Consider the following 57472-nt stretch of genomic DNA (forward strand, 5'->3'; position numbering starts at 1 on the left):
GTACATGAGCACTGCAGCGAGGAAACAATGCCGTCAGACGAAGAATTAACCAGTAAGAATTTGTCTGGAAACCATAGCATTGTGGTCCCACCTGATCCCATCCCGAACTCAGAAGTGAAACGCAATCGCGCCGATGGTAGTGTGGGGTCTCCCCATGTGAGAGTAGGTCATTTCCAGGCGCCTAATTTAGTATCCCGCGTAAGCGTGTTACTAAAGGAGCGGTAGTTCAGTTGGTTAGAATACCGGCCTGTCACGCCGGGGGTCGCGGGTTCGAGTCCCGTCCGCTCCGCCAACATTAAGACGAAAGCCTCTGCAGCAATGCAGAGGCTTTTTTCGTTGTGTGCAAAAAGCCTGTGGCCGAGAGCAGAATTCCAGATAATCTACAGCATTCACTCTTTCCATGGAGTTTTAGGCTCTGTCTCAATAGAAAGCGAGAGTGCGGTTTCGAGTCCCGTCCTCCCCAGCTCGTTTCACTTCGCGCGCATGAGCACATCGCTTTGCGATATGCGCCCACCAACATTAAGATGAAAGCCCTAGCAGTAATGCAGAGGCTTTTTTCGTTGTATGCAAAAAGCCTGCGGAGGAGAGCAGAAGTTCAGCTGTGCTGAGATTATTCCAGATAATCTAAAGCATTCACTCCTTCCATGGAGTTTTAGGCTCTGTCTCAATAGAAAGCGAGAGTGCGGGTTCGAGCCCCGTCCTCCCCAGCTCGTTTCACTAGCTTAAGCCGTCCTAGCTTATCTCTATATGCTTATAGCTAAATGCAATAATGTTTAGTCACTAAGTAACTTAAATGTGGCATAATCGGCACAAACACACGCAATTGATCCTGTATTGATAAGATGTGTTACGTCTGACGACCCTTTTTTAGGTGCAGTGGCTTTGCTGAAATTTTTCTCACGTCCCTCGCTCATTATCTTCGCACCTCTGGTGTGTGTCTTGCTGTTCGCGTTTTTTATTACCAGTAGCTACTTTGTCGAGCGCCAGCAGCGCCGAGACTATGTGTCCTCCTCTCAGGTGGAGTCTCTGTCTCAGGGATTGATGCGAATGAATCACCTGGTGGCGATGGCGGCTAAGGCGCAAGACTTCACGCGGGTAGAGGAGGAGCTAGCCTTGCTCGGCAGCGATATTCGCCTATCCGTTTATACGCTTATCGATCGCAGGGGTAACATACGCTTTGCCAATCATGGGGTATGGCGCGACAGCTCGGCGCAGTTAGTGATCGATGGTTATGAGAGTCAGGCCCACAAAGACAGCGTCGCCGAGGGTAGCTCTCGTATCTACTTCAATGATAAGCGTCAGTCGATACAGGCCTATTATCCCATTACACCACAGCTCTCCTCCCTGTCGGTCGAACGTCCCGAACTCATCTATCTCGAATATGATATGGCGCCCATGCTGGCCGCTAGCGATGAAACCGTGTTAGTCGGCTTGATGCGAACGGGCGCGATTGCCTTGGCGACCGCCTTGGTCTTGCTCGGCCTGTTTTACTATTTCGTGTTGTCGCCGATTCGCTATCTGAGTCGCCAGGCGGCGACCCTGGGTCAGCGTGAAGCCGATTCCAGACAAAAGCCAATTGAATCCCCCTTCATTGAACTGCATAGCCTGGAGCAAAACCTTAGGCGCTTTAAGGATAGGTTCCAGCAGGGGGCGAAACAGCTTAAGGATAGCGAGCAGAGATGGCTGTTTGCCGTGGAGGTCTCGCGTTACGGCATCTGGGACTGGAACCTAGAGGACAATAGCGTATTTCTCTCCGACCGCTGGAAGGATATGTTGGGCCATGGCCCCGAAGACTTAGTGCCCGAGCTGGCAACCTGGGAGAGCCGACTGCACCCCGAGGACAAAGAGGGAATACTTAAAAACCTTAACGCCTACCTCAATGGGGAAACCGAGGAATTTGAGAGTGTGCATAGACTGCGTCATCAGCAGGGGCATTACATCTGGGTGCTCGACAGGGGGATGACGGTCGAGTGGAACGAGAAGGGTAAGCCGCTACGCATGATAGGCACGCTGTCCGATGTGACAGAGGATATTCGTAACCAGAAGGCGGCTATGCATCAGGCCAAGCACGACCCGCTCACGGATCTTGCCAATCGCCGCGCCTTGATGGACGCCCTGTATCAGCAGCAGGACGAGTCGGGAAGCTGCGCGGCCTTGTTTATGCTGGACCTGGATAACTTTAAGGTCGTCAACGATGCCCTTGGGCATCATGGTGGCGACAGGCTGCTGATCCAGATCGCTGCCAGGTTATCCAGCTACTTCTCCTCTAACTCGCTGATCGCTCGTGTGGCCGCCGATGAGTTTGTGGTTCTAGTGAAGAAGCTACCGGAGGATCTCCTCGGCGCGCAGCGTCGTGCTCAGGCCTTAGCGAGCCAGATGCGTCAGCTGATTGCCCGCAGCTTCCATATCAGCGGTCATACCTTTAATCTCTCCGCCAGTGTGGGGATCGCCATCATCGATCCAAGCGAGGCTATCCCACCGGAGCAGCAGTTAAAAAGGGTCAATATGGCGCTGGCTCAGGCGAAGGAGAGTGGACGCGATGCCTGTGTGGTCTACAGCAGCGAGATGGATAAGCGCGCCGCACAAAATCTGATGATTCGCACCGAGCTGGTGCATGCCGTCGCACGTCATCAGTTATCTCTCTTCTACCAGCCGCTGTTAAATGCCAAGGGCGAGATTGCCTCGGTCGAGGCCTTGCTGCGCTGGCACCATCCACAGCATGGGGCTATCTCACCGGCCGACTTTATTCCTGTGGCCGAGGGCAGCGCCCTGATCGTCGAATTGGGTGAGTGGGTGTTGCTGGAGGCTTGCCGTTTCATTCGTGGGTTACAGGAACAAGGTATTCGCCCACCTATGGTCTCGATCAATGTCAGCGCGCGTCAGTTCCACCAGGATGAGTTTGCACCTAAGCTGTTGGCCATGCTAAAGGATCAAGGGATCAGCCCTGCCCATATCGAACTTGAGCTTACCGAGCATGTGTTATTGACTGACCTGCAGCAGGTGCGCCAGACCATGACGCAATTGAGAGAGGTAGGGATCAGCATTGCCGTGGATGATTTCGGCACGGGTTATAGCTCGCTGAGCTATCTGCAGGAGTTGCCGTTGAATCGCCTTAAGCTAGATGCCAGCTTTATCAGAGACATGGGTAACGGCGAGGCCTCTGCCTCTATCGTCAAGGCCATGATCGATATGTCTCACAGCCTGAATCTTGAGTTTGTCGCCGAGGGCGTGGAGATCCAGTCTCAGTTCGAGCAGCTCAAGGCCTATCGCTGCGATCTATACCAAGGTTATCTATTCCACCGTCCTATGCCGGGCGAAGAGTTGGCTCGCCTGCTGGTAAGGCTTGGAGATAGGCCGCTGCTATCAAGCGTGTAGGCTGAGAAAGTCTGCCAGTTGTCCCAGCGCCTGGTTTCGGGCGCTATCCCTTTCGATGAAGATTTCATGACGGGCATGGGCGACCTTAAACAGGTGGCAATGCTCTCCCCTGGCTGCATCTTGCGCGCGATTGTCGACGATGGAGTCTTCCTCTGCCTGTAAGATCAAGATAGGCGTCTGAGTGTGTTTCGCGGCTTCTACTGCTTGCTCGCAGGCATCGAGGGACTCGGTTAACCATCGGTTGGTGGGCGAGCCCAGCTGCAGCTGCGGGTAGGTCTCATACAGCCGACGATAGTCTTGATAGCGCTTAGCGCTATGGGTGAGTTCGTTCTGCTCGAAGGGGACGGGTTGATAGTTCTTGCCCCCTAAGACGTAGTTGGGCTTGCTGCTCGAGCCATTGTCCAGGTGTCCGGCCAACCAACGCACGAAGGGCTTAGGCATAGGCAGGCAGATGCCATACATGGGCGCCGATAATACGGCCGCATCGAACACCTTAGGCGCCTGCTGCAGATACAGAGTCGCTATGGTGCCGCCCATGGAGTGCCCCACCAGAAACAGCCTGTCATGTTGCTTGGGAATGATTAGGCTATCGACGAAGAGGCCAAGGTCATCCACATAGTCGGTAAATTTCTCTATGTGTCCCTGGTGCGGATTGTCGGTTAGCCTATCTGAAAGCCCCTGTCCTCTGTGATCCAGGGCATAGACGCTATATCCCAACTGATAGAGATCGAAGATCAGCTCTTGATACTTAAGATAGGCCTCGACACGACCGCTACTGATCACTATCGCCTGATTCGACTCGGGGTGAGCGGCCACGCAGTAGGCCAGCTTGAGTCCATCGCCTGTCGTCAGATAGCCCTGCTCGACACCCTGCCAGAAAGCATTTAGCCGCTGACGATTGTCAGTCAGTTCGCTGGAAAAAACCGGCAGTGTGGTGGCGCTAGTGTCAATGCTTGTAGAGACTGGGGCTGTGGACATGGGCGATCTGAATTAGGGACAAGATGTCTGAGTGTAACACGATATCTTATGGTGATTAATGGCTTGAGGGGGCTAAGTTCCTCAAGCCATTGGTACGCCGGAGGGGCTAGCGAGCGGCCTGAGCGGCGATAAAGTCGTCTATCTGCTGTTCGAGCAGCGCCATAGGCACTGAGCCATTGGCCAAGACCGCATCGTGGAAGGCGCGGATATCGAACTTATCACCCAGCGCCTGTTCGGCCTTGGCGCGTAAACGCTTGATGGTGAGTTCGCCTATCTTGTAGGATAGGGCCTGTCCAGGCCAGGAGATATACCTGTCTATCTCCGTAGTGACATTGTGAAGCGACAGCGCCGTATTGCTGGCCATATAGTCGATGGCCTGCTGACGTGTCCAACCCTTGGCGTGCATGCCGGTGTCGACCACCAGGCGGGCGGCGCGCCACATCTCGTAGGTCAGTCGGCCGAAGTTACTGTAGGGGTCTTGGTAGAAACCGCCTTCCAGTCCGAGATACTCAGAGTAGAGTCCCCAGCCCTCGCCAAACGCCGAGATATAGCTATAACGACGGAAGTTAGGCAGGGAGGTCAGCTCCTTGTTGAGGGAGATCTGCAGGTGATGGCCAGGTACGGCTTCGTGCAGGGTCAGGGCTTCCAACTCATATAGGGGGCGTTTGTCCAAGGCATAGGTGTTGACCCAGTAATAGCCGGGCTGGTCATCGCCACTGGCACCAGAATAACGCCCGGTGGTGTATTTGGGGGCGATCTCGGCTGGCACCTCCTGGATGCCATAGGGCGTGCGCGGCAGCTTGCCGAAGAACTTCGGCAGCATGGCATCGGCCTTCTTGGCGATAAAGGCGGCCTCTTTCAACAGCTGCTCCGGGGTCTTGGCATAGAACTGAGGATCGGTGCGCAGGAAGTGGAGGAAATCGGCGAAGGTGCCCTGATAGCCGAGTTTGTCTATGATCGCCTGCATCTCGGCGCGGATACGCTTAACCTCTTTTAGCCCGAGTTGGTGCACTTCGTTGGCTGTCATTGGCAGCGTAGTGTAGTAGCGTACGCGATTCTCATAGAAGGCTTTACCATCGGGAAGGTCATAGGCGGCGATACTCTCCCGTGCGCCTGGGATATATTCCTGGGTCATGAAGTCGTAGAAGGCCTGATAGCTGGGCAGTACGTTCTGCTCAATCAAGGCCTTGCCCTGCGCCGTCAACTCGGCTTTCTGGGCCTGGGTAAAGTGCTTGGGAAAGTGGGTGAAGGGTTTGAAATAACCGCTCTGCTCAACCGGTACTATGAAAGCGCTAATGCTCTCTTCGAAGCCGTTTAAGACCACCTTAGCCGGGGTGATGCCTTGAGCCAGCCCCTGTTTCAGCCAATAGGTTTGTTGCGCAAAATAGTGGGGCAGGGCCTCGAGCTTGCTTAAGTAATTGCGGTAATCGGCCTCGCTATTGAAGTTGCCCTTAGCGATGGAGGCGATATAGGCGTGAAAGCCGCTCTCTGCGGTGATCGGCAGATAATGGTCGTGGAAACGGTACTGGTCGACGCTGTTTTGTAACTGATAGATGAGTATCTGAGCGTCGATGCGATTGGCCTTATCGAGTGATGCCATATCTAAAGACTTGAGGCGCGTTAACAGCGCCTGCTCTGCCTGGTTATGGTTTGCCAGCGCCTCGGGTGAGAGGTCATCTAGTTTACCCGCCGCCTTCTCGTCTCCCTGTGCGTAGGCCATTTCTGGGCTAGACTCTAATCTAAGTTGCCAGGCATCGTCTATGATGCGCTGTAACTGCTGATGGCTCTGGCTGACACTGATTTGCGGCGCCGTGGCGACATCCGCTGTAGGGGCCATTTGGCAGGCTGTGAGGCTGAATAAGAGTAGGCAAGGGGCTAAGGGTTTATACATGGGTGGTCCTGTTGTCATTATTATGGGCCCAGGAATGGGTACCACGATTATGCAATATTCAATTTGGTGGGTCACCCACGGCACTAGATAAATTGTGAGCAGGTATTGCAGCAGAGTTAAGTCGAAAGCTGAACATAAGTCATGCATATCGTTAAAAAATGCATGTTATAGTTGCAACAACTTCAGACCAGACAAAAAACAATATTGGCTGAGGGGTTCAAATAGGGGTTAAATATGATTGATACATCCATTCCGTTGGTGGATCTGCATCGTCATCTTGATGGTAACGTCAGGGTGGAAACGATTTGGGACCTGGGCCACCAACACAATATTGCTTTACCTGCCGATTCCTTGGAAGGTTTAGCGCCTTTCGTTCAAATTCAGGGGAAAGAATCAAGTCTGGTGGCTTTTCTAAAGAAGCTCGACTGGATGGTTGCCGTCCTGGCGGATCTCGATGCGGTTAAACGCGTGGCCTATGAAAACGTCGCCGATGCGGCGATCTCTGGTCTGGATTACGCCGAGTTGAGATTCAGTCCTTACTATATGGCGATGAACCACAAGTTGCCGATAGAAGGGGTCGTCGAAGCCGTTATCGACGGGGTTAAGGCGGGTCTTAAGGACTATGAGGTGAAGATCAACCTGATCGGTATCATGTCTCGCTCCTTCGGTCAGGATGCCTGTATGCAGGAGCTGGACGCTTTGCTGGCACACAAGCAGCACCTGGTAGCGATGGACCTGGCTGGGGATGAGCTAGGCTTCCCGGGCGCCCTGTTTAACGATCACTTCAAGAAGGTGCGTGACGCCGGGTTAGCCATTACGGCCCATGCCGGTGAGGCTGCCGGCGCCGAGAGCATGTGGCAGGCTATTCAGGAGCTGGGGGCAACCCGTATCGGCCATGGGGTTAATGCGATACATGATCCTAAGCTGATGGAGTATCTTGCCGCCAACAGGATAGGCATAGAGTCCTGTCCAACCAGTAACTTGCACACCTCGACCGTAACCAGTTATCAGGAGCATCCGCTGCGCACCTTCATGGAGGCGGGCGTGTTGATTGGTCTTAACACAGACGATCCGGGCGTGAGTGCCATCGACATCAAGCACGAGTATCGTACCGTAAAGCAGGAGATGGGCTTTAGCGATGCCGAGCTGGCACAGCTACAGCGTAACGGCGTGGAGATGGCCTTTATCTCCGACAGCGAGCGTAAGGCGCTCTACGCCGCTAAAGCCTAAGAAAACATAAACAAAAAAGCCGATGAATCATCATCGGCTTTTTTCATGTTCGGGGATTAGATAACCCGAGAGAACTGCTGTTGACGAGCCTTGTCGCGGAAGTAGACGTCGAAACAGATACAGATGTTGCGGATCAGCAGACGGCCGGTTTCGCCAACTGTGATCTTTCTGTCTTTGACTTCGACCAGCTTGTCGTCGATAAAGGTTTGAAGTAGCTTGAGATCTTCGGCGAAGTACTCTTCAAACTTAATGCCTAATCGCTCATCCATCTTGGCCATATCCAGATCGAAGTGGCAGATCAGCTGCTTGATCACGGCGCGGCGGATCTCGTCGTCACGATTAAGTTTGCAGCCTTTCCACAGGGCATGACCCTTCTCATCCACCGACTCATAGTAAGGACGGATATCTTTCTGGTTCTGGGCGTAGCAATCGCCGATCTGGCTGATGGAAGATACCCCAAGACCTAGAAGATCACACTCTTCCTGGGTCGTGTAACCCTGGAAGTTACGGTGCAGGCGACCTTCGTTTTGCAAAATAGCAAGCTCATCATCCGGCTTGGCGAAGTGGTCCATGCCTATGTATTGGTAGCCAGCACCTGTCAGCGTCTCGATAGTCTGGTGTAGCATCTCCAGCTTCTGCTGTGGTGTCGGCAGATGCTCGTCCTTAATCTTACGCTGGGCCGCGAAACGTGCCGGTAGGTGAGCGTAGTTAAAGACAGAGAGTCTGTCGGGAGACAGATCCAATACGCGCTGCATAGTCTCTGCAAAGCTCTGCGGTGTCTGGTGTGGCAGGCCGTAGATCAGGTCGATGTTGGTCGACACGAAGCCCATGGCTTTGGCCTTGGCGATCAGGTCGAAGATAAACTGCTCGTCCTGTTCACGGTTAACGGCAATCTGCACCTCTTTGTTGAAGTCCTGCACGCCGACCGAGATACGGTTGAAGCCAGCTTCTTTGAGGGTGTCTAGCATAGAGAGTTCGATCTCGCGTGGATCGACCTCGATAGAGTATTCACCCTCTTCGGCAATATTAAAGTGCTCTCTGAGCAGCGCCGACAGCCTGAGGATCTGCTCTGGGCTGAGGAAGGTTGGCGTACCGCCACCCCAGTGGATCTGGGTGACCTGATAATGCTTAAACAGTGGTGCGCGTTTAACGATCTCTGCCGCCAGATATTCGATATATTGGTCGGCCTTGTGCTGGTGACGGGTGATCACCTTGTTGCAGCCGCAGTAGTAGCAGAGCTTGGCGCAGAAAGGAATGTGTAGATACAGCGACAGTTTATTGCTCTTACTGTTGGCAATAGAGGTGAGCAGGTCTTCTTCGGTGAAGGAGGCGTCAAATTCTAGTGCGGTCGGGTAAGAGGTATAACGAGGACCGCTGTAATTATATTTTTCGATCATTGACTGATCCCAACTAATTTGGGTGGGCTGCTTCAAGGCGTGTCCTCCGAGGGTGGTAAATTAGCAACTAGCGAAGTATGCAATGTTATTGAGTGAATAACATTGATCCAGGTTGCAAATTAGCACTGCAATTTATGTTAGCTGTCGAATATCCTTGTTTTCGGCTTAAATGTCTTGGTCTTAAGCCGTTTTTGTGCACCGACTCACGTCAGTGGCTGAGGTGGGCATAGGCTTTGGTCAGCAGGGCCACCTCGGCCATGATCTCCGCTTCCAGGGCGGATTCTGACTTCATTCTCTCTAAGTCTAGTTTCATGCGCTGCTGCTTGGCCAACGCCTTGCGCTGCTCCATGATAGGGTGGGACTCGATGATCTCATAATGCTTAAAGAGCGCCGGGTACTGGTGTTTCACCTGCTCTGTGTGGCCGAGAATATTGAACAGCTTACCGATACGCATCACGCCCTCTGACAGTTCACAGCGCTCGTCGAGCATGGCGGCGGCGATATAGTGAATGTTGCCGAGCAGTTCCAGCTCCTTGGCGTCAGCCGCGGCCTGTTGTGCCTCGCGTTGCGCTTTTTGGCGTGCGGTTTGCTGTTTTAGCTTGAGTAACAGGCTGGCGGCATAGGCGGCCAGTCCTAAGATGATGATGGCGCCCAGGATGAGGAGTGTCGTAGTCATAATGCAATCCGAGGTGTTGGTTAGCTAGGTGTTAATCACAGAGGCGAGATAGAGAAATGGCATCGAATCGATGCCATTTGGGTTAGCCTGAGGCTAGTCTTTATCTTGATAATCTTTGAGCAGATCGGCGCCAGATTCAAACTTATCCAGCAGATCGTCGTCTGAGCCGACCGTGGTCTTCATCACATGCTCGAGGTCATCCTCTTCTGTGATGCCCAGGCGATCCATCAGGCGCTCGATCTCTGTTAGTTGCTTCTCTAACCAGGCTTGATCCGTATCGTTGAGATCCCGACCTTCTTCAAGCATGTCGAGCAGCTTGTTGAGTCTAGGATCTTCCTCTAGCTTCAGCAGTTTCTGTTCGTCGCTCATCTTAGGTGCCTTGGGCTGCTTGGCCACAGGCGCCTTAGTCGGAAGCTCTAGTGCGACAGGCTTCTTGCTGCCGTGGCGAGGATCTTTGGCCTGTGCCGTGCCCGATTGCTTCTGTTGGATCTGTTTTTCGTTATGACGACTGCCCGCTTTATTGCCCGACTTCTGTTTCTTGCCCGTGACGACACGGTCTTCTTTCTTGGTTCTAGGCGGACGTTTTGGCGCATTCTCATTGATCTTGCGCGATTTCTTACGGGTCATAACGTTAATCTCAACTACAAAAAATCGTGAACCTACCTAACCCTGAGTTAGATAAGTGAACTTGGGTCGCGTGTTATACCAGATCCTGTTGGTTTTTGCACCAAAATGAGATCTTTCGAGGCGAATAATAGCCTAAACTCGGCCTGGCTTGCCAAATATTGGAAGGTGGCTTGCTGATAAAAGCTGACATGGGTCAGATTGTTCTTGTGGTGCCATTTGGGAAAGCCCTGAAGCTCGGTGAGCAGTTGGGTGCTGATCGCCATCCAGCCGCCGGGTTTAAGTAAGGAACAAAGCAGCTGCCACTCCTTTCCAGGAAAGCGAAAGTGCTCGAAGACGCGATAACAACAGATGAAGTCGTATTCGAGTCTTAGCAGGGTATGATCCGGGGCGAAGTGTGGATCATACTGGTTGAGCTGATGGCCTCGGGCTTTGATGGCGTCTATCGCCTGTGGGTTTAGCAGTCGGCCGAAGTTGAGTCCAAGCAGTGAGCCCTGAACCTGCTGCTCACACTGAGTGATCAGGCTCGAGAGGAATTGCTGCAGCGGCTTGTCTTTACTATTGGCTGAGCGGTAGCGTTTTACCTCGGCGCTGGGGGGCAAATGAGAGCTGGCATCGGCAAACAGCAGCATGCAGCGTTTACAGCGATAGATGCAGCGTTTTCTATCTTGATAGAAGGGGGCTGTCTCTTCGCTGCTGCACAGGGGGCATCTTCGCATGGCTAGGGCATGACTCTTAAAGGCTGGGTTAATTGCTGCTACCCGGTTTAATTTACTGTAGGCCAAGCGGAAACAGAAGCGTATTTTTTGCCGGATATAAAAAAAGGCGACAGTATCACTGTCGCCTTCCAAAAAGTACCAAAGGTACTCAATTCTGATTCCAAGTTTCCTTACTTGCTATGCGACTCTCCCAGTCGGATTCCATCTTATTTTTTAATCTGCTTTCCATGCATAGTTATTTTCGTTTTCGGTCTTCCAGACGCTTTTTTTCTTTCCCTGTCGCCTTCCTGACCACAGCTTCCGTAGATGGTCTTCATTGACACATCACAATCCATATCGTCATCTTTGACGCCTAATAAACCATCCCTGTTCGGTTTACATTAAGTTCAGCAGTAAGCAGTTCAACTGTTTTCTGAACCGTAAGGAAAATGCTAATTAGCGCATTGGCCTTCCTAACCAATATCCTTACCAAGTTTTTACGACCTGACTTCAGATGCGAAGTACTTCTCTTATTATTTTTAGTGAGTGGTCAAAAAATTATTATTATTTTTGCTTAACTTTATTCTTATATCTTAAATGTAATCACATACCGAAATCTGTTTATTGTTATTAGGTAGATTTTATACAAACAGTTGGGTTTACCTCGGTACGGGCACAATTAAAACGAAATCTGTGATCTATGTCAAGCATCAATTTTCTGCAGTTTACGTAAACGTAAACCTTGGTTGATTAAAAAGGGTGGTATAAACCACCCTCTCGTTATCCAGCGATTAATTACTTAATGCTTGAAATATATTTAGATAGTGCTTCGATATCTTCACTGGTCAGCTTCTTGGCAACGTCTTGCATCATGCCGTTTAGGTCGTTGTTACGACTTGTATCGTGAAACTTATTCAGCTGGATCTTGATGTAGTTAGCGTGTTGGCCCGCGATAGCTGGGAAGCCTGCAGCCTCAGAACCTTTACCGCTAGGACCGTGACAGGCGATACATGCAGTCACACCACGTACGGCGTCACCACCCTTGTATAGTTGCTCACCCAGTTCAGGCACGTCTTTGACTTCGCTCATCGCAAGTTTTTGCGAAGAGAAGTAAGCCGCCAAATCTTCGATATCCTGATCCGACAATGCCGCTGCCATAGGGCTCATCATAGGATCGTTACGGCCTTCTTTACCGCCTGTGTGGGCAGCTTGACGCAGTTCGGTTAACTGCTTCTTCAGGTAAGTTTCTTGTTGACCCGCAATCTTGGGGTACATGTCGATCATACTGTTACCATCAACACCGTGACAGGCAGAACAAATGATTGCTTTAGTTTTTCCCGCTTCAGCATCACCTGCTGCTAGAGCCGGAGTTGATAGAGTGGCTAACATCGATAGCGCAATAGCGAACTTTTTCATGGCGTTCCAACTTTTAGTTAAATTTTTTGTCCTGAGCTTACGAGAGTGACCTGCAAGCGTGATAAAATATGATTTATGTGATCGGGGTAATATTTTACACGAAATTGTGCAAATGTAAGCAAGTCTTCGATATTTAAACTGAAGAAATAACAAATTTTGGGGTGGGTAGTGACTGATTCTCGTATCGATTTTCGACAGGCTAAGTTTTTGATCAGTGCGCCGGATATTGCGCATCTGGATGAGTACTTGCCCGGTGATGTAGGCGTCGAAATCGCCTTTGCTGGCCGCTCTAATGCCGGAAAGTCGAGCGCATTAAACCAATTAACCGAGCAGAAGAACCTGGCAAGAACCAGTAAGACACCTGGGCGTACCCAGTTGATCAACGTCTTCGCGATCGATGAGCACAGACGCCTGGTGGATTTGCCTGGCTATGGTTTCGCTCAGGTACCACTGGCCATGAAGAAAAAATGGCAGCAGGCGCTGGGGCAATATCTGCAGGAACGCGCCTGTTTGAGTGGCCTGGTCGTGCTGATGGACATTCGTCATCCGCTCAAGGATCTCGACATGCAGATGATCGAGTGGGCGGTTGATTGCGATATTCCCGTGCTGGCCTTGCTGACCAAGTGTGACAAGTTGGCGCAGAGTGCTCGAATGAAGACGGTTAACGATGTGCGTAAGGTCTTGGCGGACTTCGGCGACGGCGTGAAGGTGGAGCCATTCTCTTCCCTGAAGGGAACCGGCAAGCCTAAGGTGCTGGGGATTCTTAACGAATGGTGTCATCCAGACTGGCTGGTGGAGGCCTTGGCCGACGCCGAGCAAGAGTAGTAGAGTAATTTTTTATGATGAAGAGCGCCTCCAGATTGGGGGCGTTTTTTTATGCCTGGTTTTTAATGGCTAAGACGCTTAGCTGCAGAGGCTATTAGTGGGTAACTCTTTGAGTGGCTATGTAACGGCGGGTAAAAAAATGCCGACGGCTACGCCATCGGCAAAAAATACATTAGCTCTTTTGGGGAGAAGCTAAATTTCAACAAGACTCAAGTTCTATCGGTCATCGACCAATAGTTCTCAGTGGTCATAGGATAGCCCGAATCCCACCCAAATTAAAGTATTTGCTCTAAATTAAATTTCAGACGAAAAAAAGCCCCAGCAAGTAACTTGCTGGGGCGCCAGAATTTGGCTTTTCACTTAACGTGAAATAAAAAAAGGTCTGAAAGATAGAACATCTTAACCTCTGTACCCTACGCAGAGAATAATACTTCATTGGTCGTAATATGGGAAACTGTTTTTTGTAAAAAACGACAATAATGTGAGCAATGTCTAAAAAAGTGCTCAATAAAAGCACAGGTTTTTGATCTGAAATTTACCAAAATTGCCTTTAAAAGAGCTGTTTAGTTAAAAACTGCTCTTAAGTGAAAAAACATTACTATTTTTGGTGGTTTTTACGGCTTCGAGGGCCAAGAGGGTGAGATGCCAGGGTGAATGGGTCTCATAGCATAAAAAAATGCCCCGGCAGGCCGGGGCATGGTCGAGGCATTTTTGTGGCTCAATGCAGATTTAATTGAGCATTGAGCCTAGTATCTGGTGAGCCAGAGTCGCAAACCTAAGCCTAGTGCGCCTGTTCCCAGTTATCGCCGATACCAGCCTCGGCCAGTAACTCGACATCTAAGGAGGCGGCCTGCGCCATCAGTTCACACACCTTGAGTTTGAGCGAGTCGGCCTTGTCGGCATCGACCTCAAACACGAGTTCATCGTGAACCTGCATGATCATGGTGATCTCTCCCTGAGTCTCTGTCTCGATCCACTGGGCGATATTGATCATGGCCTTCTTGATGATATCGGCGGCCGTGCCCTGCATCGGCGCGTTAATTGCGGCGCGCTCCGCTGCCTGACGGCGCATGGCGTTTCTATCCTTGATGGCTGGCAGGTAGAGTCTGCGACCATAGAGGGTCGATACGTATCCCTGTTCGGCGGCGGCAGCGCGGGTATCTTCCATATACTTGAGCACGCCAGGATAGCGTTTGAAGTAGATGTCAATATATTGCTGGGCCTCGTGACGCGGAATATCCAGCTGGCGGGCCAGGCCGAAGGCCGACATGCCATAGATGAGACCAAAGTTCACCGCCTTGGCGCGGCGACGCTGTTCGCTGGTGACTTCGCCGAAGTCGACGTCAAATACCTCGGCGGCGGTAGCTCTGTGGATATCCTTGCCCTGGGCAAAGGCACTCAGCAGGCCTTTATCCTGGGAGAGGTGGGCCATGATCCTCAGCTCGATCTGCGAATAGTCGGCTGCGAGGATCTTGCGTCCCTCTGGCGCCACGAAGGCGTGACGAATACGGCGGCCCTCCTCGGTGCGGATGGGGATGTTCTGCAGGTTAGGTTCGCTGGATGACAGGCGACCCGTGGCGGCGATGGCCTGGTGGTAGCTGGTATGTACCCGGCCAGTCTTGCCATCGACCATCAGCGGCAACTTGTCTGTGTAGGTGCTCTTAAGCTTAGACAGGCTCCTGTGCTCCAGGATGATCTTGGGCAGAGGATAGTCCAGTGCCAGCTCGACCAGCACCTCTTCGGCGGTGGACGGTGCGCCCTTAGGGGTCTTCTTCAATACAGGGTAACCCAGTTTCTCGAAGAAGAGGGCCTGCAGCTGTTTGGTCGAGCCCAGGTTAAAGGGCTCTTCAGCGATCTCGTAGGCCTTCTGTTCCAGCTCATCTATCTTGCGTGCCAACTCGTCGCTCTGCTGGCCCAGCAACATGCTGTCGATCAACACGCCCTGACGTTCGATTTGAGACAGTATGCTGACCAGAGGCAGTTCTATGTCGGTAAAGACGCTGGCAAGCTCGCTGGCCTTTTGCAGTCTTGGCCAGAGATGTTGATGCAGCCTGAGTGTGATATCGGCGTCTTCGGCGGCGTAAGGTGCTGCCGTCTCCAGCGGGATCTGGTTGAAGGTCAGCTGCTTAACGCCCTTGCCCGCGATCTCTTCGAAGCTAATATTCTTATGACCCAGGTATTTCAGTGCCAGGTCATCCATGTTGTGCTTGGAGGCGACCGAGTTAAACACATAGGACTCGAGCATGGTATCGAAGGCCACGCCCTTGAGGGAGATACCGACGTTGGCCAGTATGCTCATGTCATATTTAAGGTTCTGCCCCACCTTGAGAAGGCTAGGGTCTTCCAGCAGTGGCTTGAGCTTGGCCAGTACCTGCTCACTGTCGAGCTGCTCTGGGACATCGGCATAATCGTGTGCCAGCGGCAGATAGGCGGCCTTGCCTGGCTCGATGGCAAACGAGAGCCCCACCAGTTTGGCCTCCATGTAGTTGAGGCTGGTGGTTTCGGTATCCAGGGCAAATAGTGGTGCGGCGGCCAGTGCCTTTAGCCACTCATCTAAGGCTTCCCAAGTCAGAATGGTGTCGTACTGGGTATCGATAGTTTGAGGCGCCGGCACTTCGTCGGCCTCTTCTTGGCTGCTGGCACTCGACTTGTTGTCTAACACCTCGGCCAGCCAGCGCTTAAACTCCATCTCGCCGTAGCATTTGATCAGTTCGTCGCGATCTGCGTCTTGAATGTTGAGCTGGTGCCAGTCTTGTTCCAGTTCGACGTCGCACTTGATGGTCGCCAGCTCATAGGAGAGTTTGAGCATGTCGCCATGTTCGGCGATCTTGGCGGGCATGGTCTTAGACCCCCTAAAGCCGAGCTCCGGCATCTTCTCTGGGTTGGCGAGGATGGATTCGACGCCGCCGACGCCTTGTAGCATCGCCAGCGCCGTCTTCTCACCCACGCCAGGCAGGCCGGGGATGTTATCTGCCTTATCGCCTTGCAGTGCCAGTAGGTCGATGATCAGCTCAGGGCCGACACCAAACTTCTTGCACACCTCTTGAGGGCCTAGGATTGTGTTGGTCATAGTGTTGATCAGGGTGATCTTGTCATCCACCAACTGGGCCATATCTTTATCGCCCGTACTGATCAGCACGGAGCGGCCTTCCTGGCTCGCCTGTCTGGCGATGGTGCCTATGACATCATCGGCCTCGACGCCGGGGATGCAGACCAGGGGGAGTCCCAATGCGCGAATGATGCGATGCAGTGGCTCGATCTGCGTCCTGAGATCGTCCGGCATGGGGGGTCTGTGGGCCTTATATTCGGCATACATCTGATTGCGGAAGGTTTTTCCCTTGGCATCGAACACCACCGCCATCTGGGTCGGCTTATATTGGTTAAGCAGGCTGCGTAGCATGTTGATCACGCCATACACAGCCCCCGTGGCTTCACCCTTGGAGTTGGTCAGGTGAGGCGGCGCATAGTAGGCGCGGTAAAGATAGGAAGAACCATCCACAAGAATGAGTGGGTTTTCAGCGATATTAGGCATAATTTTATCTATTTTTTCGGTATGCGATGATGGCGCTAGCATGCCATATTAGGGCGATTTCGGCCACGGCAAATTACTCAGCAGCCTGTGGATAAGTCTGTGAGCTAAAAAAGTTTCAGCGAGTAGGGATCACGACGACGAACATAAGCGGGTGATGCAACTTGTTGATTTGTTTTTGTATTATATTTTTATGTGAACTAGGTATTACTTCCGAGTAAAAATTCCTAATTTGTGGATTTTTTATTTTGTCATCCATATTTATGCTCTGACTTGGCGAAATTGCTCGGCCTTGTTAGAGTCGATGAACTAACTTAGCATGAAAAATAATCAGATCAACCCTTTTGTTATCTGGTTGTTAAAACCATTCGGTCTATTAAAGGAGTTTTTAATGAAAAAATTTGCTGTTTTATTAAGCGGCGCGGGAGTGTTCGACGGCAGCGAACTTCATGAGGCGGTATTGACTCTGCTGTCGCTGACCCAGGCCGGAGTAAGTTATCAATGTTTCGCACCCAACATAGAGCAGATGCATGTGGTGAATCACCTCACAGGTGAGGTGGCCGTGGGAGAGCATCGCAACGTGCTGGTGGAGTCGGCGCGTATTGCTCGTGGCGACATCAAGGCAACGGACGAGTTAGATATCCAGGCCTTCGATGGTCTGGTGATCCCAGGTGGCTTTGGCGCCGCGAAGAACCTGTGTAACTTTGCCGTGGTCGGCAGTGAGTGTGAGGTGGCACCCAGCGTGAAGGCCTTCATCAGCGAGTTTGTCGAGGCGGACAAGCCGGTGGGCTTTATCTGTATCTCGCCCGTGATGATCCCTAAGCTCTACGGCGAGAAGGCCAAGGGCACCATAGGCCATGACAGCGACACGGCCCACGCCTTTAACCTGATGGGCGGTGAGCATGTGGAGGCCAATGTCGAGCAGATCGTCGTCGATGAGGCGCGCAAACTGGTGAGCACGCCGGCCTACATGTTGGCCGAGAATATTGCCCAGGCCCATATCGGTATAGATAAGCTGGTGAAGAAGGTGATCGAGCTGGCGTGATCCCATGCCCAACCGCAATAAATAACCTTCACTCATGGTGATTGGTATTAGCCAATCAAAAAGGGCCCATTTAATGGGCCCTTAAAGATCTCGTGTCCTCTCTGAGGGCACATGTTATCTAGGGGTTACCTAAACCCGTCGGCGACTGTCGATAAAGCCTTGGGCCAGGCCCACCATTAAGCCGCCGACATGGGCGCCGTTGGCAATAGATAAGCCGAACATATCGGTAAAGCCAAACACCAGCCAGACCAACATGAAGCCTATGTAGGCCGGGGGCAGGCCTATGCCTTTCTCAGGACGTCTGACTCCCATGATCCAGGTGTAGCCTACCACGGCGAAGACAACGCCCGAGAGGCCGCCGAAGTTGGGGCCGCCAATTGCATATTGCAGCAGGTTCGGCAGGGTGCCGGCGATCAGCAGTAAGGTTAAAAGTGGAGTCACCCCTAGCTTGTTTTCTATCTTACCGCCTAGATACCACCACCAGAGCAGGTTGAAGATGATGTGCATGGCGGAGAAGTGCATCAGGCTCGGGGTAAATACGCGCCAGATCTGGCTGCTGTCGCTGCCGGGTACGGCGCCGAAGAAGGAGAGTGCCTCGAAGATAGGATTGGCAAAGCCGAAGATGAAGCCGAGATAGATTAGCGTGCAGCTGAGCATGACGATAAGGGTCAGGGGCCCAGCCCCTGACAGGAACTGAGTCACCAGCTGCAGCCCAGGCGCGCCGTAGTCTAGTTTGGTGCCTGTGCTGCCGTTCTCCCAGGAGGCCTGAAGGTACTTGTCGTCATAGGGATTGCGCACGAAGTGCTCATACTCGCGGCGCGCCTTGGCGTAGTCTTGCTCTCGGGCGACATAGAGGGTCACCCCGTGTTCGGCATGTTGCAGCTGGCAATCTATGCCCTGGCCCTTGAGGTAATCGATCAGCGCCTGGGCGGCGCGTTCATTGGGGAGACGACCAAGTTCCAACATAGGCGTACCTCTGGAAATTAATGGGCTTCGCGCCAGGCCTGGAAGCCACCATCCAGGCTATAGACATCATCGAAACCCTGTTCATGCAGGTATTGCGCGGCATTTTGGCTGCTGATGCCGTGATAGCAGACCACGACTAAGGGGCTGTCCATGTCGGCCTCGGCAATGTAGCGTGCCAGGTTTTCGTTGTTGAGATTGGTCGAACCGGGGATCTGTCCCGCCTCGAAGCTGGCGCCGTCACGGATATCGACCACCTGTACCTCGGCATTGTCTTCCAGCATATGGATGAGTTGATTGACACTCAGGTGTTGAAAAGCAGACATAGTCAACCTGTAATGAAAAAGAGGGATAAGTTAAGTGTGCAACATGGGGCCGTGAGAGTACAGCCCCGGTTGCGAGTGGTGCGGGGGATTAATCCCAGCTGAGGATAACCTTGCCCGATTGGCCCGAACGCATGGCGTCGAAACCGGCTTGGAAATCATCAACATTGTAGTGATGTGTGATGATAGGCGAGATATCCAGACCCGATTGGATCAGGCTGGCCATCTTGTACCAGGTTTCGAACATCTCACGGCCGTAGATCCCCTTGATGATGAGTCCCTTGAAGATCACCTTGCTCCAGTCGATGGCCATGTCGCCGCCAGGAATCCCCAGCATGGCGATCTTGCCGCCGTGGTTCATGGTATCCAGCATGGAGTGGAAGGCAGCCGGTACGCCCGACATCTCGAGGCCGACATCGAAGCCTTCGGTCATGCCGAGATCTTGCATCACATCTTCCAGCTTCTCCTTAGCCACGTTAACGGCGCGGGTGGCGCCCATCTTCTTGGCCAGTTCGAGGCGGTATTCGTTCACATCTGTGATCACCACGTGGCGTGCGCCGACGTGGCGACAAACTGCGGCGGCCATGATGCCGATAGGACCAGCGCCCGTGATCAGCACATCTTCGCCCACGAGATCGAACGACAGCGCCGTGTGCACCGCATTACCGAATGGATCGAAGATAGAAGCCAGATCGTCAGAGATATCGTCAGGGATCTTGAAGGCGTTGAAGGCCGGGATCACCAGGTATTCGGCAAAGGCACCTTCACGGTTAACACCCACACCTGAGGTATTGCGGCACAGGTGAGTGCGGCCCGCGCGGCAGTTGCGGCAGTGGCCACAGGTGATATGACCTTCGCCAGAGACGCGATCGCCAATCTGGAAGCCACGGACTTCCTGACCAATCTCGACCACCTCGCCCACATATTCGTGACCGACCACCATAGGCACAGGAATGGTGTTTTGTGACCACTCGTCCCAGTTGTAGATATGCACGTCGGTACCGCAGATGGCAGTCTTGCGGATCTTGATCAGCAGATCGTTGTGGCCAACTTCAGGTTTTGGCGCTTCAACCATCCAGATGCCTTCTTCAGGCTTGAGTTTGCTTAAGGCTTTCATCGATAGACTCCTAGATAATTCCCATCTCTTTGGCGATGCGGGTGAAGGCATCGATGGCGCGATCTAGCTGCTCGCGGGTGTGGGCGGCCGACATCTGGGTACGAATACGGGCCTGGCCCTTAGGTACCACAGGGAAGGAGAAGCCGATCACATAGATATTCTCTTCCAACAGACGGTTAGCGAAGTCGCTGGCCAGCTTGGCATCGCCAATCATTACTGGGATGATGGCGTGGTCGGCGCCGCCCAGGGTAAAGCCTGCCGCAGTCATCTTCTCGCGGAAGTAACGGCTGTTTTCCCATACGGCTTCGCGCAGTGCCTGGCCAGACTTTAGCATTTCCAACACATGAATCGAGGCGGTGACGATAGAAGGGGCCAGCGAGTTAGAGAAGAGGTAAGGACGCGAGCGTTGACGTAGCCAGTCGACGACCTCTTTCTTCGCCGAGGTGAATCCACCCGATGCGCCGCCCAGGGCCTTGCCCAGGGTGCCCGTGATGATGTCGACTCTGTCCATCACGTCGCAATACTCGTGGGTACCGCGGCCGTTTTGACCGATAAAGCCCACGGCGTGAGAGTCATCCACCATGACCAGGGCGCCATATTTATCGGCTAGATCGCAGACGCCTTTGAGGTTGGCGATCACGCCATCCATCGAGAACACACCGTCGGTGGCGATCAAGATATGACGGGCACCGGCTGCCTTTGCCGCCTGCAGTTGGGTCTCCAGATCGGCCATGTCGTTGTTGGCATAGCGGAAACGCTTGGCCTTACACAGACGTACACCGTCGATGATAGAGGCGTGGTTCAGGGCATCTGAGACGATGGCGTCTTCGGCGTCCAGCAGGGTCTCGAACAGACCGGCGTTCGCATCGAAGCAAGAAGAGTAAAGAATAGTGTCTTCCATGCCGAGGAATTCGCTCAGGCTGGCTTCGAGTTGTTTATGAATATCTTGGGTACCACAGATGAAGCGCACAGACGCCATGCCGAAGCCGTGATCGCTCAGGCCCTGCTGCGCCGCGGCGATCAGCTCGGGATGATTTGCCAGGCCAAGGTAGTTGTTGGCGCAGAAGTTCATCACTTCGTGGCCGTTGACTTCGATTTCAGTCTTCTGAGGAGAGGCAATAACGCGCTCGCTCTTGTATAAGCCTTCCGCTTTAACTTCAGCCAGCTGCTGATTGATTTGATCGTAGAATGAGGTCGTTGCCACCTGTAGTCTCCTTCTTTCTGTCTAGTTTTATTTTTGTATGCTTTGCCCGAGCCTGCTCACTTGGCAGATAAACTCGAGGAAAGGCGATAAGTTAGGAACCATCTTTAACGCATAAGTCAGGCTTGTCATAGCCAGGTATCGCCCCGTCGATGAATGATTAAGTCTAGTTCAGTTTCGACCATCTATTGTTGCCGACACGCCTGCCGGAAAAGGGGACGCCTGGGATATGGATCGCGCTAGGCTGGCCGAATTCTAACCTTAAACCCGGCCGGCGCCACATTTTTTTTTGCGCTATTAACTAAGTTAGTGCAAGTGCAACTTTCGCATAACAAAAAATAATGCGAAATGTCACAACTGGCCTATCACAAATGGCTTAGCGAGAGGCCAGATGATGAGGTGAGTGGCAGAATAGTGGTTTAGTCTTCTTCCTGTTCCGCCTTGGCCAGGGCCTGGTAGTGTTGCTCAAGCCTGATGAAGGTGGGTCTGGCGGATTCGCTGGCGTAGGCCTTGAAGATCATTAACACCCGCAGTAGTCCCTCGTAGAGGGAGGTCTTGGTGATCTGGGTGGCCTCCGAGTGGGTGAGCTGGTTGCTGATCCAGAAGCAGGCTACCATGCGGATGGTGTCGGCCAGCGGCGTGATCTCGGCATCGTCGATCACCAATACGCCATCCTGTTTTAGCTGGGTCAGGATGCTGGTTGCTCGCTTGAGTACCTGCTCATGGGTGACCGTATACTGCTTGTTGAGCACCTCGTCGCGGCTGAGGATGATCACCAGATTGGCGTACATGAAGCGGAACTGCCACAGGGTGTAGAAGAGGGCGTCGAAGTAGCCGATCAAGAGATCGACGTCGACCTTTTTTCCCTCATAGGGCTGAAAGCCTGTCTCCAGATGTTGTTCATAGAGGCTGAAGATGGAGCGGATGATGTCTTCTTTATTGCGAAAATGGTAGTAGAGGTTACCCGGGCTGATCCCCAGATGCGCGGCAATATGGTTGGTGGTGATGGCGCGCTCACCATGCTCGTTAAACAGTGCCAGGGCGGCGTGGACGATTTTATCGCGGGTCTTCATCTTGATCCTAAGTCAGGTCGGTTTATTACTCGTGGGCCGGCCTTGCCTGGCGCGCGAGTTATAGGGCTATATTCGAGTAAAGGCTCCAGTTGAAGTTATCAGCCAGCGGGTAAAAGTCAATCTATGGCTACTCAGACCAGTTAAGATTAACCCCCTGTTTTTCTGCCGATTTATAAATCAACGTGAGGCTTATTGCCAGCGTCTGTTTGCCGCCCGTCGGCCAGCGGCATATGTTACTATTAAGGTCTATGAGTAAATTGACCCTGTATAAGTGCCGTCCCCTATGAATCGTATCCTCTATTCTGCCTTGCTGTATCTGCTAAGCCCTCTGCTGATTCTCTATCTGGCGATTCGGGCGATCAAGAGCCCGGATTACCGTGGTCGCTGGGGCGAACGCTTCGGTCTGTCGAAACTGTCGCGGGCAGATCTGCTGATCCATTCAGTCTCCATGGGGGAAACCCTGGCGGCGATTCCGCTGATTAAACAGATACATGCGGACTACCCTGAGCTCAGTATTACCATCACCACCACGAGTCCGACAGGTTCGGCCGAGGTGATAAAGGCCTTTGGTGAAAGCGTACAGCACTGCTATCTGCCCTTCGATCTCCCCTTGTGTGTGGCGCGTTTCCTGAGTCAGCTACAGCCTAAGCAGATCATCATCATGGAGACGGAGCTGTGGCCGAACCTCATTCATCAGGCCAAACGCCGGGGTGTCAGGCTGATGCTGGCCAACGCCCGCCTGTCGGAGAAGTCCGCCAACCAGTATCGCGGCCGGCCCAAGCTGTCGCTGCCCATGCTGCGCTCACTGGATCTGATCGCCGCCCAGTCACCTCAGGCGGCGCAGCGTTTCATCGACCTGGGCGTCGAGGCCGAGCGGGTAAAGGTCACGGGAAGCCTCAAGTTCGACCTCACCATAGCGCCTGAATTGCTAGAGAAGGCAAAAGAGCTGCGTAAGACCTGGCAGCGGATGGAGACCCCTGTCTGGGTGGCGGGCAGCGTGCATCCTGGGGAGTTTGATATCATGCTCGCCGCGCACAAGAGCCTGTTGATGCGCTTCCCCCATGCCCTGCTGGTGTTGGTGCCCAGGCACCCAGAGCAGTTTGATGCGGCGGCCAGTCGGGTGAAGGCCGCAGGGCTAGTGCTGGCACGCCGAAGTAAACAAGATGCGGTGGATGACCAGACTCAGGTGCTGCTGGGCGACACCATGGGTGAGCTGCTCAGCTTCTATGGCGCGGCGGATCAGGCTTTTGTGGGCGGTACCCTGATCGAGAATGGTGGCCATAATCCACTGGAGCCGGCGGCCATCGGCCTGCCTGTCTATGTGGGGCTACATTACTGGGATTTTGCCGAGATCACTGGCTTACTCAAGGAGGCGGGATCCCTCGCCTTAGTGAAGGATGCCGATGAGTTGGCGCAGCAGTTGGTGCATAAGTTTGACGATAAGGCGGCCTATCTGGCCGCCAGAGAGGCCGGGCTTGAGGTGGTCGAGGCCAATAAGGGGGCACTGACGGCCCAGTTCGACTTGGCCAGAGATCTGATTAACGGCTAGGCCTGGGCGTAACCCGCTAACAGCTGCTGCCAGTTTTCCTGGTTAAAGTGCAGTTCGGGTGTCTTGCCCTTCTCCTTGTTGAAGGAGCGGAGCAGGCGATCCAGGTTGGCCTGTTGCCATTTGCTGTCAGGCTGTTTTAACGCGCCGCGGTCGAAATCGATCAGGGTAAAGGTTTCTCCGGCCAGCAGTATGTTCTTGGCATTGAGATCGGCGTGGTAGACGCCGCGGCGATGGAACTTGGCGATACAGGCACCGAGCGCCTGCCATTTTTCATCCGACATAGGCCCCTGGCTTAGCTCGGCCACCAGATCGCGAGCGCCCGGGATCCGCTTGATGATGATATCGCCGCGATAATAGGGGCCGCTGCGCTGGATCTGCGCCGCCACAGGTTCAGGCACCGCAAATCCTTCCTTAAACAGCTGCTCCAACAGGTTGAATTCGGCGATCGCCCGGCAACGCTTAAGCCCGGTATAGAAATAGGCATCGCGGCTGAACTTCTCCATCATGCCGCCACGATAATAGTGTCTGAGTACCCACTCCTCCTCGGGCGCCTGACTCAGAGGCGCTGGATTGACAAACCAGGTGGTGTAGCGGCCCTTTGAAGAGCCTGTGATGGCACCTAGATCCTGCCAGTAATCGAAGGTAAACCAATCTGGGGTGATCGCCTTGAGCGAAGCTTGGCTAAAGACGATGCAACCGGCATCGGTGGGTTTTATTTGCATAGATTCACTGGCTCAACAGGCTTAAATGGTCGCTAGTGGGAATTGTACCCGATATTGACGCCCTGTCAGCCCTCTTTCGCCAGTTGTTGCAGCACCTGGATGAGATTATCCTGCCAGCGTTTGGCGGGCAAAATAGCCTGGGACTGACTGGTATCCAGGGCGCTGTAGTGCGGGCGAGGCGCCGCCGCACCGTATTCCTGGGTGCTAATGGGGCTGATGCTTGCTGGCTTATCGAGAAGCCCCAATGCATAGGCGCTATCTGATATCTGCCGTGCAAACTCATACCAGCTGGTGACGCCGAGATCGCTCCAGTGGTAGATGGGGTCTGGCTTTGTCACTTGAATGAGTTGCCAGATAAACTGCCCCAGTGCCATGGCCGAAGTTGGCGTGCCCCATTGATCGTCGACAACCTTAAGCGGTTTACCCTGGCGCATCAGGGTCAGCATGGTCTTGACAAAGTTTTGGCCGAAGGGGGAGTAGAGCCACGAGGTGCGCACTATGCAGGCATGGCCCTGGCCATATTCCAGCGCAGCCTGCTCGCCGCGCCACTTTGACTCGCCATAGCGACTGAGCGGGTTAGGCGCATCCGTTGGGCGATAGGGCTGGCACTGTTGTTTATCGAGCTCTCCCTTAAAAGCCTCATCAAAAACCCCATCGAAGACCCCATCAAAGACCCTATCAAAGACCCCATCAAAGACCCCATCAAAGACCCCATCAAAGACATAGTCACTGGAAAGGTGGATAAGCCGGATGCCACGTTTACCGCAGTGCTCGGCTAATGTCTTAACCGCCAGGTGGTTGAGGGCAAAGGCGGCCTGACAGCCTGTCTCGGCGGCATCGACCTGGGTATAGCCACTGGCGTTGATAACCAGTCCATAGCCTTGCTGGTCTAATACCCGCTCGATCGCCTGGCTGTCGCGGATATCCAGCGCCTCACGGCCTAGATAGGCCACCTGGTAACATTCTGGCTGAGTCGCCTTGAGCGCCTGTGAAACCTGCCCATGGCGACCGATCACTAATATCGGTTTCATTATTTGTTTCACTATCGGTTTCATCGCGCTTGGCCCATTACGACTTGCTCATCATGACTGGTCCGCGACCTGATGGCACCAATCCAGGTGCGTCAGATACCAGTCCACCGTCTTCTCCAGGCCGCTGGCGAAGCTTTCGCTAGGCTGCCAGCCTAAGGTGAGGCTCAGCTTGCTGGCGTCAATGGCGTAGCGGGTGTCGTGCCCGGGCCTGTCTTTGACGAAGCGGATGAGTTGCCTGAAGTCGCTGATGCCGCTGGGCTTCTCGGTGACCTTTTGATTTAACAGATCGCAGATGAGGCTGACGACTTCGAGATTCGTCATCTCATTCATGCCCCCTATGTTGTAGCTCTCGCCTAGCTCGCCCCGAGCGGCCACCTGGCACAGGGCTTGGGCGTGGTCGTCCACATAGAGCCAGTCGCGGATCTGCTTGCCGTCGCCATAGACGGGAATCGATTTTCCCTGCAGGGCGTTGAGCAGGGTTACGGGGATCAGCTTCTCCGGATACTGATAAGGGCCATAGTTGTTGGAGCAGTTCGACAGCACCACAGGTAGGCCGTAGGTACGATGCCAGGCCCTAACCAGATGATCCGCCGCGGCCTTGCTGGCGGAATAGGGTGAGCTGGGAGCGTAGGGGGATTGCTCGCTAAAGTATCCCGCCTCGTCTGAGCCTAAGTCGCCAAAGACCTCGTCGGTCGAGACATGGTGCAGGCGAAAGCGCGCCGCCATCTCTACCGGCAGCTTGCGGTAATAGTCTAGACATTGCTGCAGCAGTTCGAAGGTGCCGACAATATTGGTGTCGATGAAGGCTCTGGGCCCCTCGATAGAGCGGTCCACATGGGTCTCCGCCGCAAGGTGGATCACCAGATCTATCTGGTGTTGCCTTAGGGCTCTGCCCAGGGTATCGCCATCATTGATATCGGCTTGGATGAAATGGTAATTGGGATCTTGCGCGATGGATTCGAGCGACAACAGGTTGCCGGCATAGGTAAGCTTGTCATAGTTCACCACGCAGCAACCGCCTAGCGCGATGAGGTGGCGAATCAAGGCCGAGCCGATAAAGCCAGCGCCGCCGGTGATCAAGATATTGCGCCCGGCCAACGGGTGCTGCTGTTGACTATTCATAGTAATCGGCCTCGGCAAAGGTGCCCGCGGCCTTGTCCTTCGGCGACAGGATTGGCGACCGCGTGTTGAGTAGCGGCCAATCGATGGCTAAGGTGTCATCGTCCCAGCGGATGCTGTGTTCGTCATTCGGCGCATAATAGTCGGTGCACTTATAGAGGCAGTGGGCCTCGGGAGAGATGACATAGAAGCCGTGGGCGAACCCGGGCGGCACCCAGAGCTGGTGCTTGTTGTCTGCCGACAGGTGGTGCCCCGTCCATTGGCCGAAACTTGGGCTATTGAGGCGCAGATCGACACATACATCGAAGATCTCACCGTTGACCACACGGATCAGCTTGCCCTGAGGCTGTCTAAGCTGGTAGTGCAGCCCACGCAGTGTGCCTTGCAGTGAATGGCTCTGATTTTCCTGCACAAAGTCCAGATCCACCAGGTGCTCCTTAAACCACTGCTGACGAAATGTCTCGAAAAAACAGCCGCGCTCATCGCCGAACACCCGAGGCTCGAGCAGCTTAACGCCTGGAATGGAAGTATTGAGGATCTTCATCGTGTCATCCGACCGGTAAACAGGGAATTTCGTTCATTTTCGTTCCTATGGCGGCCTAATCATGGAACCTAGTGACATTCTACATTAAACTCGTTGCGGATCCTTACTCCCTTACTATTTCTCAGCGGCCCCAATATGAGCTTGAATTTGCAGACTGCCCACTCTTTGTGTCTCTTACGTTTATCTGCCATCGGTGACGTGTGTCATGCGGTGGCCATGGTGCAGGCGATTCAACGTCAGTATCCAGATCTTAAGATCACCTGGGTGATCGGCAAGGTGGAGTATCAGCTGCTCAAGCATCTGCCCGGCGTCGAGTTTGTGATCTTCGATAAGTCCCAGGGCTGGCGCAGTTATTTCAATCTGCGCCGCGCCCTCAAGGGGCGTCGCTTCGATCTGCTGCTGCATATGCAGGTGGCACTGAGGGCAACCATCGCCTCCTTGGCTATCTCGGCCAAGGTGCGTCTGGGTTTCGATCGCGCCCGCGCCAAGGAGGGGCAGTGGCTGGTGACCAATCATAGGGTGGAGCCCTTGGCAACGCCCCATGTGCTCGAGGGTTTCATGGGCTTTGCCAAGGCCGTGGGCGTCACGGATCTTAAGCCTAAGTGGGAGATTCCAGTGCCCGCCGCGGATACCGAGTTTGCCCGACAGCTGATCCCAGATGGAGACAAGACCTTAGTGATCTGCGCCGCCGCCAGTAAGGCCGAGCGCAACTGGCTGCCCGAGCGTTATGCCAAGGTGGCGGACCATGCGCTGGAAAAAGGCTATCGTGTGCTGCTCTGCGGTGGTCCGGTCCCTATGGAGCGTGAGCTGGCCGAGGCGATCCTTTCACATGGCGATCCCCGCATCGAAAACCAGGTGGGCAAGACCTCGCTGACCCAGCTTCTGGCGCTTCTGAAACAGGCGAGTATCGTCCTGGCACCAGATACCGGCCCGGCCCATATGGCGGTGACTCAGGGCACGCCTGTGATCGGCCTCTACGCCCACTCCAATCCTGGGCGCACCGGCCCCTACACCTGTTTAGACAGCGTGGTCAGCGTCTATGATCAGGCGATCGCTCAGCAACATGCGGGTGGGGTGCCTTGGGGAACCCGTGCCAAGGGAGAGCACCTGATGGAGATGATTCAGGTGGCGCCCGTGCTGGCGGAGTTTGATCGCCTGGCGCAAGCCAGCGCCGGTGACCAAGTTAGCGAGTCGCAGTCACACGCCAGCCATTAGCCAGGGGTTGGCGATTAATGGTAGACTTCAGGTTTGATTGGCTCATCTGGCCCCCGTCGGCCGAGTCATGCAATGAGGGAAGATGGGGTTTTCCCATTCATTTTTAGGGATATCGTCAATGTCAGTGGCGCCAAAATTTCTGTTTGTACCTGTCTCCTGTGAAGAGGGCATAGGTGAATATATGCGTTCCACCATAGTGGCCGACGAGATCATGCAGCGTTGGCCGCAGGCGCAGGTTGAATTCGTGCTCAATAGCCGCGCGCCCTATGCCAAACATTGTCCCTATCCGACCCATCTGGTCAACGACACCCCCACCAAGCGTGTGAAAGAGGTGAATCAGCTGGTCTCAAGGCTCAAGCCTGACCTAGTGATCTTCGATGCCGCCGGCCGCAAGGCGCAGCTTAAACATGCCAACCGTAGCGGCGCCAAGGTAGTCTTCATCAGTCAACACAAACGCAAGCGTGCCCGCGGCATGAAACTCGAGAGGGCCCTGGTCACCGATAGCCATTGGGTGGTGCAACCCGAGTTTGTGATTGGCGATATCAGCCGTTTCGATCGCTTTAAGTTAAACCTGATTAACCGCGCCGAACCCATCTTTACTGGCTCTATCTTCGCGCGGCCAGATAGCGCCTTGCAGCACGCCTTGCAGCAAGCGCACGGCCTGGAACCGAAGGGTTATCTTCTCTATAGTGCCGGCTCTGGCGGACATTATATCGGCTCGACGCTGGCCGCCGAACGCTTTGCTCAGGTGGCGCAGGCCTGTTATCGAAAGACGGGGATCCCCAGCGTCATGGTGTTTGGCCCTAACTACCCCAAAGATCTACCTCAGCTAGAGGGCGTGGTGGCCATAGAGCGACTCTCCAGCCTTGAGTTTATCAATCTACTCGATGGCGCTGCGGGCGCCGTACTGAGTGGTGGCGACACCCTGTTGCAGGCAATCGCCCTCAAGGTGCCGACGCTGGCGGTGGCCGTCTCCAAGGATCAGCCCAAGCGGATCCAGCGCTGCGTGCAGCGAGGCCTGGCGCTGAGTTGTGATATCGAGCTCGATGCCATGTGCGCTCAGGTGCAGCGCCTGCTGGAACCCAAGACCGCCCAGCAGTTAACTGCCAATATGGATAGAGAGGCCGAGGCCAAGGGGCTGGATATCTGCATGGCGGAGATTGAACGACTCTTGGGGCTCACCTGTGAGCGCTAAACGCATCGGCTTGGCCATAGACAGCCTCGCCGGTGGCGGGGCCGAAAAGATAGTCCTTACCCTGGCGGCCGAGCTGAAACGCCTAGGGCATGAGCCGCACCTGCTGGTGCTTTCCCCACATTATGATTATGCCGTGCCAGCGGATATTCCCCTGCATGTCTGCTTCGATGAGCGCGACCGCCATATCATCGCCTGGTGGCGACTAGGCCGCTCGGCGGCCAGGGTGAAGCAGTGGATCGACGGACTCGAGCAGATCCATGGCAAGTTCGATCTGATTCTGTCTAATCTGGACAAGAGTAACCTATTACTGACCCGCGCAAACGTGTCGCCGCTCTATATCGTGGTGCATAACTCTATCGAAGAGGAGTTGAAGCGCGAGCGTAAACTCGGGCCTATCTCCTATCTCACCATGCTCAGAGCCAAGCGGGCACTGAACGGCCAGGCATTGATCACAGTGTCCAAGGGGATAGCACGCGAGATCAACCAAAGCGGTCGAATCGTGCCTCGCAGTGTGCGCACCATCTACAATCCCTTCGATGTCGAGGCGATAAGGGCAAAGGCCGATGAGGTGAACCCGGATATCCCTAAGGGAGAATTCCTTATCCACGTGGGTCGCGTCGCCCGCCAGAAACGTCATGACATACTGTTCCAGGCGCTTGCCAAGATGCATAAGCCCTTGCCACTTGTGCTACTTTGCAACAACCCCAAGAAGGCGATGAAGCTGGCTAAGAAGCATGGCGTGGCCGATCGCATCATCTGCCCCGGGTTTCAGGCCAACCCCTTTCCCTGGATCAAGGCGGCGCGCCTCTTAGTGCTGAGTTCCGATTATGAGGGCCTGCCGACCGTGCTAATTGAGTCTTTGATCTGTGGTACGCCCGTGGTCAGCACCCTCTGCCCCCATGGGCCGGATGAGATCATGACAAAAGAGCTTGCCGAATATCTGGTGCCGAGGCGGGATAGTGAGGCCTTGAGTCGTAAGCTAGATAAGGCCTTGGAGCATTATCCTAGCCTTGCCGACAGTGAGATCCTCACGCAGGTGGCAATCGATAAGATAGTCACCGACTATCTGAGCCTCTGCCACTCACCTTAAGAGCCGAGTTCGCTAATGCCCTGGGCGCAGCGAATCGGCCTCTGGGTAAGCGTGTGCTGAAACAAAAGATTGTTGCTGGCCAGCTGCTGGCGGCAGCTCTCCTTGTGATGTAGATGAAAGGCGACGGCATAAAACTTTACCCGCTTGCGCCATTTACCGTTGTGGTACATGCGCAGGGCAAACTCCTTATCTTCAGGGCCCCAGCCCTCGAATGCCTGATTAAAGCCGTTGATGGCCAGGGCATCTCGCCGCCAGAATCCCAGGTTACAACCGTGTATGCCCTCTATCGAGTCCGGCGCCCCCCAGCCGCTTTTCTCGCATAGCCAGCGACTGCGAAGCGCTTGCTCTCTGCCCCTGGCGATGCCTGGTGAGAAGAGGCAAGGACGCGCGGCGCCTGCCAAGATCCGCTGGCTTAGGGCCGGTCCCAGCTTCACTCGTTTGCCCGTCACCAGGCAATTGGGCTCGGCGACGGCAAGGTGATCGGCGATAAAGTCTGGGTGTAGCAAGAGATCGCCGTCGATCATTATGATGTAGTCGAAGCGGGCCAGCCCTATGGCGCGATTGCGGCTGGCTGACAGACGAAAGCCCCTGTCTTCATGCCAGCTGTGGATCAGCGGGACGGGAAAGCTGGCTTTGAGAGTGTCGATAAGCTCGCGTGTTGCCGGGCCTGAGCCATCGTCGGCGATGATCACCTCGTCGGGAAGCCGGCTTTGCCTCTGGAGGCTGGCGAGCACAGCATTTAGTGCTTGGGGCCAGTTATAGGTGGTGATGATGAGTGAGGTCTTCATGGCGCCTTAACGAGTGATAATCTTGGCTGAAATTTTACTCGTTAGAGGGGATAAGTTTTACCTTTTCAATCTATTAGCTGGTTTTGTGTTAATGCATGGGGGTCGCTGTTACTAGGGGGTAAATCTGCGGTTGCAAAGGTGAGCGAAAGGCTGGTGGACTGTGGCGTGAAAAGGGCTGCAACTGTTAGTGTTTGCAGCCCTAAAACTTAAGTAATTGCTTATTTATATAAACCGTTATTTAAGCCGCTTTTATTTAAGCCACTTTCGTCCCAGAGTTGGCTTGCCGATAAAGTTCAGTAGTCCCTGGGGAACGCCACTCTTACGCTGTAGGTTGGCGGTATAGAGGTTCCAGGCATCGAGCTTGAGCTGCTTGATCTCTGCTGGTGTCAGGGTATCGCCATACATCTGGCAGTAGTCGTCGACATAGCGGATCTCGCGGCTCGGACACTTGATGCGGTAGCCGCGACCGGCGTAGTGAATAAAGTCGGCCTTGCGATAATCTTCGTTGCCCAGCAGATCCATGCGATTGAAAGCCGCATCGACGCCTTGGTTCTTGATCTTGTTCTTCTGAATGACGTAGTTCACATAGGTCTGATCGTAGAACTTAACCGTGTTACACACCTGCTGCATCCCTTCCAGGGTGGCGAGTTCAAACAGGGGGCACTCCTTAGAGATCAGGAACATGCCGAAGTTGTAGTAACTGTAGTGGCCATCGGTTTGTGGCCAGTTCTCGACGGCGTCGAAGGCGGCATTGATCTCGCCTACCGGAATGGTGCGGTCGGTGTAAGGACCTTCGTCGAACATGTAGACAGTTTCAAGATCTTGATACTCTTCGAAAATATCTCGCGCCCATGGCGTCACCATGATGTCTGCATCCAGATAGAGCACCCTGTCGTATTGCTTCAATAACTCGGCGGTATAGAGCTTTTCGGGCCAGGCCGGGCTGGCCGAGTATTTAGGATTTTCGATATGGATCTTGTAGTGCAGTCGATCCGATACCACGAGATCGGCACCGACCTTTTTGGCGTAGCGCTCGAAGCTTTTTAGCGCCGCGCGGTACATGGGATTGTCGCCAATGGCGAGAGTGAAGATGGCTTTTTTCATAATGGGGCCTTGGCTGTTATGAACTTAACTGTGAATGGGCGGCTGGCTTCTCGTCGTCAGATATCTGGGTATTAGGAATCTGCGGGCCAGACATCTTGGGGCCAGACATCTGGGCAAGCGTGGCCATCACCTCGTCGACGCCGATATCGCTGACATAGCCCTTGCCGGTCGAGGCGTATAGCACCTTAGCGCTGGCGGTTTCCGGCGGTGCCCAGTAGGGCTTCTTCTGCCGCATCATGGCGATAAGCGGTCGCTGACTGGCGGTGGCGAAGTGCATGATGGCAGTTTCTACCGTGATCACCATATCGGCGGCGGCGATCATTGCCGGCAGCTCGAAGAAGTTGTCTTGCACGGTAAAGACTGCGACCTGGCTGTTCGCCAGCTTAGGCTCATCGGCGATGGCCTGCCCGAGGGCGCTAAAGTTTTCCGGGGTGCTGTTGACGATGAAGCGGCTGTCTGGTGCCTGCTCGGTGAGGCGGGCGATCAATTCAAACAGCTGAGACTGATGCCAGTCGCGCTTCTTATTGGTCGACAGATGGTTGAGAAAATAGAGCCTGCCCTGAGACTGACCGGGAAAGGTCTCGTTTAGCCAGGCCTTTGCCGTCTCGGTAACCTCTGGCGTGATGGTCAGCGACGGCATGAAGGCCGATTTGTCCAGTGTCAGCCCGGCAACTCTGTGCAGCAGCTGATAGTAGCGATCGGTAATATGGTGATGCTCGCCGAGGGCCGCCACATCTATCTTAAAGGTCTTGTCGCTGTGACGAAAAAACCAGGGGTCGAGCAGCCCGCCAAATTTGGATTTGGCCAGGCTGGTGACGATAAAGCCCTTGGGACTGATGCGTCTGGCCAGTGCCGAAAACTGCTCGCTCTTGCTGCCTGAGTGAGTGATCACCAGGTCGTAATCTAGGGCCTTGGCGGCCTCGACCTGTTTGTCCTGCATTGCCTTGCTGTCGCTGCAGCCATAGCTGCGACTAAAGGCGGGCTCGGCGGCGATCCACTGCTGCATGATCTTGCTGCGAGAGAGGCGCCAACTGTCTTGGTTGTTGCGGTTATCGTCGAGCCAGATATCCACCTCGAGTGCTGGATGCTGCTGTTTGAGTGCGGCCAGAAAGGTCTTGATATAGAGAAAATCGCCCAGCGCCAAAGGGGAAACAAAGAGGAGGCGTCTTGCCTGTGCTAATCGTTCACTTGGAATAAGAGACATTGTGCCCTAGCCGATAAAATAAAAGTGGCTTAAGGATACATGGCTTTGCTGACAGAGAAAACCTTGGCCAATGGCTATTTGCCAGTGACCCGGGACTATGCGTTCGCTCATTTGTGACTCGGCGCCCATTGCGCCGGGCTCACTGGTCAGGCTTTCGCCTGGCGAGGTGACAAATTGGCTGTAGTATTAATGGAATGTGTTACAATCTGCGCCAGTATGCCCATTGATAGACTGAGGCTAGGTTGAGTGTTTGGCGGCGATCTGCTGTCCCTCGCGCCGGGTCAAAGGTTTCGATAACCAGCGAGAAGATTGATTGTGATCTGTTTTGATGTTCTGCATCCATACTATTTGCCGCAATATTTGCCCGTCATGCAGGAGTTGCAGGCGCGTGGGCAAGTAGTGCGCTTCGTGATCTATCGCAGTCAGGATCTGCAGGCGGCGCTCGATGCCCTGGTGGCGCAGAATGGCCTGGAGGCCCATTGGGTCGACTCCCAGGAGGAGGCGCTCGCTTATTACCTGAAGGAGAAACCCAGCTGGGTGATCTTTGGCAACAGCTTCGACGCGGCCGCTAAGCTCAAGGGGATCTGCAAGACCGCCCTGATGCAGCACGGCATCGGCCCTAAGGCCTGCTATTACACTGTGTCCGAATCGGATATGGATGTGCGTTTCGTCGAGGGGGAATATCGCCTCAAGCGCCTGCAGCAGCTCTTTCCCCATAAGACCTTTATCGATACCGGCTATGCCAAGCTGGATCCTATCGTGCAGGGCAGTGAGGCCGGGCTGGATTTGGCGGCATTAGGCTTAGACCCTGCCAAGCCGACGCTGCTTTACGCGCCGACCTTCTATCCCAGCAGCATAGAGAAGATGGCCAAAGATTGGCCCAGCGCCTTTAGCGAATACAACATTTTGCTTAAGCCGCACTATTTTTCGCTTAGCAAACCCAGCTATAAGAAACAGAAGCAACTGCTGGAGCATTGGGGCAGTTTTGATAACGTCTACCTGGCACCTGTTGAGCAGGCGAACCTCTTGCCTTTCATGGCCAGTGCCGATCTCTTGATCAGCGACGCCTCGTCGGCGCTGTTTGAGTTTGCGGCCTTGAATAAGCCCGTGGTCTGGTGTGATTTCTACCACCTGCGCTGGAGTTATCGCGGCATCTTAAGTTTCCGTTTCAAGAATCGCATGGATGAAGATCTCTACCGTTATGCCGGTGTGGCCGCTCACGCGGCGTCGTACAAGGAGCTCAAAACCGTGGTGGATCAACAGATCGCCCAGCCCGAGTCATTTGCCGCTAAGCGGGCAGAGTACACTCTAGAGTTGGCCGGTCGGGTTGATGGCCACTCTAGTCAGCGCATCGTCGATTATCTTTTGTCCGAAGAGGCTTCATGAGAATTATTACTTTCGGGACCTTCGATATGTTTCATATCGGACATCTCAACATTATCGAGCGCGCCAGAGCGTTAGGGGAGCACCTGACGGTAGGCGTTTCCTCGGATGCGCTGAATTTCTCCAAGAAACAGCGCTATCCCATCTGTAACGAGCGTGACAGAATGCGCATCGTCAAGGCGCTCGCCTGTGTCGATGAGGTGTTTCTGGAGGAGTCGCTGGAGTTAAAGGCGGAATATATCAAGGCGCATAAGGCCGATATCCTGGTGATGGGCGATGATTGGCAAGGCAAGTTTGATCATCTCAAACCTCTGTGCCAGGTGATCTATCTACCGCGAACACCGGCCATCTCGACGACCCAGCTGATCGAGGTTGTGCGGGAGATAAGATAAAAAAAGCCCCAGGTATCACCCGGGGCTTTCTTTTACTGACCTTTCACTACTGACCGATAAAGTGCTGCGCGGCCAGCCAGTCCAGATATTCGGGAACCCCTTGCTCGACCGTCTTAAAGGCCTGAGTATATCCGGCGGCTCTCAGCTGCGTGAGGTCGGCCTGGGTATAGCTCTGATAGGCGCCCTTGAGCTTATCCGGGAAGGGGATATATTCAATTTCTCCCTTACCATGATAGGCGATCACCGCATTGGCCACGTCGTTGAAGCTCTGTGCCTGGCCCGTACCACAGTTGTATACCCCTGAGATCCCGGGGTTTTGCCAAAGCCAGAGGTTGACCTTGACCACATCTTCCACGTAGACGAAGTCTCTTAGCTGCTTGCCATCTTCGAAGCCGTCGTGGCCTTGGAACAGGCGACAGATGCCGCTCGCCTTGATCTGGTTGTTGAAGTGGAAGGCTACGCTGGCCATGCCGCCCTTGTGTTGCTCCCTAGGCCCATAGACGTTGAAGTAACGTAGGCCCGCCACCTGAGTGGTGAAGTTGTGCTGTCTGACATATTGGTCGAACAGGAACTTAGAGTAGGCGTAGACGTTGAGTGGTTTCTCCAGCTCTCGCTGCTCGATAAACTTGTCGCTGCCGCCATAGACAGAAGCCGAAGAGGCGTAGATAAACTGGCTGCCGTTACGCTCGCAGAAGTGGAGCAGTGTCTTGGAATACTCGTAGTTGTTGGCCATCATGAACCTGCCGTCCCACTCAGTGGTCGACGAGCAGGCACCCTGATGGAAGATCACTTCTACCTTGCCATCGAACTGTCCCTGGGCGATCTGCTCGATGAAGTCGGCTTTATCCAGATAGTCGGCAATTTCACAGTCGGCCAGGTTAAACATCTTAGTGCCGTCGGTCAGGTCGTCTACGGCGATAATGTCACTGCGCCCTAAGTTGTTGAGCGCTTTAACTAAGTTGCTACCGATAAAACCGGCAGCACCCGTTACTATGATCATAATACTTGTCCCGTTTGTGAGAAAAACTGAGTCATATCAGCTAGCTTAGCTGACAGCTGACTGACTCGCGTATTGGGTATCTAAAAAGGCCGCGATCTCCTTGGCAGCCAGATCGAAGTCGATAAGCGCCATGTTCCTGCCGGTCTTCTTGCCGACGGGTGGAGTGAAGGCCAGACGCCTCTCGCTCTGGGTCAGGGTCTGCCAGCGCACCTTAGGCGCCGAGCGTCTGCCCGCATAGAAACCGACTGTCGGCACATTGTGTAAGCCGGCAATATGCAGAGGACCGGTCGAGCCCGCCATAAACATGTCGGCGGCGACCAGAGACTTGGCAAAGTCGGCCAGGCTGGCTAGCGGCTCGGCCATCATCACCTTGATCCCCTGTGCACTGAGCTGGTCATAGATCTGCTGGGCCAGGGCGATCTCCTGGCCGCTGTAGGTCAGCACGAACTTGCACTCGATTGTGGTTAGCTTGTCTACCTGGGCCAGCAGGCCGGCAAAGTCGCTAGGGGAGATGCCACCCGATGAGCCGCCGGTGCCGGGATGGGCGAAGATCAGTCGCTCCTCTCCTTGTTGGCCATAGTGATCTTGCCACTTGCGCCGCTCGTGGGAGAGGTCCCAGTAGCGTGTCGGCAGTGCGGGGACAGGAATTCTGTGATCGGCCAGGAAGCGCTCGACCATCATGCAGCTCTTACGCCAGCCACCCAGCCCTTTAGGCACCTCTATGCTGGTTCTGTGCTGGTACAGATACTGATACCAGTTCAGCTTAGGGGCCAGCTTGTAGGGAATATCCAGCTTGCGTAGCAGTCGGTAGGTGCGGATCTGTGAGCGTGACACGATAACCGCATCGTAATGACGCTCGGCAAATGTCTTAGCGATCGCCTGGTCGTCGCCATCATCCACTATCACATGGTCTATGTAGGGGCAGGCCATGGCGAAATCTTTCAGTGCAGGATCGACGAAGACCTCAATGCTGGCGTTGGGCAGCGCCATTTTAAGCTCATAGAGCGCGGGCCAGGTGAGCACGAAGTCGCCAATTTTATCATTGCGAATGACTAGTACGCTTTTAATCATATGAAAACTTTTCTGATGGGAGGTTGTTAGTAGGCACAGCGCCTAAGGCCGAATGCTTAAAACAAGCGTGCTTAGAATGACGGTTAATCTCATCTATCATAGCATCGGCGAGTGTCTTGCCGAGCATTCTCCCACGGCATTTTTACACTATTGATGCAAATTGTAACTTTTAGGGATTTTTTCGACAATAAACAATTCGATGCCGGTGGTTCAATCCGGGGGGGAAACTCGTTAAACTAGGCGCAATTCCGCCATTAACTTATACCAAGCCAAAGTAAGGGCTGCGAGCCATGCACACGAAAGCGATTTATCCTGGAACATTCGACCCCGTCACTAACGGTCATACCGACCTTATCGAGCGTGCGGCGAAGTTGTTCAAACAGGTGGTGATAGGCATCGCCGCCAACCCCTCCAAGCAGCCGAGGTTCAGCCTGGAGGAGAGGGTAAAGTTGGTCAAAAGGGTGACCGAGCATCTGGACAATGTCGAGGTGGTGGGCTTTAGCGGCCTGCTGGTGGACTTTGCCAAGGAGCAGAATGCCAGTGTCCTCGTGCGTGGCCTGCGGGCGGTATCAGATTTCGAATATGAGTTTCAGCTCGCCAATATGAACAGGCGCCTGAGCGCCGACCTGGAGAGCGTATTTTTAACCCCGGCCGAAGAGAACTCGTTTATCTCTTCGACGCTGGTGAAAGAGGTGGCATTACATGGTGGTGATGTCAGTCAATTTGTGCATGAAGAAGTAGCCAAAGCGCTGCAAAAAAAGGATTAATTTGCCCGTTATGATGGAAAAAATTCGCGCTTATGTTGTTGGAGGCGTCGCGGCCTTAGGCCTGATGATCACCTCCTTAGCCCACGCGGCCCCCTGGGTCGATGTTTCCGATATCTATCTCAGAGCCGACATTCAGGCCCTCGCCGATGCCGGAGTGATCACTGTGCCCGTCAATACCTATCCCCTGATGTGGTCGGGTATTGGCAGCGATCTGAGTAAGGTGGAACCCTCAGTGCTCTCGCCAGGTCTCGCCACGGCGTTTGCCCGGGTGAACTTCTACTACCGCAATGCGGTCGAGAATCGTGGCAACAGCCGCATCAAGCTGGCCGGTGGCAGCGACCCGGCGCGCTTCCAGCATTTCGGTTCGGACTATCGCGAGAAGGCAGAGGTGCAGGCGTCCCACGAGTATTTGGGTGACAGATTTGCCTTCAAAGTCGCAGCATCGGCCCACTATGATCCCATGGATGAGAAAGAAATTCGCTTGGATGACTCCTATTTTGCCGTTGCCCTGGGTAACTGGATGGTGACTGCCGGCGCCGTGGATCAATGGTGGGGGCCGGGATTCGATACTGCCCTGCATCGTTCAAACAATGCCCGTCCGCTGCCTAGCCTGATGCTGAGCCGCAACAACGCGGCGGCGTTCGAGACGCCATGGCTCTCCTGGATTGGCCCCTGGACGCTGACCACAGGTATTAGCTATCTGGAAGAGGAGCGCGCCGTCGCCAATCCATTGCTGTGGAACTTTCGTGGCACCATACGCCCCCTGAGACAGCTAGAGATGGGGATCTCCTGGACCACCATGTTCTGCGGTGAGGGCGAGGAGTGCGGCCTATCGACCCTGTTCGATGCCATCGCCGGTAATACCACCTGTGTGAACGGTGAGGCCAGCTGTGACCCTGCGCTACAATCTAAGATTGGCAATCAGATGGCGGGCTTCGATATTCGTTACGCCGATACCTGGTTCGATATCCCGGTAGGCCTCTACTTAGAGCGCACCTGTGAAGACTCGAGCGGTCCCATGCCTTGGGATCTGGCGGACTGCGCCAAGCTGTTCGGTGCCGATACCCGTTTCGAGTTCGACTCTCAGCAGTATAAGCTCTTCTTCGAGTATTCAGATACCATGGTGGCCTGTGGCGAGAACCAGAACGCCTTCAACTGTTTCTATGAGCACGGTACCTATAAGAGTGGTTCGCGCTACTATGGCCGCTCACTCGGCAGCACCTATGACAGCGACGCCAACGTTTATGTCTTGGGGCTTATCGGTCAGTTTGCCAATAGCCATGGCTTCACCTCACTGCTGCGCTTCGCTCAGTTAAACAAGGATGGTAGGACGGTTAATAATGGTTGGGCACCCAAGCCGCGTAAGGAAGATCTGCTGATGTTGGAACTCAGCTATCGTCTGCCAATCTGGAAAGGGATGATGAGCCTGGGTGGCACTGTGTCTCAGTCTGAATTCGAGGCGGACGACAAGGATACCAATGCGACCCTGTTCGGCAGCTATGAGTATCGCTTCTAATGTTTAGAGTAGTTGTTTAGCTAAGGCTTTAGCTGAAAACGAGTAATTAAAAAGGCTGACATCTTGTCAGCCTTTTTGCTTTGTGCGGCAGGGATTTGCTCAGGCAGGGTTATCCAGGCAGGGCCTAGCGTGGCTGGCACAGGCCGCAGAAGACGGTGGCCCTTTGGCCCAGTTTGATCTCACTCAGCAGGTTGCCACACTGGGTACAGGTCTCGCCGCCGCGACCATAGACATGCAGCTTCTGGGCGAAATAACCGGGTTTGCCATCGGCATTGGTGAAGTCTTTGAGCGTGGTACCGCCCTGTTTGATCGCCTGGGCCAAGATCTGTTTCACCTCGGCAACCAGTACCGTGAGCCGCTCCCTATCGATTCGTCCCGCCTCGGCCTGCGGGTGTATGCCTGCGGCAAACAGGGCCTCGTTGGCATAGATATTCCCTACGCCCACCACGATATGATTGTCCATCAGGCAGAGTTTGACCGCCTTCTTCTTACCTTCCAGTGCCTTGGCCAAGTAGTCGACATTGAAGCCCGATTGCAGGGGCTCGGGGCCTAGTTTGGCCAGCAAGGGGTGGGCGGCTTCGGGGAGCTCGCACCAGAGCCAGGCGCCGAAGCGTCTGGGATCGTTAAACCTGAGCACCTTGCCGCTGGCCAGTTCCAAATCGATATGGTCATGCTTCTCCACCGGCGTAGACTTGGGCAGAATTCGCAGGCTGCCCGACATGCCGAGGTGGACTATGGTGGTGCCGGCATCGGTATCCAGCAGCAGGTATTTGGCGCGGCGGCGTATGCCTCTGATGGTCTGTCCGACTATCTGCTGGGCAACTTCGGGGACGGGCCAGCGCAGCGAGGCGTTACGCACGGTTAATCCTGTGACCTGCTGATCCAGCAGGTGAGGGGAGATCCCTTGGCGGGTGACTTCGACTTCTGGGAGTTCGGGCATAGGTGTCTCTTCGTTTCGCTGGTTTAGGGATTATCGAGTCTGAGGATCGGCTGTAATGACGGGCGTAGGCTCGGCGGGATCCGGTACCAGTTACCGGCCGGTGAGCTCAGTAGTCCCTCCTCGGGATAGATGAGCCAGAGCTGTGGCGTCTCTATGTCGCGGATCTGGATCACTAACTCATGGGCAGGTGTGCTTATGCCAGTGGGTTTGGCGATTGGCGAGACCAGGATACCACTCCAGGCCTCGGCCCACTGGCGACAGTTGAGCACCTGAGGGTCACACTGCCAGCCGAAGCCCTGCTGGGCGAGCCAGAGATCGTCATATTGCAACTGAAACAGGGGCGCCTGTTGATCGAAGAGGGGTTGGGCATCTTCCGGGATCGCCTGGCGGTGACCTTCTAAAAAGGTGAGTATCGCCACCATGGCGATGGAGGCGAAGATGATGATGTTATTCCATTTTCTTCGGGTCAGGGCCATCTCGAGTCAGACTCATTCAATATCAGATGTGTCAGAGTCTATCATCGAAAATGGCCCAGGGCATCAGCCGCCGGTGGCATTCATGAAGCGTAGGATCTGGGTTTCGCCTTCTGGACCGAAGTGATGTTCCTTGGGTTTGAGCTTGATCGCCTCGAGAATCGCCTGCTTCAGGCGCTCGATATCGCCGGGATATTCTCTGACAATTGCCTTGAGGTCCACCGAGTTTTCGTTGCCCAGACAGAGAAGCAAACGTCCCTCCACAGTTACTCTCACCCGGTTGCACTCGTGGCAGAAGTTGTTGCTGTGGGGCGAGATGAAACCCACATGAATTTTGCTGCCGGGCATGGTGTAGTAGCGGGCCGGGCCACCGGTACGCTTGTCAGAGACGCTGAGTGGATAGCGCTTGGCAATGATCGCCTTAACCTCGTCGCTGCTGCAGTGACGGCTCTTCTTGCGCTCGTCGATGACACCTAGTGGCATCTCCTCGATGAAGGCGATATCCAGCTCTCGTTCGCGGCAAAACTCGATCAGATCCAGTACCTCGTCGTCATTTTGGCCACGCAGGATCACGGCGTTGATTTTGATGCGGCTGAAGCCCGCCGCCTTGGCGGCATCTATCCCCTGAATTACCCGCTCCAGGTTGCCGTTGCGGGTCAACTGGGTAAATAGCTCGGGTTTCAGGGTATCCAGGCTGATGTTGAGCCGGCTCAGGCCCGCCTCATGCATCTTGCCGGCAAACTTGCTTAGGCGTGAGCCATTTGTGGTCATGGACAGCTCTTTGAGGCCGGGAAGCTGGCCCAGCAGTTTGACCAATTGGTCGCAATCGGTGCGCACCAGGGGCTCGCCGCCGGTGAGGCGGATCTTCTTGACCCCAAGTTCGGTAAAGGCCTGGCCTATCCAGGCCAGTTCCTCCAGGCTGAGCACCTGCTCTCTGTCGAGGAAGCAGGGGTCTTCACTCATGCAGTAGACACAGCGAAAATCGCATCTGTCGGTCACCGAGAGACGCAGATATTCCACGGTGCGGCCAAAGGTATCGACTATCAAACTCATACAGAATCACCTACGGCGGCGGGGTATTTACTTCACCCGCCTGGCTAATCCATTGTCGACTATAAAAGATCGGCAAAGGGTTGAATATAAACGGTATCACCCACGTTGAGCTGTTCGTCTTTCTCGGCGATCACGATAAGGCAGTTACCCTTCACCATTGAGCTCAACATGCCCGAGCCCTGGGCGCCCGTGCTGGTGACATGTAGGCGGCCATCGCTGCCCAGATGATAGACGCCGCGGGTAAACTCAGTGCGGCCGGTGCGGCTGCGCAGGGTGCAGTCGGCGATGGCGGGCACTAAGGTCGGCGCCCATTCCAGTTCGCCTGCTAACTTGCGCAGTGCAGGCTGAACGAACTGCATGAATGAGACCATCACGGCAACTGGGTTACCCGGCAGGCCGAAGAAGAGGCTATCGCCTATCTGACCGAAGGCCAGTGGGCGACCCGGACGCATGTTGATGCGCCAGAAGTTGATCTGTCCCACCTTGGCGAGCGCCAACTTGATAAAGTCGGCATCGCCTACCGAGACACCGCCTGAGCTTATCACCACATCGGCCTGCTGCGCCGCGCCTTGTAGGGCGTCGACCAGGGCTGATTCGTTATCTTCCAGAATGCCGAGATCGATCACCTCGCAACCCAGCTGTTTCACCATGGACTTGATGGTGAAGCGGTTGGAGTCGTAGATGCAGTTAGGCTTTAAGGGCTCGCCCGGCTGACACACCTCGTCGCCAGTGGAGAAGACGGCGACCTTAGGGCGGCGATACACGGGCAGCTTGCCGAAGCCCAGTGATGCCAACATGCCTTGATGGGCGGCCTTGAGTCTGTGTCCGGTGCTCAGGGCCGTCTGATCCTTGGCAATGTCTTCACCGGCTTGACGTACGTGTTGTCCCGGGCTGATATTGCCTTGGAAGCTGACGCTGTCGCCGCGATCTTCCGCCATCTCCTTCATCTGCACCGTATCGGCGCCGTCCGGCATGGGGGCGCCCGTCATGATGCGCACCGCCTCGCCGGGGTTGAGTGTGCCCCGATAGCTGTGACCCGCCATCACATCGCCCACCAGTGTGTAGCTGTCTAGCATGGGGTCTGAGTAGGCAAAGGCAAAGCCGTCCATCGCCGAATTGGTGTGCTGGGGCACGTCCACCGGCGAGATGGCATCTTGGGCCAATACCCTGTCTGTGCTGTCGTCGATGGCGACCTCTTCGGTGGCCGATACAGGCGTGACGTAGGAGAGGATCTTGTCTATTCCCTGTCTCACCGACAGCGTCTTGCTGGTGTCCAGCTCGCAGCCGCACTCGGGCGCGAGGGGGAGCGATGGCGTGCAGGGGCGCCAGTTGTTGGCGTATTCGATGACGAAGTCGGCTATCTGGCCCACGTCGTTGATATCTAAGCGTCTGAGATCCGAGGGCAGCTCAGTGTCGTCGCAGCAGGCGATGGCCTGAATGTGCTCGTCATGGGTATGGATAAAGGGCTTGCCGTGGGCGGCGCGGTGCAGCTCGACCTTAGGCAGGGCCAGCTTCTTGAAGCCCTCAACCAGGACGATATCCACCTTGTCGGCCTCGATCTGGGCCAGCAGGTGGGGCAGCTCGGGCGCATCCTCGACAGGATCTTCTGTCATCAGTGCCCAGCGCACATGGGAGGCGACCAGCATCTGGCGGGCACCGGCCTTGCGCATTTCAAAGCTGTCCTTACCGGGAATATCCACATCGAAGTTGTGATGAGCATGTTTGACAACGGCTAGCCGCAGGCCTCGACGATTGAGTTCGGGGATCAGTTTCTTTAGTAGGGTCGTCTTGCCCGTGCCACTGTAGGCGCAAAATCCGAGGACGGGGATCGGCAGTGGATTGTTAAACGGTACGCTCATGTACACCTCTATTTTTAGTGGGCAATTGCCTCGGAAAGTTGTTGTTTTTGTTCTGGCGTGTTGACGTTCACGAAGGCGTTGGGCTGATCGGAGAAGTCACACACCACGCACTGGTGTTTGGCGTACCAGAAATCGATCTTACGCTCGCCGGCATCTAAGAAGGCCTTCATCGACCCTCGCAGTGCGGGCTTCATCAGTAACACCACGGGTTGTTCTCGCTTGCCGTCGCTGGCTACCGCCATCTCGGCATCTTCGGCTTTGATCGCCGCTAGCATACGCTGTACCAGATCAGTCGGCAGTAGTGGGCAGTCGCAGGGCACTACCAGTAGGTAATCGGCCTGGGTCTGTCCCATCGCCGTGATCATGCCGGCCAGCGGCCCTAAATAACCCGAGTCTTCGTCACTCAATACTGGGTAACCAAACTCAGCATAGCGATCCTGGTTGCGATTTGCGTTGATCAGGATCTGCTTAACCTGAGGTTTTATCCTGTCGATAGCATGTTGAATCATCGGCTGATCGTTTAACTCGACCAGTCCCTTATCGTTGCCGCCCATGCGTCTGGCCATGCCGCCGGCAAGGATCACGGCATCAATTTGCGGTGACATATCTCAGCTCCTGCTGTGATGGGGTGAAGGGGCGCTCATCGAGAGTCGACGGGCTTACCCGAATTGCTTGCGCCTGTATCTGCCAGGTCTGCTCGCACAGACTGGTGAGTGAACAGCTTTGATGGCTGCTGATCAGCATGCCTGTGCCTTGTTGTTTCAGGTGGCTGACCATGGTCAGTACCAGCTGCTGGGACAGCTTGTCCATGTTGGAGGTAGGCTCGTCCAGCATCAGCAGGCGTGGACGCATGATCCAGGCGCGGGCGATGGCAAGACGTTGGCGCTCGCCGCCGGAGAGGCTGGCGGCTCTCTGGTTGAGCAGGCTGCCCAGCTGGGCCATCTCGATCGCCGTCTGGGTACGCGAGGCGATCTCCTGTTCCGTCATGTCGCAAAGGGGCTGCACATAGTTGAGGTTGTAAGCTACGCTACCGTCAAACAGATAGGGGTGTTGGTGCAGATAGACCGCCTTGCCTAGCAAAGGGTTGCGGCGCCACCATGGCGTTGGGCTAAAGCCTTCTGTGCGGATCTCGCCACTACTTGGCGCCTGCAGGCCTGCCAGCATCTTCATCAGTGTGGTCTTGCCGCTGCCGTTGTCGCCCTGCAGGTGAATGGTCTGGTGCTGGGCCAGGCTGAGGCGATCGAAACGGTACAGCAGGCGGCTGCCGAAACGCATCTCTATATTGTTGGCGATGATCTTGACCATGATTAAAGGCTCCTAGGTTCGGCTCTACCTCTGAGGGTGCCGAGCGTGAAGTTGAGCACTAAGGCCAGAATAAGCAGTACCAGTCCCAGGGCGATAGCCTGGGCGAAGTCGCCCTTACTGGTTTCCAGGGCGATGGCGGTGGGGATATTGCGGGTGACGCCGGCGATGTTGCCGCCCACCATCATGGAACAACCCACCTCGGTGAGAATGCGGCTAAAGGCTGCGACTATGGCCATCAACAGCGGTACTTTGAGTTCGCGGCACACCAGCCAGACGGAACGCAGCCAGGAGGCACCTAAGGTGCGTGAGGTTTCCCAGGCACGCTTGTCCACACTGGTAAAGGCGGCCTGACTCATGGCGATTAACACGGGGGCGCAGATCATCATCTGTCCCAGTATCATGCCTTTCTGGGTAAATAGCCATTTTAGATCGCCCAGTGGGCCCATTCGGGTAAGCATCAGATAGACCAAGAGGCCGATCACCACTGTGGGGATAGATTGGGTCGTCTGTACCAGATTCGTTGCAAACCAGCGTCCGGGAAAACGGGCGAAGGCCAGCACGAAGCCCAGTATCATGGAGGGAATAAGGGTGATCGCCAGCGCAGCCAGAGAGACAGAAAAGGAGACGCTGACGATAGACCAAACATCGGGATCTAATGAAAACAGCAGGCTCAACGCCTGCTGTATTAGGGCTAACCAGCCTTCACTCATTCGCTATATGTTGCCTTAAATAGTTGCTCACCCTGTACGGTGTAGCTGTTAATCATGCCTTGGGCTTCGTTGCCGATCAGCCAGTCACTCAGCGCCTTAGCACCTTTGTGGTTAAGATCTGGGTATTTCTCAGGGTTGATCAACATGATTTGATAGGGGTTCGCCAGTGTCTTACCGCCATCATAGTCAACCGCGAGATCTAGCTTCGCCTTGTAGGCCACGAAAGTGCCGCGGTCAGATAGTGTGTAGGCTTGTAGCTCGTTGGCCATCAGCAGTGTCTTACCCATGCCTTGGCCCACGGCGCGGTAGCCGTTAAATGTTGGCTCGACCTTGGCGCCTTTCCAGATGATCAACTCTTTCATGTTGGTACCTGAGTTGTCACCGCGAGAGACGAAGCCCACGCCAGAGTCGGCTATTTTAGCAAAGGCCTCTTCGGCTGTCTTACTGCTACGGATCTTCGCTGGGTCGTTTTTCGGGCCCAAGATCACAAAATCGTTTTCCATGATACCGCGTGGCATCATGCCATAGCCTTCATTAACGAATTTGGCTTCGGCAGCCGGGGCGTGAGTCATCACCACGTCCACGTCGCCCTGACGAGCAAGTTTAAGTGCTTTACCCGTACCAGTGGCGATAACCTGAACCTTGTAGCCAGACTCCTGCTCAAACTTAGGCAGTAGGTGGTTGAGTAGGCCAGAGTTTTCTGTGCTGGTGGTGGTGGCCAGTTTAATGATCTCTTCTGCCTGGGCTGAGGTTAATGTTAGGGCACTGGCGATGATCGCTAGGCTGAGTATCGATTTTAGCTTTAGCATTTTTGCTCCTTGGCATCTGCTTGAGTGCGTGATGTTGCCGGTATCACGCCGATTGTGTGTAAATAACGACTCTGTTTCAGCAAAAACAGTGCCAAATCCATTATCTGTAAAAAAAGCTCACAAGTTGCCAACAAAGTGTGAAGCAGATCGCAAGCTCGGCAAATTATCGCCAGACATAATGTCCCAGAGCGTGATTCTACTGGTTCAGGGTGACCAATTGGCCGAGGTTTGATGCTAGAATCTGTTCAATATGAGTCAAAATGTCCAAAAGAAGACAATATGAGCCAGCCTAATAAAGAGATGAAGCCCCTACCATCTGCCGTATCTGTGCTAATCGTCGACGATGAGCCGGGCATGCGCAGCTTCCTGAAGAAGGCGCTGTCGAAGAAGTTCGCCCTGGTGGAAACCGCTGGTAGCGTCGAAGATGCCGAGCAGCTCAGGAGCCGCTGTCACTTCGATCTGCTGATCGTCGATATTCGCCTGCCGGGTCGTTCCGGCATCGAGTGGGACGAGGCGCTGAGCGATCAGGAGCGGCGCTCAGACATCATCTTCATGACGGGCTATGCCGATATGGACGTGGCCATCAAGGCGCTGCGTGCCGGCGCCTCTGACTTTATTATGAAGCCCTTCCACCTGGAGCAGATGATGAAGGCGGTTGACCGCTGCATCGAACGTCGCCTGCTCAAGCGCGAAAACCTCATGCTGCGCCGCGAGGTCTCCATCGGCCAATCCTCCACCATCATAGGCAGCAGTGATGCCATGATGGAGGTGAAACACGTGATCGAGAGAGTGGCGCCCACCAACGCGGTGATTCTGATCGAAGGCGAATCGGGCACGGGTAAGGAGCTGGTGGCCAGACAGCTGCATCTGCTCAGCGGTCGTCAGGGACCCTTTGTACCGGTCAACTGTGGCGCCATCGCCCCCGAGTTGCTGGAGAGTGAACTCTTCGGTCATGCGGCCGGCTCCTTCACCGGCGCCAAGGGTAACCGTGAAGGTTTATTCAGCTTCGCCTCGGGCGGCACCATCTTCCTCGATGAGATAGGCGAGATGCCGCTCAAGATGCAAACGGCCCTGCTTAGGGTGCTGGAGCAGCGCACCATACGCCCCGTGGGCAGCGAGAAGGAGATCAATATCGATGTCCGGGTGCTGGCGGCCACCAACCGCAAGCTGGCGGATGAGGTTGAGGCCGGCAATTTCAGGCGTGATCTCTTCTATCGACTCAACGTATTAGACATAGTGATCCCACCGCTGCGGGAACGCCCCGAAGATGTGGTGGAACTGACCCATCACTTCACCCGCCTGCTGGCCGCCGAGTTGGGGGTTAAAGAGGTGGTGTGGAGTCACGAGGATATGCTCAAGCTGCAACAGCATGAGTGGCCAGGCAACATCCGTGAGCTGCGTAACATGATTGAGCGCTGCATCCTGTTGGGTAAGCCGCCGGCCGAGTACTGGAAGCAGCAGCCTAAATCAGAGGCAACCGGCGAGCTGGGTTATCCGCTGGATTGGTCGCTCAAAGAGGTGGAGAAACACCATGTGACCTCAGTGGTCGACCTGCATCAGGGCAACAAGTCTGCCGCCGCACGCGATCTCGGGGTTTCCCGTAAGACACTGGATCGTAAATATAAAGAGTGGTTCGAACTCAATCATCTCGAGGAAGAATAACCGTGTCTTTTTTCTCGCGTCTCTTTGGTGTCAACTGGCAGCAGCTGCAGGCCAAGGTGCGTTATCGTATCTTGATCCTTACCCTGCTGCCCATCTTACTGACCTTGGTGAGCCTGGTGTTCATCACCATCTACTGGAATATCAGCTACACGGGCAAACAGCTCTTCATGAAGGTGAAGGCCGACCTTACCGTTGCCAGCAACACACTGATCTCTGTGCAGGAGAAGCAGGAAAATCAGCTCGAGCTGGTGCGCGCCTCCTGGGAGTTTCAAAACGAATTTCGCGATCTCGATACCGACAGCAAGGCCGCCAGAGCTCAGCTGGCCGAGCTGCTCAAGCAAAAGCAGGCCGAGCTCGACCTGGACTTCCTCAGGCTGGTCAGCGTCTCCGAGGCGGCCCAGGACCCGGATCTTAGGGTGATGCTGCCCAAGATACAGGACAATCAGCCCTTCTCGGGTTTAATGGTGTTACAGCCCCAGCGTCTGGCTCGATTGGCCCCCAACCTGGAGCAGGAGGCGGTGATCACCCTGGTGGACACCCCAAGATCCCAGAAGCCAAGCAAGGATGTGGAGAAGCGCGGCATGCTCAGCCGCAGCCTACTGCCGATCCTGGGCAGCGATGGCACAGTGGGCTGGTATCTGGACGGCGGCATCTTGCTTAATCGCGACATTCGCATCGTGGACCATATTCGTGACCTAGTTTATGACAAGGGCACGCTGCCAGAGCGCTCCATCGGCACGGTAACCATCTTCCTCGACAACACCCGCATCAGCACTAACGTGCCGCTGAACTTCTTCCCCCAGGACAGCGAGAAGCGCGGCCGAGCACTGGGTAGTCTGGTGTCGGAAGAGGTGCGGCAGAAGGTGTTGGTGCAGGGGCTACTGTGGGTCGACCGCGCCTTTGTCTACAACGACTGGTTTATCTCCGCCTATGCACCGCTGAAAGATATTCGCGGTGAGCGTATCGGTATGATCTACACTGGATTTTCCGAATCTCCCTTCATTCATAACTACCTGCTGAACATCATAGAGCTGGGCACCATACTCATGTTGGTGCTGCTTGTCTCTGGCCTGTTGGTCTACCGCGGCGCCTACAGCCTGCTACAGCCGATCGAGCGTATCCACCATGTGGTGAAGGCGGTGCAATCGGGGCGTAACCTGAGAATCGGGTCCTTGGGGCTGGAGCGTGACAACGAGCTGGCGAATCTGGCCGAGCAGTTCGACCGCATGCTGGACCTGTTACAGCGACGCAACTCGCAGATCCAGGCGGCGGCCGAGCAGCTTGAGGTCAAGGTCGAGGAGCGTACCCGCAGCCTGCAGGAGAAGACAGAGGAGCTACAGCGTAACGTGGCCCTGCTAAACGAGACCCGCCAGCAGCTAGTGACCAACGAGAAGTTGACCGCCCTGGGTGAGTTGACGGCGGGGATCGCCCACGAGATCAACAACCCCACGGCGGTGATTCTGGGTAACATGGAGCTGCTCAAGTCTGAGCTCGGCGACAAGGCCGAGGATGTCGAGGAAGAGATAGATATCGTCATTGAGCAGGTGGGGCGTATCAGCACCATCATTCGCAGCCTGTTGCAATACAGTCGTCCCGGCGAGTTCAACGCGCCGCTGGAGATGCATCAGCTCACGCCGATCGTCGAGGAGATGGCCATCCTGGTGCGTCACTCCATCAAGAAGCAGGAGGTGGTGCTGATCCAGGATCTCAACGCCAGTTATCCTATCGAGGTCAATCGTCCTCAGCTGCTGCAGGTGCTGATCAACCTGGTGGTCAACGCCGCCCACGCCATGGATGGACAGGGACGCATCTGGATCCGCACCTACGACTGGGTCCAGGGCGGAGAGCCCATAGGGGTCAAGATAGAGGTGGAAGATGAGGGTAAGGGGATCCCGGAGGAGCAACTAGGGCGCATCTTCGATCCTTTCTATACCACGCGTCAGGACGGTACCGGACTGGGGCTTTCCCTGAGCTACGGCATCATCAAGCGGATCGGCGGCACCATAGAAGTCAGTTCCACGGTCGGCAAGGGCACCCTGTTTACCATAGGCCTGTATCACAAGGCGATCGACGATCAGTTCAATCCGCCCTACGAGGGGCTGCATTTCTCCAGTGCGCTGGATAAGAAGGCACGAGAGGCCTAGGGATATGTAAGGCTTAGGGATACCTAAAGTTTCCCTAGTAGGCCTTATAAGCCTGGGCTTCAGATAAAAAAAGAGCCGGAATACTAATATTCCGGCCACAAAGAGTGTGTGAGCAATGTTGTGCTTGCGAACTCATCATAGTAAGCAGAGATGAAGTGCTTAAAACAGACTGAGTTTTGGAACGCACCTAAATAGTAATAATTATCATTTAGGTTTGCAAGCTTTTATCGTGTAAAGATTCACGATCAACATGCTTTAGTTCAGTAATTTGTTTAAAACCAACTTGTTATCATCGATATTGGCCGCGGTATTTTCCAAACCGGCTATCTTGTAGCCCTGCTGGATCAGCAGCTGTAACATGCTGGCGAAGCGGTTATAGGTCTTCACCGCCAGGGTGTTGAAGCCTTGGGTCTTGGCCCAGCGCTCCTGATCTTGCATCAATGCCTTGGCCAGCCCCAGCTGACGAAACTCAGGCAGAATGGCGCCCAGCCAGCTGTAGAACTCACCATTGGTCTCGCCATAGCCTATCTTGTAGCCCGCCAGCTCACCCTCGATGCGGATCAGCTGAACCAGGAAGGTCTTGCCGCTGAGGCGCGCTTGATAGTCTTCAGCCCGATGACGGCCGTCGAATTCGGGCACCTCCTGGCTTAGGCCAATCAGAGTGTCGATGATCTCATCGCTCAGTTGGGTGTGATGCTCGATACTTGTGGTGTACATCTTGGCTCTCCAAAGTTTGTCGCTAGCATGGCGGCACTGGTGAAAATTTGAGTGCCGCGATGATAGTACAAATCAACTGGTCAGGCCAGTTCGCTTTGCGATTTTGTCTGGCCTTCTCGCAAAATTCGCTCCTGCAATACCCTGAGCAAGACGCCGTAGGCGGGCAGAAAGAGGCCCAGGCTGACGATCAGCTTAAAGCCGTAGTCGACGCAGGCGATCTCCATCCAGTGTTCGGCCATAAAGGGATCGCTCGAGGCGTAGAAGGCCACGCTGAAGAACACCAAGGTATCGATAAGGTTGCCTATGACAGTCGAGGCGGCAGGCGCTACCCACCAGGCCTTTGCCTGTCTTAGGCGGGCGAACACGGTAATGTCCATCAATTGGCCCACCAGATAGGCGGCGAAGCTGGCGAAGGCGATACGAAACACGAAGTTGTTGAACTGCGCCAAGGCGTCACCACCCTGAAAGCTGCCCTGATGGAAGAGCACACCGATCAGATAGGAGATCAGCAGCGCAGGTATCATGGCCCTGAGGATGATCTTACGCGCCGACTGCTGGCCGAAGATTCTTACCGTCAGATCTGTGGCCAGATAGACGAAGGGAAAGCTAAAGGCGCCCCAGGTGGTATGAAAACCAAATAGCTGAAATGGTAGCTGAACCAAGTAGTTACTTGCGGTGATAATGGCAATATGAAAGCTGACGAGCAGCAGTAGCGCACGCTGAATCTGCGCTTGGGATAACATTAACATCTTGTGGCCTTTTTAGTGGGTTAACGCGGGGTGAGGGAACCCGCTTAGAAACTGGGTAAGGCTTACGCCTCGGTTAGCCGTCTTCCTGGGTTGACCGGGAGACAGGGCGGCAAATTATAGTCATTAAGACCAAATGAGCAAGGATTTTGCGCCGTTTTCTCTGCCCGGCTCCCGCTTGGACCACATAAAGAGACTACACTTGGTGGACTATCACCATGATTTCGAGGAGGGGGCCGATGAGATCTTGGCGTTATCTTGTGGTCATCTTGTGCGCCTGCCTGTTAGTGAGTACGCCCAGGCGCGCCGCATCCGAAGAGGTGGAAGAGATCACTGTCGTGACCGGCAATTGGCCCGGCTACAGCACGCCCGATGGCAAGGGCTATTATCTCGCGCTGCTGCAAAGCGCCTTTCCCGCCCCCAAGTGGAAAATTTCGATAGATTTCGTGCCTTTCTCCCGCGCCCTCTACATGGTGCAGCAACAAAAGGTCGATGTGGGGCTTGGCTTCTATATCGACGAAGTCAAACCCGATTATTACTGCGATCTGCCGGTGGAGGTGGATCAGGTGGACGCGGCCCTCACCCCAGAGCTGGCGGCCATCTGGCAGGATATCAACAGCCTGAAAAAGAAGAAGGTGAAGGCGCTGCTGGAGTATCGCTACGACACCTTCATCAAGGTGCCCATGTATTACGAGGAGGGCAGCGATCTGCTGCAGATGCTCAATCATGTCAACAACGGCAAGATAGACGCCGTGCTCGACTACAAGCGTTCCCTGCAGGGGCTCGCCAGCCAGCTAAATCGGCCGCAGCAATATGTGATTAAGGAAAACGTGTTGAATCCAGAGGTGTTTTTCGTCTTTCCCCAGACACCTAAGGGCAAGCGTCTGAAGGCGATCTTCAATGGCGCCATGGCGCGCATGGCCGTGAGTGGCGAGCTGGACAGGCTGTTTCAGGCCAACATCAGCTATCGCGTTCGGGTGCCACTAGCCAATTAAATTACACTTCGGTCAGGATAGACATTATGGTCTTGAGCTTATTTTCCAGCTCGTTCCATTCCGCCTCGGCCTCTGAGCCCGAGACGATGCCCGCACCGGCAAACAGATTGATGCGCCCGGGTTCGATCAGCGCACTACGAATCGCCACCGCAAACTCGCTCTCATACTTGTTGAAGTAGCCACAGGCACCGGCATACCAGCCACGGGTGTAGCCTTCTCGCTGGCGAATAAAGTTGATGGCCGAAGCCTTTGGCAGGCCACCCACGGCAGGGGTGGGGTGCAGGGCCTGCAGGATCTGAAAATCGTTCACCCCAGGCTTGAGTTCGGCGCGAATGGCTCTGTGTAGATGCTGGATGTGGCTCAGCTTAAACACCTTGGCCAGCTCGTCGGCGCCCACATAGTTGCTCAGCGGGGTCAGGGCATCGACGATATGCTCGCGCACCAGCTGGTTCTCATGGCTGTTCTTGGTGTCGTCCAGCAGCTGTTGCGCCAGCATGGCATCTTCGGCCTCGTTGAGTCCGCGTGTGGTGGTGCCCGCTAAGGCCTCGGTAAATACCTCGCGCTGGCGACGTCGGTAGAGACGCTCCGGCGTGCAGGAGATAAAGGCGCTCTCAGGGCTGAACTGAAAGCCAAATTGAAAACTGTTCTGGTTGCGACCCTGCCAGCTGGCCAGCAGCATCCAGGGATCGACCTTCTCGTTCACCTCGAGTTGCGTCAGACGGGACAGCACCACCTTAGGCGTGTCCTGAATAAACCTGTCATGGGTGACCTGATTGACCAGCTCGTGCCAGCGCAGCTTGTTGGGACGATCGCTGCGGCTCAGCAGCTGGATCTTGTTCGGTGGCGCCAGCGGCTTGGGCGGTACCAGGGCGGCGAGGGCCTGCAGCGCCAGGTTACGCTCCTGCTCGATATCGCCGGATTCGACATTGAGGTTGACCAGCAGCTTGTATTCATCGCCACTGCGTCTCAGCTCGACCCTGGGCAGGATGAAATGGGCGCGGCCATACTCGGGCCAGCACTCGGTATGACGATCGAAGGCGACGCCGCCGTAGTAGCGTATCTCCTGATTGGTCGAGAGTGATCTCTGGGTCTGATAGGCTTGAGAAAGCTGGTTGTCGTCTACCGCATCTTCGAAGATGAAATCTTTACAGCACCCCAGCGCGGCGACCTCTTCCTGGGTGTCTCGGCCATGCCAGTAGATCCTGGGATAGCAAGGTTGGCTGGCGATCCAGGCGATCATCGGCATAACGCAGGCCGTCACCGACAACTGAATGATCGGCTCACCCTGGGGGTGAATGTCGAGTTTTTCGAGTTTGCGGGATAGGGATTGTATGGCCTGTGGCAGCGAGGAAACGCTCAAGAAATACTCCAACCTGGTAAAAAGTGCGTGAGTTTGAGGGCGGGTTAAGGACATCAAACGCGGCGAATGTGAGACTTATCTGAATTGGTAATAAGAATCTTTACCACAAACTAATGTGCCGACTGTTAGCTGTCAAGTTACAGGCGGTTAAGCTGTGAGCTTGTCCAAGAAAAGAGAGATTTGTCAGTTTTTTCGGAAGCATTTCAAGCCTGTGTATTTTTGTCTAATCAAGGTTTTACGCTGGACAAAATGTCCCTTGTCTATCGTCGTTACCGCGGCATTTGTTCAAATTTGTCGATCTGGGTTTGTTTTTGGTTTTCGTTAGCTTGTTGCTACAGGTGTAAGCCGGAAGAATGACGGCCATAGGGAAATGACACAGCGATGAAAGCATGAAAAACAAACCAATCAGTCTCAAATTATCACTCGTGGCCGCCGCGGTTGCCGCCAGCCCTCTGGTCATGGCCGAGGAAGTCAAACACGAGCCCATTTTAGATGTGGCCGAAGTCATAGTGGTGACCGGCGAGAAGCCGACGCCGCTGCAACAGACCACAAGTAGCTGGACCATAGGCGCGGATGAGATTCAGGCCATGGGTGCCCAGAGCCTGGATCAGATATTAAAGAATGCCCCCGGCGTCTATGTGCGTATCGGCGGCCAGGGCACGCCCAGGGTCGATGTGCGCGGCTTTAAGGCCAGACACGTCATCTATCTGATCAACGGCGTGCCCGCCAATGGCGCCGAAGATGGTCAGTTCGATCCCAGCGTGGTGCCTGCCAGCCAGATCGCCTCGGTCACCGTCTCCATGGGCCCAACCTCTGTGCTCTATGGTCCGGGCGGCGCCGGCGGCGTGATCAATATCCGCACTAAGCAGGGCGCCGATGTGCCCGGCTTCTCCGGCCATATTGAGGGCGGCGAAAACGATACCTTCAACGGCGACGTGACAGTGGCGGGCTCGGGCGAGCGTTGGCAGGGACTGGTGTCGCTGTCGCGTCAGCAGACAGACGGCTGGCCCGTGTCTGGCGATCAGCCGGATACCGAGCTACAGCAGGGCGATACCCGCTTCAACAGCGACAAGACGATCAACAACCTGTTTGCCCAGGGCAGCTACTGGCTGTCTGACAATACCCAGCTGATGGCAAACCTCAGCCTGCGTAGCGGCGAGTGGGGCAAGCCTGCCGTCGATGGCACCACCTCTGGCAAGGCCAAGTTTGAACGCATCGACGACTACGATGCCCATACTCTGCAACTGGGCCTGGCCCACAGATTCAACGAGCTGCTGACCCTGAGGGGCTTCATCTACCAGAATCAGTCTGACGTGCTGGAAAACCGTTATCTGGATGAAAGCTTCGCCGGCCTGCAGCAGAGCCTGGATGGCCGCTCTGTGGTCAGCGGCGGTAACCTGCAACTGATCGCCGATTTCGATAAGGGTCACCTGCTGACCGGCGCCCTGATCGCCGAGCATCAGAGCTGGGAGTCGGAGAGTAATCAGATAGATACCGACACTACTGGTTCTGGAAGTGGCACAGGAAGTGGCACCGGCAGTGGTTCTGGTAGTGGTTCAGGATCTGGCTCTGGCAGCGGCTCAGGCTCAGGATCAGGTACTGGAGGTGGATCTGGCTCGGGATCAGGAACCGGTAGCGGTTCGGGTTCAGGCGGTGGAACAGGTGGCGGTTCTGGCACTGGTGGTGGTTCTGGCTCAGGAACTGGCGGCGGTAATGGCTCGGGTAATGGCTCTGGCGGCGCCGAGTCATTCGACGATTCGTCCTGGCTCTACACCCTGGCGGCGGAATATCAGTATCAACAAGATAGTGTCGGTGCCAGCTTGGGCGGTGCCCTACACGAGCAACAACGTGTGCGTGAAGATGAGTCCGACTACTCGGCGCAGGCTTCAGCCTACTGGCAGGCCGCCGAAGCGACTCGCCTCAACCTGGGTGTGGCCCGTAAGGTGCGTTTCCCATCGATGCGCAACCTCTACTCACTCTCGTCGGGCAACCAAGATCTGCAATCCGAGACCTCTAAGCACCTGGAGCTGAGCCTGGCACAGGGGCTGGGTAGCAACACAGATCTGAGCCTAGCGGCCTACTACACGGATGCGGATAACTATATCGCCAAGGATGTCGATGGCATCTATCAGAACATGGGCCGCTATCAGTTCAAGGGGGTCGACTTCCTGGTGCGTGATCAGAGTATCGATAACCTGTCGCTGAGCTTCGGCTACAGCTTCCTCGATAGCGAAGACAAGGATGCCGCGCCGGGACTGGATACCTTAGAGTACCGTCCGCGTCATCAATTCAGGCTGCAGGCGGATTATGAGTTTAGCTTTGCGACCCGCATCAACCTGAATATCGAGCACATCATGGGTCAGGTGTTCCACACCCAAGAGAAGGTGGCCGGTCAGAAACAGCTGGTGGAGAAGTCGCTGGACGACTATACGCTGGTGGATCTCAAGCTGAGCCAGCCTATCGCGGGTGACGCCCTGTCTGTCTACCTCAGAGCCACTAACCTGCTCGATGAGCGTTACTATCAGAGCGAGGGGCTGCCTCAGGCGGGTCGTCAGCTGTTCCTGGGCGTGAACTGGCAGCTATAGGCATAAACCATGACCCTGGTGCGACTCAGTCAGATCCATTTTAACTTTCAGACAGCGGCACAG

At 54.9% G+C, this 57472-nt stretch carries 50 protein-coding genes, 1 tRNA gene and 1 rRNA gene (1 of these 52 cut by a window edge); 19 read left to right on the top strand and 33 right to left on the bottom strand.

Annotated features, from left to right (window positions below):
* The first annotated feature begins 63 nt into the window (after window positions 1-63).
* The 3 genes from rrf (at window position 64) to AYI87_RS08615 (ending at window position 3375) form a co-directional block, all read left to right on the top strand.
* Window positions 64-179: ribosomal RNA gene (gene rrf / locus AYI87_RS08605) — 5S ribosomal RNA — on the top strand.
* 36 nt (window positions 180-215) lie between these two features.
* Window positions 216-292: transfer RNA gene (locus AYI87_RS08610), tRNA-Asp, on the top strand.
* Between the two features lie 584 nt (window positions 293-876).
* Entirely contained in the window at window positions 877-3375 is a 2499-nt protein-coding gene (locus AYI87_RS08615; RefSeq protein WP_260865111.1) for a putative bifunctional diguanylate cyclase/phosphodiesterase, read from the top strand.
* Here the strand turns inward: AYI87_RS08615 and AYI87_RS08620 are convergent.
* The gene (locus AYI87_RS08620) at window positions 3364-4353 is read right to left on the bottom strand and encodes an alpha/beta fold hydrolase (RefSeq protein WP_144201255.1); all 990 of its coding nucleotides are present in this window, start codon (window positions 4351-4353) and stop codon (window positions 3364-3366) included. The genes AYI87_RS08615 and AYI87_RS08620 overlap by 12 nt on opposite strands.
* A gap of 106 nt (window positions 4354-4459) precedes the next feature.
* A complete protein-coding gene (locus tag AYI87_RS08625) occupies window positions 4460-6244 on the bottom strand; it encodes a DUF885 domain-containing protein (RefSeq protein WP_144201257.1) in 1785 nt (594 codons plus the stop codon).
* 234 nt (window positions 6245-6478) lie between these two features.
* On the opposite strand from AYI87_RS08625, the gene add reads away from it, so the two are divergent.
* Window positions 6479-7474: an adenosine deaminase gene (gene add, locus AYI87_RS08630; protein ID WP_144201259.1), complete on the top strand. Its 996-nt coding sequence runs from the start codon at window positions 6479-6481 to the stop codon at window positions 7472-7474.
* 56 nt (window positions 7475-7530) lie between these two features.
* On the opposite strand, the gene hemN is transcribed toward add, so the two are convergent.
* The 5 genes from hemN to AYI87_RS08655 all read right to left on the bottom strand — a co-directional run bounded on the left by hemN (window position 7531) and on the right by AYI87_RS08655 (window position 12285).
* Window positions 7531-8907 carry an oxygen-independent coproporphyrinogen III oxidase gene (gene hemN / locus AYI87_RS08635; protein ID WP_144201261.1) on the bottom strand — a complete coding sequence of 459 codons (1377 nt, stop codon included), beginning with the start codon at window positions 8905-8907 and terminating at the stop codon, window positions 7531-7533.
* Between the two features lie 172 nt (window positions 8908-9079).
* Entirely contained in the window at window positions 9080-9547 is a 468-nt protein-coding gene (locus AYI87_RS08640) for a DUF2489 domain-containing protein (RefSeq protein WP_144201262.1), read from the bottom strand.
* A gap of 93 nt (window positions 9548-9640) precedes the next feature.
* Complete coding sequence (gene yihI / locus AYI87_RS08645; RefSeq protein WP_144201264.1) at window positions 9641-10174, bottom strand: Der GTPase-activating protein YihI; 534 nt, start codon at window positions 10172-10174, stop codon at window positions 9641-9643.
* 47 nt (window positions 10175-10221) lie between these two features.
* Complete coding sequence (locus tag AYI87_RS08650; protein WP_144201266.1) at window positions 10222-10890, bottom strand: methyltransferase domain-containing protein; 669 nt, start codon at window positions 10888-10890, stop codon at window positions 10222-10224.
* A 774-nt stretch (window positions 10891-11664) separates the two neighbouring features.
* Entirely contained in the window at window positions 11665-12285 is a 621-nt protein-coding gene (locus AYI87_RS08655) for a c-type cytochrome (RefSeq protein ID WP_011867510.1), read from the bottom strand.
* Window positions 12286-12453: 168 nt separating this feature from the next.
* Between AYI87_RS08655 and yihA the strand changes: the two genes are divergently transcribed.
* Window positions 12454-13110 (top strand): ribosome biogenesis GTP-binding protein YihA/YsxC, encoded by a 657-nt coding sequence (gene yihA / locus AYI87_RS08660; RefSeq protein ID WP_144201268.1) that lies wholly within the window; start codon window positions 12454-12456, stop codon window positions 13108-13110.
* Between the two features lie 781 nt (window positions 13111-13891).
* Here yihA and polA read toward each other — a convergent pair.
* The gene (gene polA / locus AYI87_RS08665; RefSeq protein WP_144201270.1) at window positions 13892-16642 is read right to left on the bottom strand and encodes a DNA polymerase I; all 2751 of its coding nucleotides are present in this window, start codon (window positions 16640-16642) and stop codon (window positions 13892-13894) included.
* Window positions 16643-17030: 388 nt separating this feature from the next.
* Between polA and elbB the strand changes: the two genes are divergently transcribed.
* The gene (gene elbB, locus AYI87_RS08670) at window positions 17031-17684 is read left to right on the top strand and encodes an isoprenoid biosynthesis glyoxalase ElbB (protein ID WP_144201272.1); all 654 of its coding nucleotides are present in this window, start codon (window positions 17031-17033) and stop codon (window positions 17682-17684) included.
* Window positions 17685-17813: 129 nt separating this feature from the next.
* On the opposite strand, the gene glpG is transcribed toward elbB, so the two are convergent.
* The 5 genes from glpG to AYI87_RS08695 all read right to left on the bottom strand — a co-directional run bounded on the left by glpG (window position 17814) and on the right by AYI87_RS08695 (window position 22361).
* Window positions 17814-18650: a rhomboid family intramembrane serine protease GlpG gene (gene glpG / locus AYI87_RS08675; RefSeq protein WP_144201274.1), complete on the bottom strand. Its 837-nt coding sequence runs from the start codon at window positions 18648-18650 to the stop codon at window positions 17814-17816.
* Window positions 18651-18667: 17 nt separating this feature from the next.
* Window positions 18668-18973 carry a thiosulfate sulfurtransferase GlpE gene (gene glpE / locus AYI87_RS08680; protein ID WP_144201276.1) on the bottom strand — a complete coding sequence of 102 codons (306 nt, stop codon included), beginning with the start codon at window positions 18971-18973 and terminating at the stop codon, window positions 18668-18670.
* Between the two features lie 88 nt (window positions 18974-19061).
* The gene (gene tdh / locus AYI87_RS08685; protein ID WP_144201278.1) at window positions 19062-20087 is read right to left on the bottom strand and encodes an L-threonine 3-dehydrogenase; all 1026 of its coding nucleotides are present in this window, start codon (window positions 20085-20087) and stop codon (window positions 19062-19064) included.
* Window positions 20088-20097: 10 nt separating this feature from the next.
* Window positions 20098-21291, bottom strand: coding sequence for a glycine C-acetyltransferase (locus tag AYI87_RS08690; RefSeq protein ID WP_144201280.1), 1194 nt, complete (start codon window positions 21289-21291; stop codon window positions 20098-20100).
* Window positions 21292-21707: 416 nt separating this feature from the next.
* Window positions 21708-22361 carry a TetR/AcrR family transcriptional regulator gene (locus AYI87_RS08695; RefSeq protein ID WP_011867502.1) on the bottom strand — a complete coding sequence of 218 codons (654 nt, stop codon included), beginning with the start codon at window positions 22359-22361 and terminating at the stop codon, window positions 21708-21710.
* A 283-nt stretch (window positions 22362-22644) separates the two neighbouring features.
* On the opposite strand from AYI87_RS08695, the gene waaA reads away from it, so the two are divergent.
* Complete coding sequence (gene waaA / locus AYI87_RS08700) at window positions 22645-23910, top strand: lipid IV(A) 3-deoxy-D-manno-octulosonic acid transferase (RefSeq protein ID WP_144201282.1); 1266 nt, start codon at window positions 22645-22647, stop codon at window positions 23908-23910.
* Here waaA and AYI87_RS08705 read toward each other — a convergent pair.
* The 4 genes from AYI87_RS08705 to rfbC form a co-directional block, all read right to left on the bottom strand.
* Window positions 23907-24632 (bottom strand): 3-deoxy-D-manno-octulosonic acid kinase, encoded by a 726-nt coding sequence (locus AYI87_RS08705; RefSeq protein ID WP_144201284.1) that lies wholly within the window; start codon window positions 24630-24632, stop codon window positions 23907-23909. The genes waaA and AYI87_RS08705 overlap by 4 nt on opposite strands.
* A 65-nt stretch (window positions 24633-24697) precedes the next feature.
* On the bottom strand, window positions 24698-25687 hold the full coding sequence (locus AYI87_RS08710) for an SDR family oxidoreductase (RefSeq protein WP_144201286.1): 990 nt from the start codon (window positions 25685-25687) through the stop codon (window positions 24698-24700).
* Between the two features lie 27 nt (window positions 25688-25714).
* The gene (gene rfbB / locus AYI87_RS08715) at window positions 25715-26785 is read right to left on the bottom strand and encodes a dTDP-glucose 4,6-dehydratase (protein ID WP_144201288.1); all 1071 of its coding nucleotides are present in this window, start codon (window positions 26783-26785) and stop codon (window positions 25715-25717) included.
* Complete coding sequence (gene rfbC / locus AYI87_RS08720; protein ID WP_144201290.1) at window positions 26778-27326, bottom strand: dTDP-4-dehydrorhamnose 3,5-epimerase; 549 nt, start codon at window positions 27324-27326, stop codon at window positions 26778-26780. The genes rfbB and rfbC overlap by 8 nt, the downstream gene beginning before the upstream one ends.
* Before the next feature lie 135 nt (window positions 27327-27461).
* On the opposite strand from rfbC, the gene AYI87_RS08725 reads away from it, so the two are divergent.
* The 3 genes from AYI87_RS08725 to AYI87_RS08735 all read left to right on the top strand — a co-directional run bounded on the left by AYI87_RS08725 (window position 27462) and on the right by AYI87_RS08735 (window position 30826).
* Entirely contained in the window at window positions 27462-28541 is a 1080-nt protein-coding gene (locus AYI87_RS08725) for a glycosyltransferase family 9 protein (protein ID WP_144201292.1), read from the top strand.
* Window positions 28542-28659: 118 nt separating this feature from the next.
* Window positions 28660-29736: a glycosyltransferase family 9 protein gene (locus AYI87_RS08730; RefSeq protein ID WP_144201294.1), complete on the top strand. Its 1077-nt coding sequence runs from the start codon at window positions 28660-28662 to the stop codon at window positions 29734-29736.
* The gene (locus AYI87_RS08735; protein ID WP_144201296.1) at window positions 29726-30826 is read left to right on the top strand and encodes a glycosyltransferase; all 1101 of its coding nucleotides are present in this window, start codon (window positions 29726-29728) and stop codon (window positions 30824-30826) included. Before AYI87_RS08730 ends, AYI87_RS08735 begins: the two co-directional genes overlap by 11 nt.
* Here the strand turns inward: AYI87_RS08735 and AYI87_RS08740 are convergent.
* The 3 genes from AYI87_RS08740 to AYI87_RS08750 all read right to left on the bottom strand — a co-directional run bounded on the left by AYI87_RS08740 (window position 30823) and on the right by AYI87_RS08750 (window position 33922).
* Window positions 30823-31614 carry a glycosyltransferase family 2 protein gene (locus tag AYI87_RS08740; protein ID WP_144201297.1) on the bottom strand — a complete coding sequence of 264 codons (792 nt, stop codon included), beginning with the start codon at window positions 31612-31614 and terminating at the stop codon, window positions 30823-30825. The two genes, AYI87_RS08735 and AYI87_RS08740, sit on opposite strands and share 4 nt — an antisense overlap.
* 249 nt (window positions 31615-31863) lie before the next feature.
* Complete coding sequence (locus AYI87_RS08745; protein ID WP_144201299.1) at window positions 31864-32718, bottom strand: glycosyltransferase; 855 nt, start codon at window positions 32716-32718, stop codon at window positions 31864-31866.
* 16 nt (window positions 32719-32734) lie between these two features.
* Window positions 32735-33922, bottom strand: coding sequence for a glycosyltransferase family 9 protein (locus AYI87_RS08750; protein WP_144201301.1), 1188 nt, complete (start codon window positions 33920-33922; stop codon window positions 32735-32737).
* Between the two features lie 315 nt (window positions 33923-34237).
* Between AYI87_RS08750 and AYI87_RS08755 the strand changes: the two genes are divergently transcribed.
* Together AYI87_RS08755 and AYI87_RS08760 are read left to right on the top strand one after the other, a co-directional pair.
* On the top strand, window positions 34238-35308 hold the full coding sequence (locus AYI87_RS08755) for a CDP-glycerol glycerophosphotransferase family protein (protein ID WP_186300595.1): 1071 nt from the start codon (window positions 34238-34240) through the stop codon (window positions 35306-35308).
* On the top strand, window positions 35305-35697 hold the full coding sequence (locus tag AYI87_RS08760; RefSeq protein ID WP_144201303.1) for an adenylyltransferase/cytidyltransferase family protein: 393 nt from the start codon (window positions 35305-35307) through the stop codon (window positions 35695-35697). Before AYI87_RS08755 ends, AYI87_RS08760 begins: the two co-directional genes overlap by 4 nt.
* Before the next feature lie 46 nt (window positions 35698-35743).
* Here AYI87_RS08760 and rfaD read toward each other — a convergent pair whose 3' ends face one another.
* Window positions 35744-36697 (bottom strand): ADP-glyceromanno-heptose 6-epimerase, encoded by a 954-nt coding sequence (gene rfaD, locus AYI87_RS08765; RefSeq protein WP_144201305.1) that lies wholly within the window; start codon window positions 36695-36697, stop codon window positions 35744-35746.
* A 45-nt stretch (window positions 36698-36742) separates the two neighbouring features.
* Entirely contained in the window at window positions 36743-37768 is a 1026-nt protein-coding gene (locus AYI87_RS08770; RefSeq protein ID WP_144201307.1) for a glycosyltransferase family 9 protein, read from the bottom strand.
* Between the two features lie 290 nt (window positions 37769-38058).
* Here AYI87_RS08770 and coaD point away from each other — a divergent pair, with 290 nt between their 5' ends.
* Both coaD and AYI87_RS08780 read left to right on the top strand, forming a co-directional pair.
* A complete protein-coding gene (gene coaD / locus AYI87_RS08775; protein WP_011867486.1) occupies window positions 38059-38535 on the top strand; it encodes a pantetheine-phosphate adenylyltransferase in 477 nt (158 codons plus the stop codon).
* 10 nt (window positions 38536-38545) lie between these two features.
* Window positions 38546-40051 (top strand): capsule assembly Wzi family protein, encoded by a 1506-nt coding sequence (locus AYI87_RS08780; RefSeq protein WP_144201309.1) that lies wholly within the window; start codon window positions 38546-38548, stop codon window positions 40049-40051.
* Between the two features lie 124 nt (window positions 40052-40175).
* On the opposite strand, the gene mutM is transcribed toward AYI87_RS08780, so the two are convergent.
* The 8 genes from mutM to AYI87_RS08820 all read right to left on the bottom strand — a co-directional run bounded on the left by mutM (window position 40176) and on the right by AYI87_RS08820 (window position 47200).
* A complete protein-coding gene (gene mutM / locus AYI87_RS08785) occupies window positions 40176-40991 on the bottom strand; it encodes a bifunctional DNA-formamidopyrimidine glycosylase/DNA-(apurinic or apyrimidinic site) lyase (protein ID WP_144201311.1) in 816 nt (271 codons plus the stop codon).
* A 23-nt stretch (window positions 40992-41014) separates the two neighbouring features.
* Window positions 41015-41467, bottom strand: a complete 453-nt coding sequence (locus tag AYI87_RS08790) for a hypothetical protein (RefSeq protein WP_144201313.1) — start codon at window positions 41465-41467, stop codon at window positions 41015-41017.
* Between the two features lie 63 nt (window positions 41468-41530).
* The gene (gene moaA, locus AYI87_RS08795; RefSeq protein ID WP_144201315.1) at window positions 41531-42517 is read right to left on the bottom strand and encodes a GTP 3',8-cyclase MoaA; all 987 of its coding nucleotides are present in this window, start codon (window positions 42515-42517) and stop codon (window positions 41531-41533) included.
* Window positions 42518-42576: 59 nt separating this feature from the next.
* Window positions 42577-44376, bottom strand: a complete 1800-nt coding sequence (locus AYI87_RS08800; protein ID WP_144201317.1) for a bifunctional molybdopterin-guanine dinucleotide biosynthesis adaptor protein MobB/molybdopterin molybdotransferase MoeA — start codon at window positions 44374-44376, stop codon at window positions 42577-42579.
* A gap of 14 nt (window positions 44377-44390) precedes the next feature.
* A complete protein-coding gene (gene mobA, locus AYI87_RS08805; protein ID WP_144201319.1) occupies window positions 44391-44981 on the bottom strand; it encodes a molybdenum cofactor guanylyltransferase MobA in 591 nt (196 codons plus the stop codon).
* Entirely contained in the window at window positions 44965-45681 is a 717-nt protein-coding gene (locus AYI87_RS08810) for an ATP-binding cassette domain-containing protein (RefSeq protein WP_144201321.1), read from the bottom strand. The genes mobA and AYI87_RS08810 overlap by 17 nt, the downstream gene beginning before the upstream one ends.
* 2 nt (window positions 45682-45683) lie before the next feature.
* On the bottom strand, window positions 45684-46391 hold the full coding sequence (locus AYI87_RS08815; protein WP_011867478.1) for an ABC transporter permease: 708 nt from the start codon (window positions 46389-46391) through the stop codon (window positions 45684-45686).
* Window positions 46388-47200: a substrate-binding domain-containing protein gene (locus AYI87_RS08820; protein ID WP_144201323.1), complete on the bottom strand. Its 813-nt coding sequence runs from the start codon at window positions 47198-47200 to the stop codon at window positions 46388-46390. The genes AYI87_RS08815 and AYI87_RS08820 overlap by 4 nt, the downstream gene beginning before the upstream one ends.
* 231 nt (window positions 47201-47431) lie before the next feature.
* Between AYI87_RS08820 and AYI87_RS08825 the strand changes: the two genes are divergently transcribed.
* Entirely contained in the window at window positions 47432-48862 is a 1431-nt protein-coding gene (locus tag AYI87_RS08825) for a sigma-54-dependent transcriptional regulator (protein ID WP_011867476.1), read from the top strand.
* Window positions 48863-48864: 2 nt separating this feature from the next.
* On the top strand, window positions 48865-51006 hold the full coding sequence (locus AYI87_RS08830; protein ID WP_144201325.1) for a HAMP domain-containing sensor histidine kinase: 2142 nt from the start codon (window positions 48865-48867) through the stop codon (window positions 51004-51006).
* Between the two features lie 255 nt (window positions 51007-51261).
* Here the strand turns inward: AYI87_RS08830 and AYI87_RS08835 are convergent, their stop codons facing one another.
* Entirely contained in the window at window positions 51262-51723 is a 462-nt protein-coding gene (locus AYI87_RS08835) for a GNAT family N-acetyltransferase (protein WP_144201327.1), read from the bottom strand.
* An 80-nt stretch (window positions 51724-51803) separates the two neighbouring features.
* Window positions 51804-52472 carry a 7-cyano-7-deazaguanine/7-aminomethyl-7-deazaguanine transporter gene (locus AYI87_RS08840; protein ID WP_144201329.1) on the bottom strand — a complete coding sequence of 223 codons (669 nt, stop codon included), beginning with the start codon at window positions 52470-52472 and terminating at the stop codon, window positions 51804-51806.
* A 236-nt stretch (window positions 52473-52708) separates the two neighbouring features.
* Between AYI87_RS08840 and AYI87_RS08845 the strand changes: the two genes are divergently transcribed.
* Entirely contained in the window at window positions 52709-53464 is a 756-nt protein-coding gene (locus AYI87_RS08845) for a transporter substrate-binding domain-containing protein (protein ID WP_144201331.1), read from the top strand.
* Between the two features lies 1 nt (window position 53465).
* On the opposite strand, the gene AYI87_RS08850 is transcribed toward AYI87_RS08845, so the two are convergent.
* Window positions 53466-54824, bottom strand: coding sequence for an isochorismate synthase MenF (locus AYI87_RS08850; RefSeq protein WP_011867471.1), 1359 nt, complete (start codon window positions 54822-54824; stop codon window positions 53466-53468).
* Window positions 54825-55213: 389 nt separating this feature from the next.
* Here AYI87_RS08850 and AYI87_RS08855 point away from each other — a divergent pair, with 389 nt between their 5' ends.
* Window positions 55214-57409, top strand: a complete 2196-nt coding sequence (locus AYI87_RS08855; protein ID WP_144201333.1) for a TonB-dependent receptor plug domain-containing protein — start codon at window positions 55214-55216, stop codon at window positions 57407-57409.
* Window positions 57410-57418: 9 nt separating this feature from the next.
* A protein-coding gene (locus AYI87_RS08860) for an ATP-binding cassette domain-containing protein (protein ID WP_144201335.1) crosses the window boundary here: on the top strand, window positions 57419-57472 show its 5' end (the start). Its footprint extends 1323 nt past the window's final position; the window shows 54 of its 1377 coding nt (coding positions 1-54); it begins with the start codon at window positions 57419-57421; the stop codon falls past the right edge of the window.

The organism is Shewanella sp. KCT (assembly GCF_007636505.1).
Lineage (GTDB): Bacteria > Pseudomonadota > Gammaproteobacteria > Enterobacterales > Shewanellaceae > Shewanella > Shewanella halotolerans.

What these genes read in the sequence shown, in the direction of transcription:
- AYI87_RS08800 (WP_144201317.1), bottom strand. Translation starts at nt 44,376, where the DNA reads ATGAGCGTACCGTTTAACAATCCACTGCCGATCCCCGTCCTCGGATTT.
- rfbC (WP_144201290.1), bottom strand. Translation starts at nt 27,326, where the DNA reads ATGAAGATCCTCAATACTTCCATTCCAGGCGTTAAGCTGCTCGAGCCT.
- AYI87_RS08750 (WP_144201301.1), bottom strand. Translation starts at nt 33,922, where the DNA reads ATGTCTCTTATTCCAAGTGAACGATTAGCACAGGCAAGACGCCTCCTC.
- polA (WP_144201270.1), bottom strand. Translation starts at nt 16,642, where the DNA reads ATGCCTAATATCGCTGAAAACCCACTCATTCTTGTGGATGGTTCTTCC.
- rfaD (WP_144201305.1), bottom strand. Translation starts at nt 36,697, where the DNA reads ATGATCATAGTAACGGGTGCTGCCGGTTTTATCGGTAGCAACTTAGTT.
- AYI87_RS08745 (WP_144201299.1), bottom strand. Translation starts at nt 32,718, where the DNA reads ATGAAAAAAGCCATCTTCACTCTCGCCATTGGCGACAATCCCATGTAC.
- coaD (WP_011867486.1), top strand. Translation starts at nt 38,059, where the DNA reads ATGCACACGAAAGCGATTTATCCTGGAACATTCGACCCCGTCACTAAC.
- AYI87_RS08740 (WP_144201297.1), bottom strand. Translation starts at nt 31,614, where the DNA reads ATGAAGACCTCACTCATCATCACCACCTATAACTGGCCCCAAGCACTA.
- AYI87_RS08825 (WP_011867476.1), top strand. Translation starts at nt 47,432, where the DNA reads ATGCTAGAATCTGTTCAATATGAGTCAAAATGTCCAAAAGAAGACAAT.
- AYI87_RS08760 (WP_144201303.1), top strand. Translation starts at nt 35,305, where the DNA reads ATGAGAATTATTACTTTCGGGACCTTCGATATGTTTCATATCGGACAT.
- yihI (WP_144201264.1), bottom strand. Translation starts at nt 10,174, where the DNA reads ATGACCCGTAAGAAATCGCGCAAGATCAATGAGAATGCGCCAAAACGT.
- AYI87_RS08855 (WP_144201333.1), top strand. Translation starts at nt 55,214, where the DNA reads ATGAAAAACAAACCAATCAGTCTCAAATTATCACTCGTGGCCGCCGCG.
- AYI87_RS08810 (WP_144201321.1), bottom strand. Translation starts at nt 45,681, where the DNA reads ATGGTCAAGATCATCGCCAACAATATAGAGATGCGTTTCGGCAGCCGC.
- AYI87_RS08705 (WP_144201284.1), bottom strand. Translation starts at nt 24,632, where the DNA reads ATGCAAATAAAACCCACCGATGCCGGTTGCATCGTCTTTAGCCAAGCT.
- AYI87_RS08695 (WP_011867502.1), bottom strand. Translation starts at nt 22,361, where the DNA reads ATGAAGACCCGCGATAAAATCGTCCACGCCGCCCTGGCACTGTTTAAC.
- AYI87_RS08655 (WP_011867510.1), bottom strand. Translation starts at nt 12,285, where the DNA reads ATGAAAAAGTTCGCTATTGCGCTATCGATGTTAGCCACTCTATCAACT.
- rfbB (WP_144201288.1), bottom strand. Translation starts at nt 26,785, where the DNA reads ATGAATAGTCAACAGCAGCACCCGTTGGCCGGGCGCAATATCTTGATC.
- glpE (WP_144201276.1), bottom strand. Translation starts at nt 18,973, where the DNA reads ATGTCTGCTTTTCAACACCTGAGTGTCAATCAACTCATCCATATGCTG.
- AYI87_RS08790 (WP_144201313.1), bottom strand. Translation starts at nt 41,467, where the DNA reads ATGGCCCTGACCCGAAGAAAATGGAATAACATCATCATCTTCGCCTCC.
- add (WP_144201259.1), top strand. Translation starts at nt 6,479, where the DNA reads ATGATTGATACATCCATTCCGTTGGTGGATCTGCATCGTCATCTTGAT.
- AYI87_RS08725 (WP_144201292.1), top strand. Translation starts at nt 27,462, where the DNA reads ATGAGCTTGAATTTGCAGACTGCCCACTCTTTGTGTCTCTTACGTTTA.
- AYI87_RS08650 (WP_144201266.1), bottom strand. Translation starts at nt 10,890, where the DNA reads ATGCGAAGATGCCCCCTGTGCAGCAGCGAAGAGACAGCCCCCTTCTAT.
- AYI87_RS08625 (WP_144201257.1), bottom strand. Translation starts at nt 6,244, where the DNA reads ATGTATAAACCCTTAGCCCCTTGCCTACTCTTATTCAGCCTCACAGCC.
- elbB (WP_144201272.1), top strand. Translation starts at nt 17,031, where the DNA reads ATGAAAAAATTTGCTGTTTTATTAAGCGGCGCGGGAGTGTTCGACGGC.
- waaA (WP_144201282.1), top strand. Translation starts at nt 22,645, where the DNA reads ATGAATCGTATCCTCTATTCTGCCTTGCTGTATCTGCTAAGCCCTCTG.
- AYI87_RS08835 (WP_144201327.1), bottom strand. Translation starts at nt 51,723, where the DNA reads ATGTACACCACAAGTATCGAGCATCACACCCAACTGAGCGATGAGATC.
- tdh (WP_144201278.1), bottom strand. Translation starts at nt 20,087, where the DNA reads ATGAAAGCCTTAAGCAAACTCAAGCCTGAAGAAGGCATCTGGATGGTT.
- AYI87_RS08710 (WP_144201286.1), bottom strand. Translation starts at nt 25,687, where the DNA reads ATGAAACCGATAGTGAAACAAATAATGAAACCGATATTAGTGATCGGT.
- glpG (WP_144201274.1), bottom strand. Translation starts at nt 18,650, where the DNA reads ATGTTGGAACTTGGTCGTCTCCCCAATGAACGCGCCGCCCAGGCGCTG.
- mutM (WP_144201311.1), bottom strand. Translation starts at nt 40,991, where the DNA reads ATGCCCGAACTCCCAGAAGTCGAAGTCACCCGCCAAGGGATCTCCCCT.
- AYI87_RS08820 (WP_144201323.1), bottom strand. Translation starts at nt 47,200, where the DNA reads ATGCTAAAGCTAAAATCGATACTCAGCCTAGCGATCATCGCCAGTGCC.
- AYI87_RS08845 (WP_144201331.1), top strand. Translation starts at nt 52,709, where the DNA reads ATGAGATCTTGGCGTTATCTTGTGGTCATCTTGTGCGCCTGCCTGTTA.
- mobA (WP_144201319.1), bottom strand. Translation starts at nt 44,981, where the DNA reads ATGTCACCGCAAATTGATGCCGTGATCCTTGCCGGCGGCATGGCCAGA.
- AYI87_RS08730 (WP_144201294.1), top strand. Translation starts at nt 28,660, where the DNA reads ATGTCAGTGGCGCCAAAATTTCTGTTTGTACCTGTCTCCTGTGAAGAG.
- AYI87_RS08620 (WP_144201255.1), bottom strand. Translation starts at nt 4,353, where the DNA reads ATGTCCACAGCCCCAGTCTCTACAAGCATTGACACTAGCGCCACCACA.
- AYI87_RS08840 (WP_144201329.1), bottom strand. Translation starts at nt 52,472, where the DNA reads ATGTTAATGTTATCCCAAGCGCAGATTCAGCGTGCGCTACTGCTGCTC.
- AYI87_RS08780 (WP_144201309.1), top strand. Translation starts at nt 38,546, where the DNA reads ATGATGGAAAAAATTCGCGCTTATGTTGTTGGAGGCGTCGCGGCCTTA.
- AYI87_RS08640 (WP_144201262.1), bottom strand. Translation starts at nt 9,547, where the DNA reads ATGACTACGACACTCCTCATCCTGGGCGCCATCATCATCTTAGGACTG.
- moaA (WP_144201315.1), bottom strand. Translation starts at nt 42,517, where the DNA reads ATGAGTTTGATAGTCGATACCTTTGGCCGCACCGTGGAATATCTGCGT.
- AYI87_RS08770 (WP_144201307.1), bottom strand. Translation starts at nt 37,768, where the DNA reads ATGATTAAAAGCGTACTAGTCATTCGCAATGATAAAATTGGCGACTTC.
- AYI87_RS08815 (WP_011867478.1), bottom strand. Translation starts at nt 46,391, where the DNA reads ATGAGTGAAGGCTGGTTAGCCCTAATACAGCAGGCGTTGAGCCTGCTG.